This is a genomic window from Bacillota bacterium, from assembly GCA_012839765.1.
Lineage (GTDB): Bacteria > Bacillota > Limnochordia > DUMW01 > DUMW01 > DUMW01.
Window position 1 is genome coordinate 1 of the sequence record DUMW01000009.1, and the last position, 57,671, is coordinate 57,671.

54 protein-coding genes and 1 pseudogene (1 of these 55 running past the window's edge) are annotated in these 57,671 nt (G+C 54.9%); 52 read left to right on the forward strand and 3 right to left on the reverse strand.

Features of this window, described 5'->3' with window-relative positions:
• Positions 1-541: hypothetical protein (locus GXX57_00595; protein HHV43152.1), on the reverse strand; the 541-nt coding region annotated here is incomplete at its 3' end.
• A gap of 337 nt (positions 542-878) precedes the next feature.
• On the opposite strand from GXX57_00595, the gene GXX57_00600 reads away from it, so the two are divergent.
• From GXX57_00600 to GXX57_00830, 47 genes and pseudogenes are all read left to right on the forward strand, one after another.
• Positions 879-1,091 (forward strand): hypothetical protein, encoded by a 213-nt coding sequence (locus GXX57_00600; protein HHV43153.1) that lies wholly within the window; start codon positions 879-881, stop codon positions 1,089-1,091.
• Between the two features lie 183 nt (positions 1,092-1,274).
• Positions 1,275-1,796: a stage III sporulation protein AB gene (locus GXX57_00605; protein HHV43154.1), complete on the forward strand. Its 522-nt coding sequence runs from the start codon at positions 1,275-1,277 to the stop codon at positions 1,794-1,796.
• Between the two features lie 18 nt (positions 1,797-1,814).
• Positions 1,815-2,009: a stage III sporulation protein AC gene (gene spoIIIAC, locus GXX57_00610; GenBank protein ID HHV43155.1), complete on the forward strand. Its 195-nt coding sequence runs from the start codon at positions 1,815-1,817 to the stop codon at positions 2,007-2,009.
• Positions 2,003-2,401, forward strand: coding sequence for a stage III sporulation protein AD (spoIIIAD, locus tag GXX57_00615; protein HHV43156.1), 399 nt, complete (start codon positions 2,003-2,005; stop codon positions 2,399-2,401). Before spoIIIAC ends, spoIIIAD begins: the two co-directional genes overlap by 7 nt.
• A complete protein-coding gene (gene spoIIIAE / locus GXX57_00620; protein ID HHV43157.1) occupies positions 2,398-3,555 on the forward strand; it encodes a stage III sporulation protein AE in 1,158 nt (385 codons plus the stop codon). Before spoIIIAD ends, spoIIIAE begins: the two co-directional genes overlap by 4 nt.
• A gap of 13 nt (positions 3,556-3,568) precedes the next feature.
• Entirely contained in the window at positions 3,569-4,129 is a 561-nt protein-coding gene (locus tag GXX57_00625) for a hypothetical protein (GenBank protein ID HHV43158.1), read from the forward strand.
• A 4-nt stretch (positions 4,130-4,133) separates the two neighbouring features.
• Positions 4,134-4,757: a hypothetical protein gene (locus tag GXX57_00630; GenBank protein HHV43159.1), complete on the forward strand. Its 624-nt coding sequence runs from the start codon at positions 4,134-4,136 to the stop codon at positions 4,755-4,757.
• Positions 4,758-5,303, forward strand: coding sequence for a SpoIIIAH-like family protein (locus GXX57_00635; GenBank protein HHV43160.1), 546 nt, complete (start codon positions 4,758-4,760; stop codon positions 5,301-5,303).
• A gap of 109 nt (positions 5,304-5,412) precedes the next feature.
• The gene (gene accB, locus GXX57_00640; protein HHV43161.1) at positions 5,413-5,853 is read left to right on the forward strand and encodes an acetyl-CoA carboxylase biotin carboxyl carrier protein; all 441 of its coding nucleotides are present in this window, start codon (positions 5,413-5,415) and stop codon (positions 5,851-5,853) included.
• A 22-nt stretch (positions 5,854-5,875) separates the two neighbouring features.
• A complete protein-coding gene (gene accC, locus GXX57_00645) occupies positions 5,876-7,234 on the forward strand; it encodes an acetyl-CoA carboxylase biotin carboxylase subunit (protein HHV43162.1) in 1,359 nt (452 codons plus the stop codon).
• Positions 7,235-7,380: 146 nt separating this feature from the next.
• Complete coding sequence (locus tag GXX57_00650; protein ID HHV43163.1) at positions 7,381-7,782, forward strand: Asp23/Gls24 family envelope stress response protein; 402 nt, start codon at positions 7,381-7,383, stop codon at positions 7,780-7,782.
• Positions 7,783-7,805: 23 nt separating this feature from the next.
• Positions 7,806-8,342: an alkaline shock response membrane anchor protein AmaP gene (gene amaP, locus GXX57_00655; protein HHV43164.1), complete on the forward strand. Its 537-nt coding sequence runs from the start codon at positions 7,806-7,808 to the stop codon at positions 8,340-8,342.
• Positions 8,343-8,366: 24 nt separating this feature from the next.
• Positions 8,367-8,603, forward strand: a complete 237-nt coding sequence (locus tag GXX57_00660) for a DUF2273 domain-containing protein (GenBank protein HHV43165.1) — start codon at positions 8,367-8,369, stop codon at positions 8,601-8,603.
• Between the two features lie 19 nt (positions 8,604-8,622).
• Entirely contained in the window at positions 8,623-9,036 is a 414-nt protein-coding gene (gene nusB / locus GXX57_00665) for a transcription antitermination factor NusB (protein HHV43166.1), read from the forward strand.
• Positions 9,037-9,045: 9 nt separating this feature from the next.
• Complete coding sequence (locus tag GXX57_00670) at positions 9,046-9,972, forward strand: O-sialoglycoprotein endopeptidase (protein HHV43167.1); 927 nt, start codon at positions 9,046-9,048, stop codon at positions 9,970-9,972.
• Between the two features lie 4 nt (positions 9,973-9,976).
• Positions 9,977-11,164: an exodeoxyribonuclease VII large subunit gene (gene xseA / locus GXX57_00675; GenBank protein HHV43168.1), complete on the forward strand. Its 1,188-nt coding sequence runs from the start codon at positions 9,977-9,979 to the stop codon at positions 11,162-11,164.
• Positions 11,165-11,197: 33 nt separating this feature from the next.
• Entirely contained in the window at positions 11,198-11,437 is a 240-nt protein-coding gene (gene xseB / locus GXX57_00680; GenBank protein ID HHV43169.1) for an exodeoxyribonuclease VII small subunit, read from the forward strand.
• Positions 11,434-12,318, forward strand: coding sequence for a polyprenyl synthetase family protein (locus GXX57_00685; GenBank protein HHV43170.1), 885 nt, complete (start codon positions 11,434-11,436; stop codon positions 12,316-12,318). The genes xseB and GXX57_00685 overlap by 4 nt, the downstream gene beginning before the upstream one ends.
• Before the next feature lie 1,303 nt (positions 12,319-13,621).
• Positions 13,622-14,227 carry a hypothetical protein gene (locus GXX57_00690; protein HHV43171.1) on the forward strand — a complete coding sequence of 202 codons (606 nt, stop codon included), beginning with the start codon at positions 13,622-13,624 and terminating at the stop codon, positions 14,225-14,227.
• Complete coding sequence (locus GXX57_00695) at positions 14,224-16,098, forward strand: 1-deoxy-D-xylulose-5-phosphate synthase (GenBank protein ID HHV43172.1); 1,875 nt, start codon at positions 14,224-14,226, stop codon at positions 16,096-16,098. Before GXX57_00690 ends, GXX57_00695 begins: the two co-directional genes overlap by 4 nt.
• Complete coding sequence (locus GXX57_00700) at positions 16,099-16,911, forward strand: TlyA family RNA methyltransferase (GenBank protein ID HHV43173.1); 813 nt, start codon at positions 16,099-16,101, stop codon at positions 16,909-16,911. It abuts the gene before it with no gap.
• A 21-nt stretch (positions 16,912-16,932) separates the two neighbouring features.
• Entirely contained in the window at positions 16,933-17,790 is an 858-nt protein-coding gene (locus GXX57_00705) for an NAD(+)/NADH kinase (protein ID HHV43174.1), read from the forward strand.
• 66 nt (positions 17,791-17,856) lie between these two features.
• Positions 17,857-18,318 (forward strand): arginine repressor, encoded by a 462-nt coding sequence (gene argR, locus GXX57_00710; GenBank protein HHV43175.1) that lies wholly within the window; start codon positions 17,857-17,859, stop codon positions 18,316-18,318.
• Positions 18,319-18,338: 20 nt separating this feature from the next.
• Positions 18,339-20,060, forward strand: a complete 1,722-nt coding sequence (recN, locus tag GXX57_00715) for a DNA repair protein RecN (GenBank protein HHV43176.1) — start codon at positions 18,339-18,341, stop codon at positions 20,058-20,060.
• 104 nt (positions 20,061-20,164) lie between these two features.
• A complete protein-coding gene (spoIVB, locus tag GXX57_00720) occupies positions 20,165-21,445 on the forward strand; it encodes a SpoIVB peptidase (GenBank protein ID HHV43177.1) in 1,281 nt (426 codons plus the stop codon).
• Positions 21,446-21,531: 86 nt separating this feature from the next.
• Entirely contained in the window at positions 21,532-22,269 is a 738-nt protein-coding gene (locus GXX57_00725; GenBank protein ID HHV43178.1) for a hypothetical protein, read from the forward strand.
• 241 nt (positions 22,270-22,510) lie between these two features.
• Positions 22,511-23,638 carry a hypothetical protein gene (locus tag GXX57_00730; GenBank protein HHV43179.1) on the forward strand — a complete coding sequence of 376 codons (1,128 nt, stop codon included), beginning with the start codon at positions 22,511-22,513 and terminating at the stop codon, positions 23,636-23,638.
• Positions 23,635-24,444 carry a copper transporter gene (locus tag GXX57_00735; protein ID HHV43180.1) on the forward strand — a complete coding sequence of 270 codons (810 nt, stop codon included), beginning with the start codon at positions 23,635-23,637 and terminating at the stop codon, positions 24,442-24,444. Before GXX57_00730 ends, GXX57_00735 begins: the two co-directional genes overlap by 4 nt.
• 9 nt (positions 24,445-24,453) lie before the next feature.
• Complete coding sequence (locus GXX57_00740) at positions 24,454-25,119, forward strand: glycosyltransferase family 2 protein (protein ID HHV43181.1); 666 nt, start codon at positions 24,454-24,456, stop codon at positions 25,117-25,119.
• Positions 25,120-25,121: 2 nt separating this feature from the next.
• On the forward strand, positions 25,122-25,898 hold the full coding sequence (locus GXX57_00745) for a hypothetical protein (protein HHV43182.1): 777 nt from the start codon (positions 25,122-25,124) through the stop codon (positions 25,896-25,898).
• A 64-nt stretch (positions 25,899-25,962) separates the two neighbouring features.
• Complete coding sequence (locus GXX57_00750; GenBank protein ID HHV43183.1) at positions 25,963-28,083, forward strand: DEAD/DEAH box helicase family protein; 2,121 nt, start codon at positions 25,963-25,965, stop codon at positions 28,081-28,083.
• A 44-nt stretch (positions 28,084-28,127) separates the two neighbouring features.
• Positions 28,128-28,910 (forward strand): polysaccharide deacetylase family protein, encoded by a 783-nt coding sequence (locus tag GXX57_00755; protein ID HHV43184.1) that lies wholly within the window; start codon positions 28,128-28,130, stop codon positions 28,908-28,910.
• Positions 28,911-29,927: a polysaccharide deacetylase family protein gene (locus GXX57_00760; protein ID HHV43185.1), complete on the forward strand. Its 1,017-nt coding sequence runs from the start codon at positions 28,911-28,913 to the stop codon at positions 29,925-29,927.
• A gap of 232 nt (positions 29,928-30,159) precedes the next feature.
• On the forward strand, positions 30,160-30,942 hold the full coding sequence (locus GXX57_00765) for an alpha/beta hydrolase (protein HHV43186.1): 783 nt from the start codon (positions 30,160-30,162) through the stop codon (positions 30,940-30,942).
• A 535-nt stretch (positions 30,943-31,477) separates the two neighbouring features.
• A complete protein-coding gene (locus GXX57_00770; protein HHV43187.1) occupies positions 31,478-32,743 on the forward strand; it encodes an insulinase family protein in 1,266 nt (421 codons plus the stop codon).
• Positions 32,744-33,398: 655 nt separating this feature from the next.
• Positions 33,399-34,427 (forward strand): LacI family transcriptional regulator, encoded by a 1,029-nt coding sequence (locus GXX57_00775; GenBank protein HHV43188.1) that lies wholly within the window; start codon positions 33,399-33,401, stop codon positions 34,425-34,427.
• Between the two features lie 357 nt (positions 34,428-34,784).
• The gene (locus tag GXX57_00780; protein ID HHV43189.1) at positions 34,785-36,113 is read left to right on the forward strand and encodes an FAD-dependent oxidoreductase; all 1,329 of its coding nucleotides are present in this window, start codon (positions 34,785-34,787) and stop codon (positions 36,111-36,113) included.
• 128 nt (positions 36,114-36,241) lie between these two features.
• Positions 36,242-37,963: a hypothetical protein gene (locus tag GXX57_00785; GenBank protein HHV43190.1), complete on the forward strand. Its 1,722-nt coding sequence runs from the start codon at positions 36,242-36,244 to the stop codon at positions 37,961-37,963.
• 153 nt (positions 37,964-38,116) lie between these two features.
• The gene (locus GXX57_00790; protein ID HHV43191.1) at positions 38,117-39,409 is read left to right on the forward strand and encodes an extracellular solute-binding protein; all 1,293 of its coding nucleotides are present in this window, start codon (positions 38,117-38,119) and stop codon (positions 39,407-39,409) included.
• Between the two features lie 80 nt (positions 39,410-39,489).
• The gene (locus GXX57_00795; GenBank protein HHV43192.1) at positions 39,490-40,038 is read left to right on the forward strand and encodes a discoidin domain-containing protein; all 549 of its coding nucleotides are present in this window, start codon (positions 39,490-39,492) and stop codon (positions 40,036-40,038) included.
• Positions 40,039-40,119: 81 nt separating this feature from the next.
• Positions 40,120-40,689: a discoidin domain-containing protein gene (locus GXX57_00800; GenBank protein ID HHV43193.1), complete on the forward strand. Its 570-nt coding sequence runs from the start codon at positions 40,120-40,122 to the stop codon at positions 40,687-40,689.
• A gap of 122 nt (positions 40,690-40,811) precedes the next feature.
• Positions 40,812-41,675, forward strand: a complete 864-nt coding sequence (locus GXX57_00805; GenBank protein ID HHV43194.1) for an ABC transporter substrate-binding protein — start codon at positions 40,812-40,814, stop codon at positions 41,673-41,675.
• A 91-nt stretch (positions 41,676-41,766) separates the two neighbouring features.
• A complete protein-coding gene (locus GXX57_00810) occupies positions 41,767-43,407 on the forward strand; it encodes a hypothetical protein (protein HHV43195.1) in 1,641 nt (546 codons plus the stop codon).
• Between the two features lie 228 nt (positions 43,408-43,635).
• On the forward strand, positions 43,636-46,242 hold the full coding sequence (locus GXX57_00815) for a hypothetical protein (GenBank protein ID HHV43196.1): 2,607 nt from the start codon (positions 43,636-43,638) through the stop codon (positions 46,240-46,242).
• Positions 46,243-46,524: 282 nt separating this feature from the next.
• A pseudogene (locus tag GXX57_00820) lies at positions 46,525-47,661 on the forward strand (PAS domain S-box protein).
• 18 nt (positions 47,662-47,679) lie between these two features.
• On the forward strand, positions 47,680-47,973 hold the full coding sequence (locus GXX57_00825) for a GGDEF domain-containing protein (protein HHV43197.1): 294 nt from the start codon (positions 47,680-47,682) through the stop codon (positions 47,971-47,973).
• 314 nt (positions 47,974-48,287) lie between these two features.
• Positions 48,288-49,622 carry an MATE family efflux transporter gene (locus GXX57_00830; GenBank protein HHV43198.1) on the forward strand — a complete coding sequence of 445 codons (1,335 nt, stop codon included), beginning with the start codon at positions 48,288-48,290 and terminating at the stop codon, positions 49,620-49,622.
• Between the two features lie 48 nt (positions 49,623-49,670).
• On the opposite strand, the gene GXX57_00835 is transcribed toward GXX57_00830, so the two are convergent.
• Positions 49,671-49,853: a MarR family transcriptional regulator gene (locus GXX57_00835; protein HHV43199.1), complete on the reverse strand. Its 183-nt coding sequence runs from the start codon at positions 49,851-49,853 to the stop codon at positions 49,671-49,673.
• Between the two features lie 509 nt (positions 49,854-50,362).
• A complete protein-coding gene (locus GXX57_00840) occupies positions 50,363-51,355 on the reverse strand; it encodes a LacI family transcriptional regulator (protein ID HHV43200.1) in 993 nt (330 codons plus the stop codon).
• Positions 51,356-51,651: 296 nt separating this feature from the next.
• Between GXX57_00840 and GXX57_00845 the strand changes: the two genes are divergently transcribed.
• The 5 genes from GXX57_00845 to GXX57_00865 form a co-directional block, all read left to right on the forward strand.
• Complete coding sequence (locus GXX57_00845; GenBank protein ID HHV43201.1) at positions 51,652-52,887, forward strand: MFS transporter; 1,236 nt, start codon at positions 51,652-51,654, stop codon at positions 52,885-52,887.
• A gap of 342 nt (positions 52,888-53,229) precedes the next feature.
• The gene (locus GXX57_00850; protein HHV43202.1) at positions 53,230-53,907 is read left to right on the forward strand and encodes a hypothetical protein; all 678 of its coding nucleotides are present in this window, start codon (positions 53,230-53,232) and stop codon (positions 53,905-53,907) included.
• A gap of 15 nt (positions 53,908-53,922) precedes the next feature.
• Positions 53,923-54,102 carry a hypothetical protein gene (locus GXX57_00855; protein HHV43203.1) on the forward strand — a complete coding sequence of 60 codons (180 nt, stop codon included), beginning with the start codon at positions 53,923-53,925 and terminating at the stop codon, positions 54,100-54,102.
• Positions 54,103-54,345: 243 nt separating this feature from the next.
• Positions 54,346-56,160, forward strand: a complete 1,815-nt coding sequence (locus GXX57_00860; GenBank protein ID HHV43204.1) for a hypothetical protein — start codon at positions 54,346-54,348, stop codon at positions 56,158-56,160.
• Between the two features lie 237 nt (positions 56,161-56,397).
• On the forward strand, positions 56,398-57,671 hold the 5' portion of the coding sequence (locus tag GXX57_00865) for a hypothetical protein (GenBank protein HHV43205.1). The gene runs 1,123 nt beyond the window's last position; the window shows 1,274 of its 2,397 coding nt (coding positions 1-1,274); its start codon is at positions 56,398-56,400; its stop codon lies off the right edge, out of view.

The following is a 57,671-nucleotide window of genomic DNA, read 5'->3' on the forward strand; positions in this document are numbered from 1 at the left end:
CACCTAGTTGCACCAGTTCCCTTTCCCGCACCTCCACAGTCATGGTGAAACCCTGGGGGTACTGAAAGAAGATGGTGGGTACGATGAACCGGAAGCTGTCGACGAAGCCTGTCTCCAGTTCCAGTCGATCGATGAGCAACTGGTAGTGACACCAGATATTGTTATCCAGGATGAGCACCGGTTCTGCCAGGGGGATTTGTCCCGTAAGCCCTTGGGTTGCGTAGTGGAGGACACCGTCCCTGTGGGAAAGCTCCAAGGCCTGGGTCCCCTGGGGAGTGGAGATCTCCACCTGGTAATCTACAAACGTTCGGGTGACAGGGTCCACCGCGATTTTTTGTTCGATGGCCACCCCCAAAGCGGGGTATTCCACCCGGGATCTCCCCCCTAGCCCCTCCTTAGAGGAGATCTGTCCCGTCTCTGTGCCTAAGACGACGTGTCCTTGGTAGACTTCATAGGTAAAGGTTTGGTCTGCGCCGGCGATCCTGGTGGTGCAAAGGAGAACCAGGGTGAAAAAGGCAACCAGCCATCTAGCTTTGTACATAATAACAAGCCTCCTTGAAGATGCATGCCATAGTGCAACCCTTTATATATTCCACTTCCTGCAATGGTTTTCCTTGCTGGCAGCGGGTGGTAGCCGCTAGTAGCTCCAGGTTGGCCAACGGGGGCCCGGTGGGAGGATGCCTACCCCCATGTAGTTGCGTAAGACTTTCCCCTGGGTAGGACTCCGTCTAGTTACCAGCGCCTGGCTTTCCAGGCCCCAGAAGGGAATACTTTATCCGTAGGCGAAGATTAGACTCCCAGTGTTAGAATCTCCCTGTGGTGATTAATTGATTAAGGACAAGCAAGTCCATAACTAGATCGGACAAGGAGGACACAGAATGGCATCGATCATCACCTTTTTGTTTTTGACCTTTTGGGCCGTGGTGGTTTTTGTGCAGGTGACCGCGGCCATGAGTGTCCGGGAAGATGCTAAGCGTCGGTCCAAGCTGGCCTTAGATTTGCCTGTGGTGGTATGGACTGTTTGGGCCCTCATCTTTCCCGCAGTGGGTCCCTTGACCTATTGGCTGATGAACTGCGCGACCAAGGAGTAGGTCTAATACCTAGCCATCCTCCCCTAAGGACCGCTTCCCGTAGGATACTGCGGGTAGGCGGTCCTTTTTGTTTCTTTTCGCCCTCTTCCACCCTCATCGGAAGAACCGTGCATAATCCACCCCGGTGGTAAATATCTATGTAATACAAGCCTGAGTTTGTCCGACATAACGGGGTGAGTGCGGGTGTATATCAAGATCATCGGGGCTTTCCTGGTTTTGGGTAGCGGCTTTGCCCTCGGGCGCCTGATTGCCGAGACGTACAAGGATCGAACTAGGCAACTGGAGGAGCTGCAGCATGCCTTGCAATTGTTGCAGACCGAGATCACCTGTCGCCAGACGGCGTTGCCCGCCGCCTTAAGCAGTGTGGCAGACCGGATCGGGCAAGAGGTGGGCGGTATCTTTCGCACTACCGCTAAACTTTTGTCCCAAGGTAGTGGACTGACGGTGGATGCAGCCTGGCAGGAGGGAATCACAACCAGCCTTCCGGAACTGTGTCTGGCCGAGGCGGACGTGGCGGTGTTGCAGCGGCTCGGTAAGGTCTTGGGCGGTTCCAACAGCACTGACCAAGTGAAGCATCTAAAGATGGTGCAGGACCAATTGGCGGTGAATGGTCAGGATGCTAAGGAAGAACAAGAAAAGAATGTTCGGCTGTGGAATTTCCTCGGCGCAGGCATCGGTTTGATGTTGATCATCATGTTTTTTTAACAAAGAGGGGGTAATGGTGTGGATGTCAGTTTGATCTACCGCATCGCTGGGATTGGCATCTTGATTACGATCCTGAACATTTTCCTGCGCCAGGCCGGCCGCGAGGAGCAGGCCCAGATGCTAAGCCTTGCCGGTGTCATCATCGTCCTGTTATCCTTACTTTCCTTGATCGTCCAACTCTTCTCCGAAGTGGAGAAAGCCTTCTGGTGGTGACCATGGTCCAATTGGCAAGGGTAATCGGGGTGGGGATTCTGGCTACGATCTTTCTGCTCTTTTTCAAGGAGACGTATAAAGAATACGCCACGACCGCCAATATCGCGGTGGTGGTGATCATTTTCCTGGCTTTGTTACAACCCTTGGGGCAGGTGATCGGGCTCTTTCGGGAACTGAGCCGCACCGCCCACATCAACGATTTTTACCTTGGCATTGTGCTGCGGGCCATTGCCATGGGTTACTTGACGGGAATTGGTGCCCAGATCAGCAAAGATGCCGGTGCCGAGAGTATCGCGGGGATGATCGAACTGGCGGGAAAGGTTTTGATTCTAATACTGGCTTTGCCGGTGATTGCCGGGATTCTCGATGCCATACTGGGGATTATACCATGAAGGGAAAACACGTTTTTCTTCTCATCCTGTTTCTGTGTCTGTGCAGCGTACCCGCGGGGGCCTTTGAGTACGAGGAGCTTTTGGCGGCCCAGATCGACGAGTTGGGCCTTGAGGAGCTTTACCAGGCCACAGACCAGTTGGACGATGAAGCCAAGAAACTCCTTCCTTCCTTGCATCCCAGGGAGATCCTGGCGGGGGAAGGTTTGGGCCAATGGGATCCGGTGCGGCTTGCGGAAAGCCTGCTGCAGTATCTGGTTCGGGAGATCGTGTACAACCTTCGCCTCTTTGGCCGGTTGATCGCGGTGGTGATCCTCTGTGCCCTCCTGCAAAGCCTTCAGAAAGCCACCAAAGAATCCGGTGTGATCGACGTGTCCTTCGGGGTGAGCTTCCTGGTGATGGCCTACATATCCATCGAAAGCTTCAAGGCCGCGGTGGCTATCGGTACCTCCGCGATCGACGGGATGGTCTCCTTCATGCAGGCCCTGATTCCGGTGATGTCCAGTCTGCTGGTGGCGGTGGGTGGGGTAGGCTCCGCGGCGGTGTTGCACCCGGTGTTTTATCTGGCGATCAATTGGATCGCCTTTGCGGTGGACTACTGGTTCATTCCCCTGGTGGCGATGGCTACGGTGCTGGGGATCATGGGCAATTTATCTAAGGATTTGACGGTGGATCGTTTCGCGGCTTTGCTTAAGCAGGGGGGCATGGCAGTGCTCGGCCTGCTTTCCGCAGTATTCCTGGGGATCACTGCGGTTCAGGGAAAACTGGCACCGGTCTCCGATGGGGTAGGGCTACGGACGGCCAAGTTTGTTAGCACTACCTTCGTGCCCGTGGTGGGCAATCTCTTCTCTAACGCCATGGACACGGTGGTAGGAGGGGCGTTGCTCCTGAAAAACGCAGTGGGGGTCTTCGGTCTGATCACGGTGGCGGTGGTGGTGGCCTTTCCCTTGGTGAAGCTCTTTGCCTTGATCCTGGTTTACCGGGTGGTGGCGGCCTTGGCTGAACCCTTCAGTGATCCGCGGCTGGTGAAGATCATCCAATGTCTGGAAAGCAGTCTTTGTTACATCTTCGGTGGCGTAGCGGTGGTGGCCCTGATGTTTTTCCTTACGATCACTGTGATGGTGAGCGCCGGTAATCTAGCGGCTTTGGTGCGGTAAGGGGGGCGAGGGCTTGGTTTATCTAAAGAGTATGGTGACCAATTTGGCAGTGTTGGTGCTTTTGCTGGTGGGTCTGGAGTGGTTGCTCCCGGCGGGGGACGTACGCCGGATTGTGAAGGCGGTGATGGGGCTGGTGGTGTTGGCTACACTCCTCAATCCCCTATTGACCCTTTTGACCGGGGGCTGGTCTGCCCAATGGGGTGGTGTCTGGGGGACGTTACCTACTGCAGCCTACGAAGACCGGGGGGAACAGGTCATCCAGGCGGGACAGCGGGTGCTTTTCCAGCACTGGCAGCGGGAGATGGAAAAGCAGGCCAGCAGTCTGATCCTAGGCCTGGGGGATGTGCTGGCCTGCCAGGTGACCTTTACCATAGAGCCAGAACTGTCCTGTGTAGTCCGGGTGACCACTGTCAAAGATGGGGCGGTGGCGAAGAATTCCATTGCCCCCGTGGAGATTCGGGTCGGTGAAAGACCGCCCGCCCGGGGTGGGCTACAGGAGCAGATCTATCAAGTGCTCCATAATGCCTACGGGCTTTTGCCGGAGCAGATCGAGATTATATACGAAGGGGTGTAATGTTATGGAAGGACGAGGTCTATTCGGGGGAAAGAGGGAGGGCAGACCCTTCAACTTGCCCCATTCCCGGTTGCGGCTGGCCAAATACATCCTGGCCTTGGCCTTGTTTGGATTAGTCCTTATGATCATCAGTCCCACCGGACACACGCCCCAGCCGATGCCTACTACGCCCATTTCCCCGGAGATCAACGTCTCTATGGCCGGTGGGCTCGATCGGCAGATCTGGGGTGGTTACCTGGAGGAACTGGAGCGACGCTTGACCAGTGTTCTGGGCCAGATCCAGGGGGTGGGGAGTCTGCAGGTCTTTGTCACCCTGGAAAGCAGCGGCCGGTCGGTTTACGCCCAGGATGTCACCGAAGATGTGCGGACCACCTTGGAGCAGGACCAAAGTGGGGGTACCCGGGAGATTAACGAGATGCGGAGGACTACCACTTTAGTGCAGTTGCGCAACGACGAAAGCCGCAAGGAAGAACCGCTCCTGTTGGAGGAGTTTCGTCCCACCATCAGGGGAGTGGTGATCGTCGCCGAAGGGGCTGGAGATCCCCAGGTGGCCTTGATGCTGACCCAGGCGGTGCAGACCGCTTTGGATATCGGTGCCCACAAGATCGGAGTATATCCTAAAAGGTAGGTGGCTGTGATGTTTTATACCGTCAAATTCAACCGGATCTTTCTGCTGTGTGCCTGTGTTTGTTTCTTGGCCGTGGGGGTTTGGCTCTTGGGCCAGGATCCCAGTCGCTGGGAGGTCTTCCACCGGGTCCTGCCCACCACCGCAGGTCTTTCCGAGGAAGTTGCGGCAACGGTGAACACCCCGGTGGACCCTAGCCCCCAGACCATGCCCAAAGCCCAATATGTGCTGGAGCGGGAGCGGAATCGGGCCCGCCAGTGGGAATTTCTCCAAGAACTCCTTGCGGATCCCCACCTTTCTGCGGCCCAACGGCAGGAGATCCAGAAAAAACTGATGGAGCTCACCGAACGGTGGAGCTTGGAGATTGAACTGGAGAATACCTTGGCTCTTAATGGTTTTCAGGATGCGGTGGTCTTGCTTGCCGAGGAGGGAGCCAGTGTCCTGGTGGGGACGATCCTGACCGGGGAGCAGGCCATGTTGTTGGGGGACTTGGTGGCCCGGATCAGCAACCTTCCTAAGACCAGCATCGTGATTATGGACGGACAGTAGGCAGGAATACCTGGCAAGGATAGCGAAACAGTGTTAGATGCAGAACATAATTCTTGCCAGGTGTGGTATACTGTTCCTACCGTAGGTTGTAGGCGAGGAGGGTTGCAAATTGCATCTCGACGAGGTAAAGGAACTAATTAAGATCTTTGAGGAAGCCACCATCTCCGAGATGAAATTGGAAACCGAAGGATTCAAGTTGTCTTTGAAAAAGGGCGTGGCCGCCCCCGCAGCACCGGTGGCCCGGGTGCCCAGTGTTGAAGAGGTCCCTGCGCCACCGCCGATGCAGGAGGTTCCCGTGAGGGATCCCAACCAGGTGGTAATCACCGCACCGATGGTGGGGACCTTCTACCGTGCGCCGGCCCCCGATGCGGAACCCTATGTCTCCGTGGGGGACATGCTCACCGTAGGCCAACCGATTTGTATTATCGAGGCGATGAAGGTGATGAATGAAATCGAGGCGGAAGTCTCCGGTCAAGTGGTGCAGATCCTAGTGGAGGATGCCCAGCCTGTGGAATATGGTCAGCCCCTGTTTGTCGTGAGGACCAATTAAGAGCTGTAAGGAGAGGCTGATGATGTTTGAGCGGATTCTGATTGCCAATCGGGGCGAGATCGCCCTGCGGGTGATTCGCGCCTGTCGGGAACTGGGGATTTCCACCGTCGCGGTGTACTCGGAGGCGGATCGAGATTCACTGCACGTTCACTATGCCGATGAGGCCTATTGCATTGGGCCGGCACCAATGGCCCGCAGCTATTTGCACATACCGAATATCATTAGTGCGGCTTTGGTTTCCGGTTGTGAGGCCATCCATCCTGGTTACGGGGCATTATCGGAGAACCCACAGTTTGTGGAGATCTGCCAGAACCATGGATTGACCTTTATCGGGCCATCGATGCAGTGTATGGAACTGATGGGGGATAAGGCGAAGGCCAAACAGATCATGGCCCAGGCCGGTGTGCCGGTGGTGCCCGGCAGCAGCGGACCGGTGGCCGATGAGAAAGAGGCCATCGAAGTGGCGGAAAGCATCGGATACCCGGTGATGATCAAGGCGGCCCTAGGAGGCGGTGGCCGGGGGATGCGCATCGCCCGTAACCGGGAAGAAGTGAAACGGATGTTGCAGATGGCCCGGATCGAGGCGGAAGCGGCTTTCGGCAGCGGTGAGGTGTACATCGAAAAATTCGTGGAAGGGCCGCGGCACATTGAGGTCCAGATTCTAGCGGACCAATTCGGCCGGACCATTCACCTGGGGGAGCGGGAATGTTCCATCCAAAGACGGCACCAGAAGCTCATCGAGGAATCTCCCTCCCCCGCGGTGGACGAAGGGAAGCGGGAGGAGCTGGGTCAGGCGGCCATCCTAGGGGCCAAGGCCGTGGGGTATACCAACGCCGGGACCATGGAGTTTCTCTACGATCGTAACGGGAACTTCTACTTCATGGAAATGAACACCCGCATCCAGGTGGAACACCCGGTGACGGAGATGGTCACCGGTATCGATATTGTGAAAGAACAGATCAAGATCGCTGCTGGTCTACCCCTGTCTTACCGACAGGAGGATATCAAGTTCAACGGGGTGGCTATTGAGTGTCGGTTGAACGCGGAGGATCCCGAGAACGATTTTCGGCCCTGTCCGGGACTGATTAGGGAGTATCTACCACCGGGGGGACCGGGGATCCGGATCGACAGTGCCGCCTATTCCGGCTGGGAAGTCCAGCCCTATTACGACTCAATGTTTGGCAAGCTCATCGCTTGGGGGCGAACCCGGGAGGAAGCCATCAATCGGGCCAAGGGAGCCTTGGAGGAGTTCATCGTTGAAGGGATCAAGACCAATCTGGGCTTCCATCTGCGGGTGTTGGAGAACGATTCCTTTGTCCGTGGGGAGTTAAGTACGGATTTTGTGGAAAAATACCTAGTAAGGTCCAGTGGGCAAAGCTGAAGCTTGCAATTTCCCCCTGAGGTGTTAAGATTCTAGTGATCGCTGCTTCGAAGGATCACCGGTCAGCCGGGGTGGCGTGCCTGGTGTTGGGAAGGAAATACCGGTGGTGCGACGAATTTTCACAGTAGGTGAACCATGACCAGGAGGTGTTCGTGTTGACCGAAGCGAGACACGAAAGAAGTGATTTGGGCGAACTGAGGATCGCCAATGAAGTAGTAGGGATCATCGCTGGGTTGGCCGCCACGGAAGTGGAAGGTGTGGCAGGCATGAGCGGCAGTGTGGGCGCCGGTTTTGCGGAAATGATCGGGCGGAAGAACCTCTCCAAGGGTGTCAAGGTAGAAGTGGGTGAAGAACAGGCCGCGGTGGATCTTTACGTGGTTATGCACTATGGAGTCCCCATTCAGGAAGTCGCCTGGAAGATTCAGGAGAACGTGAAACGGGCGGTGGAGGGAATGACCGGCCTGGAAGTGGTGGAGATCAACGTGCACGTACAAGGTATCCAATTTCCCCAAGAAGAAAAAAAGGTGGAAGAGCCTAGGGTAAAATAGATGATCCCGAAGGGGGAGCAAAGATGACCATTCTTGATCGGGTGCTGGTCCTACTGGGCGCATTGTTGTTTGCGATTTCGGGATTCTTGCTGTTCTTTGTGGCTGGGGGATGGAACCCGGCCCTGGCTTTAGGTGAACTCATTTCCGGTTGGGCGCTCACCAACAGTCTGATACCCGCAGTTATCGGTTTTCTTGTGTTACTGTTGGGTGTCTACCTGTTCTTGCTGGCCCTGCGGGGACTGCCGGAAGAGCGGTTTATTGAGCAGGAGGCGAGCCTAGGTGTTGTGCGGATTTCCTTCCGGGCTTTGGAGCGCCTAATCTACAAGGCGGTCCGCCAGTTGTCGGGGGTACGGGATTTGGACATTACCTTAAAGGCCGCACCCGAAGGATTGGTGGTAGCCATTGGCCTGGAGGTACAACCGGATCTCAACATTCCCAGCGTGGTGGAGGAGGTACAAAGCTCTATTGCCGAATACCTGCTTAGGACTACGGGGATTAGTGTGGGCCGAGTGTACGTGGAAGTACGGCGTATCGCCAGAACGGAACAGGCAGAGGCTTAGGGCCTGCGGATGGAGGGCCTAAGGATGCAAGGCTATATGCGGGAGCTATTGGTATTTTTTCTTGCCCACAAGGGTAGGGTACTGGGTGCTATTTTTGGCCTGATCGCCGGTATTCTGCTTCTTAAGTATGGTTTTTGGAAGACTTTGTTGGTGCTGATTTGTACCGTTTTCGGTTACTTCATCGGTCGGAGGCTTGATGCCGGCCAGGAGCTCGGCGACTTCTTGCAGCGGTTGCTGCAACGGCGGGGCGGAAGTAACTGACGCAGATGGGGGAAAGAGGATGAGTAGGCGTGTGGCCCGGGAAGGCGTGTTACGGGCGCTGTTTCAGATGGATTTTGCAGGTGCCGAAGTTGATACGGCTATTGACTATGCCATTAATGATTTAGAGCTGACGGAGAACGGTCTCAACTTTCTACGGGAAATTGTGTACGGGACCATCGAGAAGATGGAGGAGATCGACGCGCTGATTAACGAGTATGCGGTGGATTGGACCGTGGAGCGCATGCCCACGGTGGATCGGAATATTCTGCGGGCGGCCATTTATGAGATTCTCTACAGGGACGACATTCCGGCTAGTGTGGCCGTGAACGAAGCGGTGGAACTGGCGAAAAAGTATGGAGATCGGGATTCCTTCCGGTTTGTGAACGGTCTTTTGGGCAATGTGGTGCGCCGGTTCCGGGAAGACCAATCTTAGGGTGATCCTGTGTATTCCCTCGGTATTGATACCAGTTGCTATACCACCTCGGTGGCCCTCGTTAGTGCCGCAGAAGAACTGATCCTAGACTTGCGCTCCGTATTGCCGGTAAAGCAGGGTGCCCGGGGCCTTCGGCAGTCCGATGCCCTGTTTTTGCATCTTCAAAACCTTCCCCAACTCCTTGAACAAGTCTTCTCCCAGGTGGATCATATTGCCGCGGTGGCGGTGACGGATCGCCCCCGGGCGCTACCCGATTCCTATCTGCCAGTCTTCACCGCTGGAACCACCATGGCCCGTTGTCTAAGCATGGCTTTAGGTGTTCCCTTGGTGACCTGTAGCCATCAGGCCAATCACCTACGGGCCGGGCGGTGGTCGGCCCAAGGACCAAAGGCGTCGGAGTTCCTCGCCCTGCACTTGTCCGGTGGGACGACGGATCTGCTTTTTGTGCGGGACCAGGCCGGGTCCTTTGATGTCACCCCCTTAGGGGGCGGGACGGATTTGCATGTGGGTCAGTTTGTGGACCGGGTGGGTGTGGCCATGGGCCTGCCTTTCCCTGCGGGAAGCGCACTGGAAAAACTGGCCCAAGAAGGACAAGTGGGTCGTCTTGAGTTGCCGGTGGCGGTACAGGAGCTGACGGTAAGCTTTTCTGGTCCCGAAGCCGCCGCGATGCGCTACTTGCATCAGGGTCAAGTGGCACCTCCGGACTTGGCCATGGCGGTACAGGTTTGTATTGCCAAGAGTCTTCAGCGTTTGCTACGCAATGCGGTCCGCCAGCGGTATCCCAAGCGGGTGCTGTTTGTGGGCGGCGTGAGTGCTAATCAATTTGTGCGGGCGTGGCTGCGGGAGCATTTGTCCGGTTGGGAGCTTTGGTTTGCCGACCCAAGATACAGCACAGACAATGCCGTCGGCACGGCACTCTTTGGATTGGGGAGGTAATGTGGTGCAGATACTCCAGGTAAGAGAACTGACCCGGCTGGTCAAGGGCCTGTTGGAAGAGGATCCCCGCCTGGGGGCGCTGGCCGTGGAAGGTGAGATCTCCAACTTCAAGCACCATAGCTCGGGGCACATGTATTTTTCCTTGAAGGACGAGGACAGTGTAATTAACTGTGTTATGTTTGCCCGACAGAATTTCCAATTGGGCTTCACCCCTCAGGATGGGCTGCGGGTGGTCTGCTTTGGCCGCATCGGTGTCTATGAGAAGCGGGGTACCTACCAGTTGTACGTGGCCCAGATGATTGAAGCGGGCGAAGGGGCGTTACAACGGGCCTTTGAAGAATTGAAGGCAAAACTAGCCCAGGAAGGCCTCTTTGATCCCACGAGGAAACGTCCTCTTCCCTTCCTGCCCCGGTGTGTAGGGGTGGTGACCTCGCCGACGGGCGCGGCGATTCGTGACATTATTAGCGTGATAACCCGGCGGCATCCGGGGGTGCGGATCCTCTTGTCGCCGGCTTTGGTCCAGGGGGAAGGGGCGCCAGAAAGTATTGTGGCGGCCCTGGAGTTGTTAGATGCCCAAGGTCTTGCCGATGTGGTGATCGTCGGGCGAGGTGGTGGCTCCCTGGAGGAACTGTGGGCCTTCAACGATGAACGGGTGGCCCGGGCCATTTATCGGTGCAGTGTACCGGTGGTGTCAGCGGTGGGCCATGAGACCGACTTTACAATCGCGGACTTTGTGGCTGATCACCGGGCGCCCACCCCTTCGGCAGCCGCGGAAATGGTGGTCCCCGACAGCCGACAGTTGAAGCTCAGGGTGCAGGATCTGGCCACCCGTCTGCAGGGGAGTCTTGGCCAGGGGCTGGCGCTTCGCCGGCGGCAGCTGGAGGCCTTGGAGAAAAGGCGGGCTTTAAGGCTACCCCAAGATCTGCTCGACCAACGATACCAGCGGCTGGACGAGCTTTATCGTCGCCTGGAGGTGGCAGAGCAGAGACTGGCGATGACCCGCACCCACCAGCTGGAAAAACTCATCGCCCGGCTGGAGGGCCTCAGCCCCTTAGGGATCCTGGCCCGGGGTTATGCCATCTGTCAGGATGAGACGGGGGGCGTGATTCGAAAACTGGCGGAGTTGCCGGCCGAGGGGGTATTTTGGATTCAGTTTAGCGATGGCCGGACGAAGGCCCGGCGCCTGTCTTGAGGGAAACACAGTATACAGGTGGGGAGAGGTACTATGGAGCTTACTTTTGAAGAGGCATACAAGAAACTGGAGGAGATTGTGGAGCAGTTGGAGACGGGCGAGCTGACCCTGGATCAGTCCCTGGCCCTTTTCGAAGAGGGGATCGCCTTGGTTCGCCATTGTCGACGCCTCCTCGATGTTGCGGAAAAGCGGGTGGAGATAATCTTGAAGGACGATGAGGGAATCCGGGTGACCGAGTTTACCAATGATGAGCAGGGAGTGGCATCACTGTGACGATTCAGACCTATCTGAAAGAACGGGCGGCCTATGTGGATGGGTTAGTGGCGCGCCTTTTGCCGAGCGAGACCACCGAGCCCGAGGAGCTGCACCGTGCCATGCGCTACAGCGCCGTCGACGGGGGCAAGCGGTTACGAGCGATCCTCGCCTTGGAGGCAGCGTCCATCGGGGGGAAGAATCTTGCCGGTGCGGAACTGGTAGCCGTGGCCATTGAGTTGGTCCACGCGTATTCCCTGGTCCACGATGATTTGCCCTGCATGGACGACGACGATCTGCGTCGGGGAAAGCCTACTAGCCATGTGGTCTTTGGCGAGGCAATGGCGGTGCTAGCGGGAGATGCTTTGCTCACCTATGCCTTCGAGCTTCTCAGCCGACTGCCCAGTGTTGGTGTATCCTCCCATTTAACGGTACAGGTCATCGGGGAACTGGCCCAAGCCAGTGGACGGGCCGGGATGATTGCTGGCCAAGTGCTTGACCTCCAGTGGGAGGGAAAGGCACCTAGTCCGGAGATCCTCCGCCGGATCCATATCTGGAAGACCGGGGCAATGATCCGGGGGGCGGTGCGCTGTGGCGCCATCATCGGTGAGGTGGGTCCTGAGGAGCTTAGCTTGCTGACGGATTACGCCGAGCATTTGGGGTTGGCCTTCCAGATTACCGACGACATCTTGGATGAGATCGGGGACCCTTTGGTGATGGGCAAAAGCAAGGGCAAGGACGTGGCCCAGGGCAAGCAGACCTACCCGGCGGTCTATGGCCTCGAGGAGGCGAAACGTCTAGCTACGGTGGAGGTGGCCGCGGCGAAGCGCTGTGTGGCTGGGCTTTCTGGTGGGGAATGGCTGGGTCGAATCGCCGATTTCGTCCTGGAACGGACCTATTGAGGCGCTTTACTCCGGAGTTCCTAATGTGCATCTTTTTGTGGATGCTGTTAAGGGTTGGCAAGTTGGCCTCTACCTGTTTTCGCGTTTTGGATGAGAAAGAAACTCTACCTCCACTCGGTTTCATGATGACAGAACAGGATCTGTTGCCGTAGGCGCTCGTCCATGGGGAAAATGGTAGGATTGGACGTACCGAAAGGTGCGCGCTGAAATGACGCGCAGGTGGTTTTGGGAGTTGTGTCAGTCTGGTTAAAGCGGGGCAGAAAGTCTGTTTGTGTTCTCAGAAGGTTAGATAGAGATGCCCGAAGCAAACGTCGGGTGATTTGAGCTCGCAGGTGTCATCCCTTTTCCTTACGTCTTCTGGTTGCCGGGCCAGCCGCAGTAGGCCTTCGTGCGGTAATAGGTCCCAGTGGCAGGGAAACCACTCAAAGTTCCAGTCTGCAACGATCGCGTGTCAACAGTGAATTGCTGACGATATGATTCGGAAATGCGAACAGAAGACTGGGTACGAATCAGGGCTGAGGCTATTGCTGGTGCAGCGCGATTGTGCTATGATAATGAATCTTGGGGGCTTGGCCTTCCTTGGCGTGAGTCTTTTCCAGCCTCTGGTTTTATGCTATAATGTAAACGAACGAAAACGGGTGGCGCAGTATCCTAGTCAGCACCCGCGCTTTCGAAGACGGGGCTAAAAATCCGTTAAAGGGCACATCGATGAAGTCCTTGGTGGTGGCTGCCGACGCCCAGTTGGGAGCTGCTGCTGGGGGTTAAGGAAATAGGGCAACCTGCAAAGGCATGCAGTGCTTGACCCTGTCTCCGCGGAGACCCAAGTGCGTGGGCAAACCTAGGAGGGAATGCCTACGGCTTGGGCTGAACCTGCACGTGGTGTCAGCCGGTATCGTGATGCTAGGTGCAGCGTAGCCTGCCTTGAGTGGTATGGTTGGGATAACAGGAATCAAGGCGATCTCCTTGCGGCCGAAGGAAATCGCCCTTTGCTGTTTGAAAGGCATACTGCAAAAGAGGCTAGAAAGCGAAGAAGGTGCTGTGGAGGAAAACTCCTAGGCTGTCCATCGTTGCTCAGGTTGGGGATTGCAGTGTGTACTAAGTGGCGATCCAGCTCTGTTCTTGGCGACAGAACGGAGGAGCGGGAAAGGGGAAACCGCCCGGCGGCAACGCCAGGGAGCGTTCTTGGGAAAACCTGCTGGACCTAAGGCACAATGTTTACCCAATCTGAGGCCGCCCGTCCTCAATTTGTATACAATGGAGTCACAAAAGAAACATAATGGATAACAACAGAGCAATTCGACATATGATCGTTACGGGTCTAGTAACCTTTGTGCTCTCCGTCGTCTTTTCTACAGTTAGTCGCACGCTTAGTAATCGGCTGACCTTTGGGCCAAGCCTTTTTTTATTACTGTTCATCGTCTTTATTGGTGTCATTTTTGATGTTATTGGGGTGGCGACCACCGCGGCTGATGAGGCGCCCTTCCATGCCATGGCGGCAGACCGCGTACCTGGTGCTAAACACGCGGTGCGGCTAGTGCGTAACGCCGATCGGGTGTCAACCTTCTGTAATGACATCATCGGTGATGTGGCAGGGACCCTTTCGGGAGCTTTAGCCGCCACCATAGTTTTCCAGCTGATTCGTGAACAGCCTAATCTAAATGAGTCAATACTAACAACACTAGTCATTAGCGGTGCCGCGGCCTTGCAAGTGGGGGGCAAAGCCTTTGGAAAGGGTTTTGCCATCAACAAGGCCAACGATATTGTCTACCGGGCGGCCCAGGTATTATATTTATTCAGTAGGATCCCCTTGGTGGGCCAGTTGCTAAGCCCGGAAAGAAAACCAAAGGGCAAAGCAGGGAGGCAGAAGGTATCAAAGCAGCAGAGAAGGGAAAGAAGGTCAAGGCGATGAATGGTATTTTGGCAGGAATTCAGTCGCCCCAGGACCTGAAAAAGCTTAGTCTTGCACAACTGAACCAGCTGGCAGGCGAGATCCGTGATTTCCTAATCGAGACGGTCTCGGTTACCGGGGGACATTTGGCGGCTAATCTGGGTGTGGTGGAGTTGACCATCGCGCTTCATCGGGCCCTGGACTGTCCGATGGATCAGATCGTATGGGATGTGGGACATCAATGTTATGTCCATAAGATCCTCACTGGCCGCAAGGAGCAGTTTGCCAAACTACGGCAATTGGGGGGCCTTAGTGGGTTTCCCTCGCCGAAGGAGAGTCCCTACGATTCCTTTATCACCGGCCATGCCAGTACCTCCATTTCTGTGGCTTTGGGTTTGGCCCTGGCTAGGGATCTGCGGGGTGAGGACCACCGGGTGGTGGCGGTGATCGGTGACGGTTCTATGACCGGGGGCCTGGCCTTTGAGGGCTTGAACCATGCGGGTCGACTCAATACCGATCTTTTGGTCATCCTTAACGACAACGAAATGTCTATTTCTCCCAATGTGGGGGCGTTATCGAATTACTTAAACCGGCTTAGGATGGAGCCTTCCATTTCCAAAGCCCGCTATGATCTGGAGAAGATCCTAAGGCAGATTCCCGGCCTTGGTGGTCCCATGGGGAAAGCGGTGGACACCATCAAGGACAGCATCAAGCACTTGTTGGTTCCCGGGATCTTCTTTGAGGAGTTGGGTTTTACTTATCTGGGACCGATTAACGGACATGATTTCCGCATGCTGCAGAAGGGGCTCCGGGAGGCCTTGAGCCGGAAAGGACCCATCCTTCTGCATGTTGTGACAGAAAAGGGTAAAGGGTATCCTCCCGCAGAGACGGATCCGGCCAGATTCCATGGAGTATACCCCAATAACGGCCAGTTGCCTGGCCCCAAAGAGTCTTTCAGTTCTGTCTTCGGACGGAAGCTGGTGGAATTAGCCAAAGACAACGAACGGATTGTGGCCATTACCGCGGCTATGAAAGAGGGTACTGGCCTAGGGGACTTTGCCGCCGCCTACCCGGATCGATTCTTCGATGTAGGTATTGCCGAAGGCCATGCGGTTACCCTCGCCGGCGGACTGGCCAAGGGCGGATTGCGGCCGGTGGTAGCCATCTATTCCACCTTCTTGCAGCGGGCCTATGATCAATTGATTCACGATGTGGCCCTCCAGGAACTACCGGTGGTCTTTGTCCTAGATCGGGCCGGCATTGCGGGCCCCGACGGACCCACCCACCATGGGGTGTTTGATCTGTCCTATCTGAGACACATTCCTAATATGGAAGTGGCCGTTCCCCGCTGTGGTGCGGAGTTGGAACAGATGTTGACCTTGGCTCTGACTAGGCAAAGTCCCGTGGCGATCAGATATCCCAATGGCCAGGCCACTACAGCTAGTGAGCCGGCACCGGTGGTTTGGGGCCAGGCGGAGGTACTGCGGGATGGTACCGATGTGGCCCTTTTTGCGGTGGGTCCCATGGCGGAAATGGCTCTGGAAGCCGCGGAGTTGTTGGCTGCGGAAGGAGTCCAGGCGGCGGTGGTGAACGTGCGTTTTGTGAAACCACTGCCTGGGGAGCTTTTCCACTGGGCCGAGAAAGTGGGCAAGGTGGTCACGGTGGAGGATAATGTCCTTGCCGGTGGCTTTTCTGCAGGTTTTCTGGAGGAATGTGCCCTCCGGGGGCTTGCACCCCAGGTCAAACGCTTAGGTATGCCGGACAGTTTTGTGGAACATGGGTCACGGGAGGAGCTTTTGCAGCGGCATGGACTTAGTCCCCGGGGGATCTTTCAGGCCGCCTTCGAATTGATGGGAAGACCTAAACCGGCGTTTCAACGAGGGACAGATTAAATGGCGAGCAAGAAACGACTGGATGTATTGTTAGTAGAACGGAAGTTCTTCGAAACTAGACAGCGGGCCCAAGCCGCGATTATGTCTGGGGCAGTGTTGGTGGATGGGCAGGCGGTTACCAAGGCGGGGACCTTCGTGTCGCCCGATGCGGAGCTTGTGGTGCAGGCGGACATGCCCTATGTGGGACGGGGGGGTCTGAAATTGGCCCATGCCCTGGAGCACTGGCAGGTGCAAGTGCAGGGACTTACTTGTCTTGATGTGGGGGCGTCCACCGGCGGTTTTACCGATTGCCTGCTGCAAAAGGGGGCGGCCAAGGTGATCGCCTTGGATGTGGGCTATGGGCAGTTGGCCTGGTCCCTGCGCCAGGATCCCCGGGTGGTGGTGATGGAGCGGACCAATATCCGACATGTGGAGCCAAAGATGCTGGGTGAGCCGATAGACTTGGTGGTAATCGATGTCTCCTTCATTTCCATTACCAAATTCCTGGACAGGATTAAGACCTTTCTTCAACCCCAGGGCCAAGTGCTTTCCCTAGTTAAGCCCCAATTTGAGGCCGGGCCCAAACAGGTGAGTAAGGGCGGTTTGGTAAAGGATCCGGTGGTGCACCGCCAGGTACTGGAGGGGATTGCGGCCTGTGCCCGGGCATGTGGTTTTAAGGTGCAGGGGTTTACCTATTCTCCCATCCGGGGGGCCAAGGGGAATATTGAGTATTTCATCTACCTCACTACAGACGGAAGGAACGGTCTAAGGGAAGAGGATCTCTTGAATGCAGTGGCCGCGACGGTGGAAGAGGCCCATCGTTTGTTGGAGTAGGCGTAATAGTGGGGTGAGGGCTTGAAGCGGATTGGAATCATGCATTATTGTAAAAAGGAAGGGTGCGCCGAGGTGATTGACACCCTCTTGGATTCCTTTGGGGCTAAGGGGGTAGAGGTGCTCCTGGAGGTTAATGCGGCCCAACTGGTGGATCGGATGGACTTGGCCCGCCCCTTTGAAGAGATAAAGGCTGAGGCGGAAGTGTTGCTGGTTCTGGGGGGAGACGGTGCCTTTTTACATGCCGCTCATCTGGTCTGTGACAGCCCGTTGCCCATCATGGGGATTAACCTGGGCCACCTGGGGTTCTTGACCGAGGCCGAGGTCAATGATCTGCCGGAGGCGGTGGAACAGTTGGCCAAAGACGACTACGTGGTTGAAGAACGGATGATGCTAGAGGCCCAGGTCCTAAGAGCAGGACAGGTGACCGGCACCTTTGTCGCGTTCAATGATGTGGTGGTCACCCGCAGCACCTTTGCCCGGGTGATCCAGGTGGAAGTGAAGGTGGACGGGCAGGTGACCGGTCGGTTTTCCTGCGATGGTATGATTGTGGCCAGCCCCACCGGTTCCACAGCCTATTCCCTTTCTGCCGGGGGGCCAGTGGTCAGTCCCCGGGTGGAAGCCCTGGTGATTACCCCCATTTGTCCTCACACCATCGCCAGCCGTTCGGTGGTGGTCCATCCCCAAGAGACTATTGAACTGAGGGTGCATAGTCTGCACGATCAGGTGCGGCTCAGTGTCGATGGACAACCTGCCACCAAGATCCAGGCGGAGGACCGGATCCTGGTGGGAAAAAGCGAACGGGTAGCCCGGTTAGTTCGCCTGGGCAAACGGGGCTTCTACGAGCTATTGCGCAATCGGCTGAGCCATCCCGATGTTTAGGACAAGAAAATTAAGATTTTTGTACGAAGGGCGGTGTGGCGACTTTTCCAGGGAGTCGTCTTGGCAATGAAGAAGGAACGTCAAACTGCCATCCTCTCCATCATCCGGGAGGAACCCATCGAAACCCAGGGACAGCTTCTAAACCGTTTACGGGAACGGGGATTCTTGGTTACCCAGGCCACGGTGTCTCGGGACATCAAGGAATTGGGCCTAGTGAAGGTGAAGGTGCAAGGAGGACGGGACCGGTATACCCTGCCCCATGCCCACCCCATGGCCGATGGGGAGGCGAGGTTGCGCCGGGCCTTTGGGGATTATGTGGTGGAACTCATCCCCTGTGGTGATTTCATCGTCGTCAAGACCCTGCCGGGGGCTGCGCAGACCGTGGCGGTCTTGCTCGATGGCATGGATTGGCCCGAGTTGGTGGGCACCATCGGCGGTGATGATACCATCCTGGTCCTGGTCCGCAATGAAAAGCCTGTGTCCCCATTGGTGGGGGAAGTGTTGGCTAGGCTTGAGGAGTTGCGTTAGAAGAAGCTGGGCAAGGGACGGTGAACCAGGTGCTTGTCGATCTTTCCATCCGAAACTATGCGGTAATCAAAGAGGTGGACTTATCCTTTGGACCGGGTCTCAATGTGCTCACCGGGGAGACCGGCGCGGGGAAGTCGGTGATCATCGGAGCCATCGCGCTGTTGTTGGGGAGCAGGGCCTCGGTGGACCTGATCCGAACGGGCTGTTCGTCCTTGCTGGTGGAAGGATCCTTTCAACTGCCCCCGTCTATCCCCCTGCGGGAGTTTTTGGAGGAGCAGGGCCTTGCTGGGGACAGTGATGAACTGATCATTTCCCGGGAGGTGACCCGAAACGGCCGGAACCGCTGTAGGATTAACGACCGCATGGTCAATGTCAGTGTCCTGGAGGCGGTGGGCAGTCACCTGGTGGATTTGTGCGGGCAGCATGAGCATCAGTCTTTGCTGCGTCCCCCACTGCACACCATGCTGGTAGACGAATTTGGCGGAGAGAGACTCCAGGCGGTGCGTCGGACGGTGAGCCAGGGTTATCGGACGGTGCGCAGACTGGAAACTGAGCTTGCGGAGTTGGTGGAACAAAGCCGGGAGGCTGCCCGGAAGATCGATTTGTTACAGTTTCAGATTGGGGAGATCGAAGAGGCGAAGCTGGTGCCGGGAGAGGAAGAGGAACTGACCGCCCGGCGCAAGGTGCTGGCCAATCAGCAGACGCTGCAGCAACACTCTCTGGCCAGTTACAAGCTCCTTTACGAAGGCGAGGAGTACCGGCCCGCGGTGATTGACCTGTTGGGGGAGGCCTTGGCTAACCTGCAGGAAGTGGTCAAGACCGATGACCGTCTCGCGGAGACCTTGGGTCTGTTGGAATCGGCCATGGTGGAGATCCAGGAGGTTTCCGGTGCGGTCCGGGATTATCTGGACCAACTGGAGGCGGATCCTGCGGAGTTGGATCAGGTGGAGCGACGTCTCACAGACATTGGTCGTTTGAAGAGAAAGTACGGCGATTCGGTGGAGGAGATTTTGTCCTACTGCAGCCAACTGCGCAAGGATTTGGATCAGATCACCGGGGCCGATGAGCAGATGGCCGCTTTGCAAAGGGAGCTGGAAAGGGAAAAACAGGATCTGAAGACCGCCGCCCAAGAGCTGACCCGGCTGCGGGCTGAGGTCAGCCGGGTCATTGAGGCGGGTGTGGCCGAACGGTTAAAGAAGCTGAATATGAAGGATCCCCGCTTTGTGGTGAGGGTGGTGCCGGTGGCGGGGGAGGCTGCGGTGGATTGTGCTGGGCTCAAAGTGGGGCCCGACGGGGCAGAGCGCCTGGAATTCCTTATTTCCACCAATCCCGGCGAAGAACCAAAGCCCTTGAGCAAAATTGCCTCCGGCGGTGAGATCTCCCGGGTGATGCTCGCCCTCAAGCTCATGTTTGCTGCCAGTGACCCCGTTCCCACCATGGTCTTTGACGAGATCGATGCCGGTATTGGCGGGAAGACCGCCGGGCAGGTGGCCAGTCAACTGGCGGAAGTGGCGAAATTTCGGCAAGTGTTGTGTATTACCCATCTGCCCCAGGTGGCCAGTGTGGGTCATCAGCACTTCCAGATCAGCAAGATCAGTACCGATGCTTCTACTTCGGTGCAGGTTCGTCCCCTGGGTCCCGAGGAGCGGGTGGAGGAGATCGCCCGTATGTTAGGTGGGGCCGAGCTCAGTGAGAAGACCCGGGAGCTGGCCCGGGAACTGTTGGCCATCGCCCAGGGGTAGGTTGTCAGATCTCCCTTCGGAAGTCAACAGTTAGTAAGTGGGGTTTAAATAATGTACGCCCCCCAAGGGCATATTACAACTATGATGCACTTGGGGGGGTTTTTGTGAACAAGTCCTATTGGCGCATCCTAATCTGTCTTACTGTAGTTTTAATGGTCCTTACCTCTATCGGTGTCTATGGGGTGGTGGGCCTGCCGGGTAGTCTCCGTGTACCCTCGGGCGACAGTCAACAGATCCGGCTGGCTTCTTTGTTCTCCCTCCACTCCACCGAACTGGACATTACCGTGGACCCGGAAAACCTGGTAACCATCGTGGCGGACCGGGCGGGCAGCTACGATCTACAAGTCACTTTCCTGGGTTTGTTTCCCATCAAGGGCCTGGTCGTAGACGTGGTCCCCCGCTATGAGGTGATCCCCGGCGGGCAAGCCATCGGGGTGATGGTGTCCCCCCAGGGCCTAGTGGTAATGGACTCTGTTCCCTTGCACTCCGCCGAGGGTCAAGTGGTGAACCCAGCTAAAGAGGCGGGTTTGCGGAAGGGCGATGTGATCTTGAGCATCAATAACCAGCCGGTGCGCAAGTCCCAGGAAGTGCGGGATTTTGTGGAAGAGGCCGGGAGGAATGACGCGTACCTCAGGCTACAGGTGCGCCGGGGAGATCAGGTCTTCTACACCGACATAAAACCGGTCCTGGTGGAGGAACGGACCGCCCGGGGCCAGTCCTACTACACGTACCTTTTGGGCCTATATCTAGAAGAGCCAGTGGTGGGGGTGGGGACGCTTACCTTCTATGACCCCAAAACAAAGAAGTTTGCCGCCCTAGGTCATATGGTGGTGGATGGCCGGGGCCAGGCGGCCCAGGTGGTAAACGGCCAGATCGTGCCGGCGGTGATTGCCGGTATTGCCAGCGGCAGCAAGGGGCGTCCGGGTGAAAAACTGGGTGCACTGATGGATGACGGACGGATCTTAGGAACGATCACCAAAAACTGTGCCTACGGTATCTATGGGGAATTGACCCAAAAACTGGACCATGGCCTGTTTTCTAAACCTATTCCGGTGGCCTTAGCCCGTCAAGTGAAGCCCGGTCCCGCCACCATTTTGACCGTCCTGGATGGAGAACGGGTGGAGGAGTTTGCCATCGAGATTGTAAGGATTAGCAACCAGACCAGCGCTTCGGACAAGGGCCTTGTCATCGAGATTACAGATCCCCGGCTATTGGAGCGCACTGGAGGTATCGTCCAGGGGATGAGCGGCAGTCCCATCATCCAGGACGGCTACCTGGTGGGGGCGATCACCCATGTGTTCGTGAGCAACCCTACCCGAGGTTACGGTATCTTTGCGGAATGGATGCTCATGGAAGCGGGGATCCTAGACCAAGACGCCGCGTAAAGCCGTCACTATCTGTAACCAATTATTGCCTTTTCCTCGTGGTTGGTGTATAATAGAACTAACCTCTATTTCCTGGAGATACCAATATGCAACGAACATATGTGGCGTTGGTTGGTAGTAGTTCCTTCGCGACGTCTTACCTGCCGATGTTGGACGGCGAAACCTTTTACTGTACCATCCACGATGGTTGGTCTTCGCTTCGCCAGAATCCGGGGGTAGAAGTGGTCCTCACGGAGCTCCCCGCGCTGGACACCGCGGAGTTCCAGCGAGAATGGGGCCAGTATTGGGCGGGCCTTCCCCACCGTCCTCGGATCCTCTTGATCCTTTCCGAGGAATCTTCCCGGGCTGTGGAGTTGGTCCAGCATAACGTGGTGGATTACTGCCTCCTTGAACCCCTCAATGTCCAGATCCTCCGGGCCCGTTTGATCTACTTGGCCACTTACCGGCGTAGTTACCTGTTGGAAGTCAGTGTGGAAAACCGTCTGCACAGCTATCTACAGGAGTGCGGGATCTCCCCCCACCTCAAGGGCTATCGTTATCTGGTGGCGGCCATCACCATTGCCTATCACCAACCGGAAGTGTTGAACAACGTCCTGAGTCTGTACGAGACGGTGGGGAGGCTGTATGGCGCAAAACCTAGCCAGGTGGAGCGTTCCATCCGGTATGCCATCGAAAGTGCCTTTGTCAAAGGGCAGTTACAAACCCTAGCCCAAATTAGTCCGGGCGTGGTCCCCGATACGGGTCGCCCTTCCAACGCCTTTTTCATTTCCTCCTCAGTTACTTACCTCATGGGCTACAGAAACCACAGAATCTCCATGCTTTAGCGGTCAAGGCCCCCATAGCCCGAAAGAAGCGAAAGCCGGTCTGGGACCTCCTCCTTTGGTACGGGGGCCTTCCTTTTCTTCCTTCTGACCCCGACAGCCGCGGATCCCTGGGGTAAGGCTTTCCCTTGTCTTTGGCCACGCCAGTGGGTGTCTACCCTTCTTTTGTGCATAGATTAAGGCGCCTTTGCAGGATAATAACTACTGGGATGTTAGGTATATTAACCTGGAAGGCTGTGGGTCCATGAAGCTTGTGGGGAAGGCATACAAAGACGAAAAGACAAAGGATTTGCTGCTGCGATTGCCGACAAATGCCATTGCTGTTATCAAACATGCGGACATCGATGAAGTTTCCGCTGCTGCCCTGATTCGTCATGGGCCCAAGGCCATCGTAAATTTCGCCCCCTCATCGACGGGTAAGTTCCCCAACGTCGGACCAAGGCGCCTTTTGGAAGCCAGGATTCCCTTATATGACGTTTGTGTTGCCTCCCCGGAGCTGTTTGAAGAGATCCAGGAGGGGGTCCTGCTGACCATCGCGGACGATACCCTGATCCAGAACGGTCGCCGGTTGGCCCGGGTCCGGCGCCTTGATGAACAGTATGTCCAAGAACGGGAAAGACAGGCCCAGGAGAATTTTGCGCGGCAGTTAGAAGCCTTCGTGGACAACACCTTGGAGTACGCAAAGGAAGAGAAGGAGTTGGTCATGGTCCCCCTGCAGATCCCTCCCCTCAAGGTGCGGATCAGAGAACGGCCCGTGGTGGTGGTGGTACGGGGCACCGATTACCGGGAGGACCTGGCCGCCTTGGCCCCCTTCATCCGGGAGATGAAGCCGGTGTTGATTGGGGTGGACGGGGGTGCCGATGCCCTCTTAGAGTTTGGGTACCACCCGGACCTAATTATCGGGGACATGGACAGCGTCAGTGACAAGGCCCTGCGGGGGAAGTCCCAGCTTCTTGTCCATGCCTATCCCGATGGGCGAGCGCCGGGTCTAAACCGGGTGCAGAGCCTCGGTCTTGCCGCGGACACCATCCCCTCCATCGGGACCAGTGAGGATTTGGCCTTGCTCTTGGCTCATCAGGAGGGGGCAGATCTGATTGTCGCGGTGGGGACCCATTCCAATATTATTGAGTTTTTGGAAAAGGGGCGTCCCGGGATGGCTTCCACTTTACTGGTGCGGATGAAGGTGGGCTCCATCTTGATCGATGCCAAGGGGGTCAACAAGCTTTACAGCGGAAGACCGCGTTTTTGGTACTCCCTGGGAGTGGCCAGTTCTGCCCTGATTCCCCTGGTGGTCTTGTGGATGCTCTTCGAACCCTTGCGACAACTGGCCCATATGTTTGTGGTTCGGGTACTTTTGTTCTTTGGCTGGTGATCGGGTTGATCGTGGATTTTCGCTATCATGTGGCCACTTTGGTGGGGATCTTCGTGGCCCTGGGTTTGGGAATCCTAATTGGGATCCTACTCACCGGGGACAAGGATATGATTGATCAACAGTTTCAGTTGACCGAGGAGCTGCGGGGGCAGCTGAAGGGACTACGGGCGGAAAACTCCCTGCTTAAGGAAGAGATGAACCAGTACATCCAGCATCTTTCCATCTTGGAGGAGACTTTCTGGGAGGCCGGGGCCGCCGTGGTGGCCAACCGCCTTGGTGGTCAACGTCTGGCAGTGGTTATTCTGGGGGAGAGCACCCTCTGGCCTGTGGTGGAGCGGGGGATTGTGGCTGCAGGCGGAGAGGTGGTCACGGTGCTCCAGGTGGCTCCCGTCTGGTCGGTGTCGGTGGAAGACCATGCCCAGCGGGTTTACACAGCTTTAACCACTGGTAAGGGGGCCGAAGGGATTGAGGTGGGCCGGTTCCAAGGGACCTTCGATCTTCTGGTGGTTCTGCTGGCCATAGAACCCGGGGAGAAGACCTACTGGCTGGGCCTACAAAGGGAACTGGCAAAACAGTTTAAAACCTTAAATACCCCGGTGGTGGTAGCCAGTCCTTCGGGAGCCGGGTCCGAATACAGAGAGGCTTGGGGTGACGTCCCTGTGGTCTTCTTAGAGGGCGCCGACAGCCTGCTTGGACAGTTGGCCTTGGTTTACGCGGTACAGCAGAGGGAGCCTGTGAGTCTAAGTCTGCAGGAGGCAGCCAAGGTGGCCCAAAAGATGCTGGCTGACCTTTTGGCGGGACCTTAGGTGAATCCAATGGACAAGATCTCGGTAATTATCCCCTGCTACAATGAGGAGGCCACCATCGGCCGGGTGGTGGAAATGGCCAAAGGGATGCCGGGGGTCGGTGAGGTCCTCGTCGTTGATGATGGCTCCACCGATAAGACGGCTTTTCTGGCCGCCGCGGCTGGGGGACGGGTCCTGCAGTTGCCGGTAAACCAGGGGAAAGGGCGTGCCATGGCCGCGGGGATCCGTGAAGCCCGGTATCCCTACGTGCTTTTCATTGACGGGGATCTGGAGACGACCTCCGAGGAGTTGACGAAGCTGGTGGCGCCGGTGCTCACCGGAGCGGCCGACGTTACCGTGGGATGTCCCGTGGAAAGCTTCGGCGGTGGTTTTGGTTTGGTGGTCCGTCTGGCCCGGTTTGCTACTCGCTTTGGGGCTGTTCCCCTCCGTTTTCCCCTGTCGGGACAGCGGGCCGGCCGCCGGGATCTTTTACTGCGGATCGACTTTGGGCAAGGGTATGGGGTGGAGACCAGTATGAACTTTCAGTTGGCCCGTCTGGGGGCCAGGGTGCAAGAGGTTGACCTCCATTTCCGCCATCATTTCACCGGACGGGACCTGGCGGGCTTTCGGCACCGGGGCAGACAGTTTTGCCATGTGCTGCGGGCGATTTGTAAAGAGGTCTGGAGGGGGAAATAGGGATGTGGCGGTTACTGGGGGCCTGGGGATTCTCCCTTGTGTTAGGCGGAATCCTAATCGACCTTGCCCGGCGGCGGGGCTATGTGGCGCGCAATTTCCAGGGCACTCCCGTGCCTATGATTGGTGGACTTGTCCTGATGTTTACGGTGGGGTTGGGGACGGTAGTTCTTGGTGGCGACCATCATGGCGCGGCGGTTTTGTTGCTGGTGGGAACCTTAGGGATCATGGACGATCTGCTGGGTGATGGGGAATACCGGGGGATTGGGGGTCATCTGAGGGCCTTGGGCTCCGGGGTGATTACCTCAGGATTACTGAAGGCCCTTTTGGGCTTGCTGGTGGCCCTGGGGGTAGCGGCCAGGCACACTTCTTCCTGGGGTGCTTTGTTTATGGACACGCTGCTTTTTGCCCTCAGTGTTAACCTGGTGAATCTTTTGGATCTGCGCCCTGGCCGGGCGGTGAAGTTCTCTTTCTTGGTGCTACTGCCCCTTCTGGCCAGACAATGGGATCTTAGTCTGCTGCTTTTGGGTGCCCTCTTGGGTTACGTACTTTACGATCTGCGGGGCTGGGCCATGTTGGGGGATGGAGGAGCTAATTTCCTCGGTGGTGCCCTAGGCTATCTTCTTTTGGGGTGTTCCCGTGGTGTGAAACTGGGCTGGCTCATCGGTCTTTTGGGAATTCATCTTCTTACCGAACGATACTCCCTTTCCCAAATCATCCGAAAGAATTCTCTACTACGATTCCTGGACAACCTGGGGCGCTGTCCCCGGCTTAGGGAGTAGGCTAAGTTGCTACTTCTTGTCTTTTTCAGTAGAATGAAGGAAGCAAAAGACAAGGAGTTCATCCATGGGCCTACGGGAAGAGATCCAACGACATATTGACATTTTACGGCCCGGCGGACAATTGAGTCAGTTTCTGCCGGATTATGAGTATCGGAAGTCCCAGGAAGAGATGACCGCAGCGGTGGTGCGGGCCTTTGTGCAAGAGGAGATCGCCATCATTGAGGCGGGGACCGGCGTAGGGAAGTCCCTGGCCTATCTGTTGCCGGCCATCTCCTGGGCCTTGGAACAGGAGGAACCGGTGGTTGTCTCCACCAACACCATTAATCTCCAGGAACAACTGTTGGAAAAGGACATTCCCCTGATCCAGGCGGCCTTAGGCTGGAGTTTTTCCGCGGTGGTGGTGAAAGGTTGGAGCAATTACCTGTGTCGCTTGAAGGTGGGGGATCTCTTGCAGCAGACCCAGCTGTTGGAGGATGACGAAACCAAGGCAAAACAGCGGCTTCAGCAGTGGGCAAAAACGACCCATTCCGGCAGTCGGAGTGACCTGGACTTTTACGTCAGTGAATCCCTCTGGTTAAAGTTTGCCTGCGATGCCGACGACTGCTGGCGCAATGACTGTCCCTACTTCTCCGATTGCTTCTTTTTTGAGCATCGGCGGGCCGCGACCAAGGCGCAGCTTTTGATCACCAATCATCATTTGCTTTGTGCGGACCTGGCCATCAAACAGGTCAGCCCACAGGCGGGGGTCCTGCCCCGCTATGAACGGGTGATTATTGATGAGGCCCACAACCTGGAAGATGTGGCCTGTGCGTATCTGGGCAGCAATCTGTCCCGGTTGGGCACGCGACAACTGCTGGGCCGGCTGTATCGGAAAGGGAAAAACAAAGAAACAGGACTGCTTCCCAGTCTCCGCCACACCGGCCACCGGCTTGGTCTTGACGAGCTGGTGACCACGGTGGAAACCACTTTGCAGCCCGCGTACAGGGATTTGGAGGAGGTGGCGACCCGTCTTTTCCAGCGGCTAGATGCCGTCGTCCCACAGGATATTGCTGCTGTGGGACTGCGTTTGCGGGCTGATGATTCTCCCCTCTGGCGAAAATGGTGTGAGCAAATTGTGCCGGAACTGGTTCAGCTGGCGGTGGCGGCCAATGAACTGGGAAAGAAGCTCTTGGACCTTGCGGAGCCCTTAGAGGATGATGAGGCTTGTAAGGAAACCTATCACAATATCAAAGGGATGGCCAACCGGTGTGTAAACCTGGGCGCCACCGCAGATTTTTTTGCCACCTACCCCCATGATAACTTCGTGGTCTGGATGGAATATGCCGGATCCCCCAGAGCCAACCTCACCTTGCGTAGTGCCCCCATCGACGTGGGCCCTTTCCTCGGGGAGCATCTTTTCTCCAGTAACAAGACCGTGGTGCTGACATCGGCCACCTTGACGGTGAATAACGATTTTGCCTTTGTCACTAAGCGATTGGGGATCGGTAAGGAGGCGGATCCGCTGTTACAGGAGCGGACGTTTACCGTTCAGCTGGCCTCGCCCTTCTTCTACAAAGAGCAAGTCTTTCTGGGGGTGCCCAGGGATCTACCCGATCCCCGGGAGGAGGCCTATGATCAGGCCCTGCTAGAGCTTTTGGTGGAGCTATTGCCCAAGACCAAAGGTCGGACCTTTATTCTTTTTACCTCCTATGCTGCCCTAGAGCGGCAGGCCCGGTTGTTGTCCGAACGCTTACCAGACTTTGTCTTCCTCGTCCAGGGGACAAAGGAGCGCAAGCAACTGGTGGAGGAGTTTTGCACCACCCCCAAGGCAGTACTCTTGGGTACCGATAGTTTCTGGGAGGGGGTGGATGTCCCGGGGAGTGCCCTTTGTTGTGTGGTTCTGGCCAAACTGCCCTTCAAAGCTGTAGAGGATCCCATCACCGAAGCAAAATGCGAGGCGATTCGGCAGCGGGGCGGCAACGATTTTATCGAGTACATGTTGCCCTTGGCGGTGCTCAAAACCCGGCAGGGCTTTGGTCGTTTGATTCGTAAGACAACGGACATGGGAATCGTGTTGCTTTGCGATGCGCGGGTCCTGCGGCGTCCCTACGGTGCCGTGGTGCTAAATAGCCTGCCCGAATGTACCTTCCATCGAGGTACGATCCAGGAGATCCTGCACGCTTGCGAGGATTTCATCCCTGAGTAATAGCTTGGTGTCCTCCTGCATAGATTCTATCGGGAGGGGTAACCATGAGCATCTATTACTTACCCAAAGGGCGCCGTAGTGCCTTAATCATTGCGGTGGCCGTGCTTTTGCTGATGAATCTCTACCTGATAAGCAAAGAAGTGATCAAGCCGGTGATGGGACTGTTGACCGGCCGGTTGGTCCCCATCTATGCGGTGGATACGCCGGAGAAGAAGGTCAGCCTCACCTTCGATGCCACCTGGGGAAATGAATATACCGCAGATATCTTGGCTACTTTGGACCAATACGGGGTGAAGAGCACCTTCTTTTTATGTGGATACTGGTTGGAGAAGTACCCTGACGATGTGCGCCGTATTGCGGCCATGGGCCATGAGATCGGTAATCACAGTTGGACCCACCCCCACATGAGCACCTTGTCGAAAAGTCAAATCGAGACCGAGATCATGCTGACCCATGATCTTATCAAAAACCTCACCGGGCAAAGCTCTACTGTTTTTCGCCCTCCCTTTGGGGAGTATAACAACCTGTTGATCGAAACCGCTGCTGAGCTGGGCTATTACACCATCCAATGGTCCGTGGATTCCCTAGACTGGAAAGACGTAACCGCTGATTACATCTACCAGCGGATTATGGGCAGCGTGGAGCCGGGGGCGATCATCTTGATGCACAACAATGGTCGTTACACTGCTGAGGTGATCAAACGGATCATTCCGGAGCTGCAGGCCCAGGGCTACGAGCTTGTGCCGGTCTCCCAATTGATCTACAAAGATAATTATGTCATCGAGCCCCACTCCGGCCTGCAAAGGCCCGCAAAGGGGGGAAGCTAAGTGGTCCGCTTCCGCATTGTCTCGTTACATATACCCAAGGATATGCTTCTGTTGGCGAGCTGGCTCTTCACCGGTTTATTGGTGGTAGGTTTGGTTTTGGGTATTAAAGACCAGTTTGTTCGTTACGTCTACGGCGTCCGTCCCGGCGTGCACATTTGCGGCCGGGATATTGGCGGGCTGTTGGAAGGAGAACTGTTGAAGGTGCTTCATGAGCTGAAAGACGAGGTGGAGGTGAGCCCTGTAAACGCTCGATACGATCCGGCCACGGGCCAGGTGATCAGTGAACAGCCGGGGCTCTTTGCTGACGTCCCTGCTACGGCCAAACGGGCCCTGCAGGCCCGGATGGGTGAAGAGATCACCTTCGTGATGCAACCGGTAGACCCGCCCATCACCTCCGATATGTTCACTCCCCTTTATCAGGCACGGGTGAACGAGCCAGTGATGAGTTTTGCGGTGAATGTGGACTGGGGAGAAGACGTGCTGCCAAAGATGCTTGATGTTTTTCGCCAGTACGGAGTACAGGTTACCTTTTTCCTTACCGGCACCTGGACCGAGAAGAACCCCACCTTGGCGCGGCAACTGGCGGAGGCGGGGCACGAAATTGGCAGCCACGGTTATTGGCACGCGCCCCAGACCACAAAACTGTCCGATCCTGACCTGTTGGAACTGATCGTGGAAGCGGAGCGGGTAATCATGGAACATGTGGGCTACAAGCCCCTTTTGTTTGCTCCGCCCGCGGGGGACGTAGACCAGCGGGTCACCGCCACCGCGGCCTCGTTGGGGTATCGAACTATCATGTGGACGTTAGATACCATCGACTGGCAGGACCCCACCCCTGACACCATCATTAACCGGGTGGTACCCAAGGCTACGCCGGGAGCGATCGTCCTCATGCATCCCCGGCCCAATACCTTGGCGGCATTGCCCCGGATGATCGAGCAACTGCAAGGGAAGGGCTATCGGTTGGTGCCCATCGGGGCCCTGCTGGCCCTCCAACAGAATGCCCTGCAACACTAAAGGTTAGGTGATCCTCCCTTTCCCAGCGGAGACTGCTTCTACATTCCTAGGCCCACCGGTGCTTTGCCTGTGGGCCCTTTATTCTTCTGAAGCCTCGCGATTCTTTCTCGGGATTGACTATGCTTCATTAATCCCCTTGATTTGGCGAAGGCTAGCAGACAGCGGGCGCAAAAAGTAGTATATTGTTTCTTAGTAGTGTAGTGGACAACTGTCTAGAAAGGATGAATATCCGTTGAATGGACAAACCCCCATTAAAATCTGGCCTGAATCCACAGGCATTCCTACTACCCTTACCCCCTATTTTCCAGCGGATCACAAAGAGCCCACGGGAGCGGTCATTGTGTGTCCCGGTGGTGGTTATGCTGTCAAGGCCCCCCATGAAGGAGAACCCATTGCCCAATGGCTGACCTCCTTGGGGATTGTGGCCTTTGTGCTCGATTACCGTGTTGCCCCACACCGTTATCCCGCAGGACTCCTTGATGTCCGCAGGGCGGTCCAATATGTGCGATCCAGGGCACAAGAATGGGCAATTCACAAAGACAAGATCGGTGTCTTGGGCTTTTCTGCCGGGGGACATCTTGTGTCTTCGTTGGGTACCGTCACAGCGCCCTTGGAGACGGGCTGCAGGGACGAGGTGGCTGAGGAGGACTACCTACCTAATGCCCTGATCCTTTGTTACCCAGTGATCGCCTTGTTTGGCAAGTATGCCCATCGGGGATCGGCGACGAACCTGTTGGGGCCCGAGGCCACCGAAGACCAAAGACTGGGTCTTTCTACCCATCGGTTAGTGACACCACAGACGCCACCCACCTTCCTTTGGCATACCGCGGATGATGCAGTGGTGCCGGTGGAAAACAGCTTGATGTTCGCTGAGGCTTTAAGCGAAAACAAGGTGCCCTTCGAGTTGCACATTTACCCCCATGGTCCCCATGGGATGGGCTTGGCCGAGGAGGATCCTCAGGTGGGCCAGTGGACAAAGGCCTGTGGTACCTGGTTAAAGCAGCTGGGTTTCTGATGGACTGAGGGACGATGTATTAAGAATAGGCTGTTTGTTAGCTGTCTTAGTACATCGTCATTCCTACTTTGGATAGACCTCCCAGGGGATCCAGTTTGAAGAACAAGAAAAGAGAAGAACGGGTGAGTTAGGAGAGGGAAGACAGACACAGGTCCGTTGCTTTGATTTGCACAGTTGACGAGATAAGGTCAGTGAATTCCTTCTGTTGGTTTTACCTGGAGACTTGTGGGCACCAAGGAAGGGTAGAATAGGCTTTTGCCCTTCGCCTATCGAGCTGATCTGGCAGACATTTTTCTCGCAAACAAAAGATGTCTTCCTTGCGGACAAGGCAAAGAAAGAATGAGGGTCGTAAACGATCGAAACATGTTCGAGATAACCGATGGGATTTCGACTACCCACCCCAGTTTTCATCCATTCGTTGGTGTGGCGCCAGCCACATGATGGTCTTAGGAAAAGCAAGACTAATTCCCTTTGACAGGCATGATCCCATCCAGTATATTAGTGATCAAGATCCGGACTGGGGGGAGAACTTGGCTTGTTTCAATATTCTGTTTTAGACAATGGCATTCGGGTGGTTACAGAGACAATACCCCATGTATATTCGGTTTCCATTGGTTTTTGGTTTCGGGTAGGTTCGGCCTATGAACCGGCGGAGTACAGCGGTGCTTTCCATTTCATCGAGCACATGTTGTTCAAGGGTACGGCTAATCGTTCCGCCCGGGAGATCGCGGAGCTTATTGATTCCACTGGAGGAGAAGTAAATGCCTTCACCGGTCGGGAGTATACCTGTTATTATGCCCGGGTTTTCCGGAAACACTTGCCCATTGCTATTGACCTGTTGACCGACATGCTCCTCAATCCCTGCTTTGATGAAGGTGAGTTGCAGAAGGAGCGGGGAGTCATTATCCAGGAGATCAAGATGTATGAGGATACGCCCGAAGAACTGGTCCACGAATTATTGGTGAACTATCTGTTCGAAGGCCATGGCCTTGGCCAAAGCATCCTTGGCACGGAAGAATCGGTGCGGGCCTTCGATTCCGACCGGTTACAGAGATTTAAGGAAGACAACTATACTCCCGCAAACCTAGTGGTGGGGGTGGCGGGTAACGTGGAACACGGGGAAGTGGTGCAGCTTCTGGAAGAGTACTTCTCCCAGTGGACGACAAAGCACCAGAAGACAGAGCTGACAAAGCCGGGGTATCACCACTTCATGGCCTATAAAGAAAAGGACCTAGAACAGCTGCATCTTTGTCTGGCGGTGCCGGGTTTGACCCGGTATTCCTCCCTGCGCTATCCAATGTATGTTCTGGATACGGTACTGGGCGGTGGTAACAGTTCCCGCTTATTCCAAAAGCTCAGAGAAGAGCAGGGTTTAGCTTACTCCACCTATTCCTTCCACAGTAGCTACGCACACGCGGGTTTGTTCGGTGTGTACGCAGGCATTGATGCCGATTCCCTAGAACAGACTTTGGAATTAATCCAGGAAGAGATCCACCAACTGATGAAGCACCCCATCTCTCAACTAGAACTGGATCGGGCCAAGGAACAGCTCAAGGGCAACCTGATGCTGGGGCTTGAGAGCACCGCGGCGCGGATGGGCCGCCTCAGCAAGTCCATTTTATTCGACAAGCCAGTGTCTACGCCGCTACAGATTTGTCAAAGGATCGATGACGTGACTATTGAGGATGTTTACCAAGTGAGCAGCCTTCTGTTTAGTCGCCCCGTCAGTGTGGTGGCGGTGGGGAGGAACGCCGCAGGGATTAGGGAGTTTTTTGATCAAGCCGCGATTATCGCCTGCTAGATTGTTTTTGCGCTAGTTTGAGGGATGTGGTCTGGCTCCACTGCCGTTTGCCAAAATGTGCAAGGCCCTTCGAACTCCTTCTCCCCAGCTAAGCCTTGCCAGATGATATGCCAGCCCAACCCGAAATATTGATTTGTGGTCTGAAAAGGGCCTGAGACTGTTTTGAACTCCATGGCCACCCATGTGCTTTGTGGGCTAGGATTCCAGTGTTGTCTGGGGGATCCCTCGGGATTGGGGGAATGCCCTTTTTGCAGGGTGCCAACGGAGTTTTTTCCCGGTATTCCCCAACGGGATGGCCCCCCTTTGGGTGAATCCTATCCCCTTCTCTTGCTGTCTTGCGCCCATTATTGTTGTCACCCTATCTGCGTGGAGCCGCAGAAGGGCAAGGCGCCCTTCCTTATTTCCCCTCTAAGCTCAGGGTTTCATAGGACTAGCCACGGTGTTCCTTATCCTGGGCCTGCATGGTACAATATGGATGAGGGGTCCCACGGATAATTGAAGCTATTCTTGGTCTTTTTGACACTATCTACGGTATGAAGTATATTAGTGATAACCTGGAGCCAGGTCAATGAAGAATGGTCGATTACTGGTGGTCTTGTCATCTTAGAAGTGGCGTTTTTCTGCCGAGTAGTCTACGGCCGTGAGGTGGTGCATGATGCGAAGGGTGACGCAAAGTGATGTGGCGAAGCGGGCGGGGGTGTCGCGCAGTACCGTGTCCCTCGTGCTCAATCGCAATTCCGATGTTGTCATTTCGGAAGAAACCCGCAATCGGGTGTTCAATGCAGCCATGGAACTAGGGTACACACCGAACCTAGCGGCCCAGAAACTAGCCGGTGGACGGAACAATCTGATTGGGGTGTTTATTTATCGGGAGTCTTTTCCCTACGAACAGGACAGCTTTTACTATGCTTTCCTTTTGGGGATCGAGCGCCAGGCTTCGGAAGAGGGCTATGATCTGCTCATGTTCACCCGCCACGATCGGCATGGAAACCAGAGCATCTACCGCGATGGTGCTAACATTCTGACCATGGTGGACGGTGCTGTCCTCATGGGGGCCGAAACCAATAAGGAGGAAATCAGGGCTGCGGTCAAAGATGGACATAAGATCGTATATATTGGGCGGCGCAATGTGCCGGACTGTCAGTTGGACTGGGTTTCCAGTGACTATCGCACGGTGAGTGGCGAGGCCATGAAGCATCTGTTGGATCTGGGACATCGGCAGATTGGTTACACCGCGCCAGTGGGGGACTATGAGCCGGATCTGGATCGGATCGTCGGTTGTGAGGAGGTTATTGCGAAAAACCCTGCTGCCCAGATGCACATGATCCCTGTGGAGGTCTGGAATGATCCCAGGGAATTGGCGGCCTTCATTCGGCAGAAGGGACTTACCGCTTTGATCCTCAGCATGGGCAAGTGTGCTGACCTGGTGGAGAATTTACAGCACGCGGATCTGCGGGTACCCGAGGATCTATCGGTGCTGTCCCTATCGGACCAAGAGGTTCCCAATCCCAGTCGGAATTTCTATCCTACCTGTGTCGATCTGAAAAAGACCCTGGTGGGGCAAGAGGCAGTCCGCTTGTTGGTGAAACGTCTCTCGGGCGAGATAATGACTCCTCAACAGATCTGGATCAGATGTTCTTTGGTGGTGGGAAACACCACCCGTCAGCTAACCTCGGATGAATGAACACTGTCCTGTTTGTGCCCTAGCGGAACTTCTCTGCTAGGGCATTCCTTCGGAAAACCGGCTTTTCTTACGGCTCAAAGGGTTTAGAGGCTTTGGCCAGTGGCGAAAGAAAGTCCTTTTAACTTGCTATTGACACGCGTTAGTAACCAGTAGTATAATGAAAACAACAGTTGGTAACTCGCGTTAGTAGTTGAAGTTCTTTACATAGATAGTTCTGGTGTAGATGTGAGCTGTCCAGTGACTCTCAGGATCCATTAGTCACAGGTAGTGGCGAGAGCTTCCATCATCGGTATGTTGCACCAGGATTTGTCGGTGTGATCGTAAATCATTGTCATTACGAAGGAAGGAAGATGTGTGGTGTCTGATCGGGTCCTCACCTATGAGCGAAGCATACCAGTACGGCACAGTGTGGACGTGCTGGTGGCGGGCGGTGGTCCGGCGGGGGTAGCTGCCGCAGTGGCGGCAGCGCGGCAAGGGCGGCGTGTGTTTTTGGTCGAAGAGCAGGCCTGTCTTGGTGGGATGGGTACCGCTGGATTAGTGCCCGCCTTTATGATGTTTTCCGATGGAGTGAACTTCCTCGCCGCCGGCATCGGGGAGGAGGTCTTAACCCGGCTGCGGGAGAATGGCGGTACGGGCCCGGACAATGCCTTTTCCATCCGGGCGGAGGTATTGAAACGGGTATATGATGATATGCTCTTGGAAGCAGGGGTGGAGTTTCTCTTTCACACGAAGTTGATCGATGTACGGAAAGAGGGAAGGAAGGTTTGTTACGCTATCCTCGCGGCGAAAAGCGGCTTGTTTGCCATTGAGGCTAAGGTCTTTGTGGACGGCACCGGTGATGGGGATCTCGCGGTTTTGGCTGGAGCGGAATACCTAAAGGGTGATGAAGAGGGGCATATGCAGCCGGGGACCTTGTGCAGCCTCTGGGCGGATATCGACTGGTCCCGGGTGAAGCCTCCCGATGATCGGATGCTGGAACAGGCCTTCAAGGATCGGGTGTTTACGTATGAGGATCGGCACTTGCCCGGGATGTGGCGGGTGGGCCAAAGCCTCGGCGGCGGCAATATCGGTCACATCTTCGGTGTCGATGGTACCGACGAGCGTTCCCTCACGGCCGCGCTCATTCAAGGGCGGAAACTGCTCGATGAGTATGAAAGGTATTATAAAGAATACTTGGATGGATATGAGAGAATGGAACTTGCGGCCACCGGTGCCCTCATGGGTATTCGGGAAAGCCGACGGATCGTGGGGGACTATGAGCTGTGTCTGGCGGACTTCCATAGGCGGGCCGTGTTTCCCGATGAGATTGGCCGGTATTGCTATCCCGTCGATATCCATGCTTCAACGCCTACCGATGAACACTACGAAAGATATGCCACAGATTTCCATAAATTGCGCTACGCAAAGGGAGAAAGCTACGGTATACCTTACCGTTGCCTGACGCCCAAGGGACTGGACAATGTATTGGTGGCGGGCCGTTCCATTAGTTCGGATCGCTTTCTCCAAGGGTCTGTGCGAGTCATGCCCGGCTGCTACATCACCGGTCAGGCTGCAGGGATAGCGGCAGCCATTGCGGCGGAACGAGATTGTTCGGTGAGAGATTTTCCCATTGCTGAACTGCAGCGTCGACTCAAGGACTTGGGCGCGTATCTGCCTAACTTTGATGATAAAGAGGAAGCTGTGTAAACTAATGTTTTCAAGGAAGGACGGGTGCCAGGAGGTGGTAGGGGAAAGGAAATCCATCGGCTAGGTGTGTTTCCCTCGCCCAATTCGCAGGCGGGCAAAGACTAGGAGTAAAGGTGGCAGAATGCTTTATGAAGACTGTCTATTTGTTGGTCATGATAATGGTATTGCTTGTAATCCTACTGCCTAGTTGTGTTTCGGTGGCCTATGTCCCTGAACTACCTTTCCAAACCGTAGAGGTGATAGTTCCTGATCCGGTTTATGTGGCCCGGCCCGGTGAAATGGTGACCGTGGAAGTGGTAGTGCGCTTTCGTGAGCGGCAAGAGGGCAGCGTGGTGCTCTTCGAGTATGAAGTGGTGGATCGAAAGGGAAACGTCATCAATACGCAGCAATATGAAACGAACGTGGTTTTGCGGACCGGCGCTGTGTTGCGGGCAGAAGTGGCTATCCCCGAGGACTATGACCAAAGATGGATCGGCGTGCAATTGGTCAAGTGTAAGGTCAACAACGAGGAAATGCCCTTCCGGGATCAGCCGCCCTTTGGCCTTGCGGTTAAACAGGATGGTCCTATGTACCCCGAAGGGGCCTTGGGAAACATCCTTGGTGTGAACCAGCACTATACCCAAGGTATGAGTCATGAATACTTGAGATTGCTTACGGAGTTGGGTGTGAAATGGGCCCGGGACAACGTCTCATGGGCGCTCATCGAACAGACCCCGGGGGTCTATGAGTTTCCCGAGGCCTTTGAAAAGCGGTTGCGTTTCTATGAGGAAAACGACATTGCCCTTTCCTTTACCTTGTTTGGACCGAACCGGACCGCTTATCCGGACGATCCATACAATCCCGAAGCCTACGGGCGTTTCGCTGCGGAAGTGGCCCGCAAGCTCAGCGAGGACTATGACCTCGAATTCATCCTGATCCTCTGGAACGAGCCGAATAACTTCGGTTTCCGCCAGGATTTTGGTGGTCAGTGGTACGGTGCACCGCCTTCCCCCTGGGTGGAAGAGTACGTGAAGGTGGCCAATGCGGGAGCCAAGGCGATCCACGCCTATGACCCCTCCATTCTTACCTTTACCAACAGTGACGTTATTACCAACCACTATTGGTTCATTGATAAGGGTTTGGCGCCTGAGATTAAGGGCTTTTCCATTCACCCTTACGGAAGTAAGGCGGGACATCCGGAGATTCAGGGGTATGGGAATAATCAACCGTGGATCTTTCCCTTCCGGGTGATGGATGATGATCAGTCCACCCGGTCCATGTTCCTGCGTTTGCGGGATGCCTACGCGGAAGAACTGGGCCATACCCCGGAGATGGTAGTTACCGAATTCGGCCGTCTCATCGAAGGGGTCTGGGAACCGGGTCAAGCGCCCTTTGCGGAAAATGCGGAGCATCTAGTGGCGGAGGAATTACCCCGTTTCTTCATCCTCATGGCTAGCCTAGGGGTGAAGAGTGCCCAGTGGTTCACCCTGGCCGATTGGCGGTCGGAACGGGGACACGGGCTGGTGTTCGAGGACGGACAGCGACGCCTTACCTTTACCGCCTATAAGACCCTTAGTCTGGAACTGGGCCACTACCGTTTGGTGGAGCAGATTGCGGGAGCCGACAGTCCCTTTGGTGTGCAGGCCTACCTCTTTGAAGGTTCCGACGGATATAAATTGGCCATCTGGGATACCCGCGGTACTTCAAAGGTCTTAATTACCCGAGATAGCACTGACCCGGTCAGGATTGTAACCCACCTTGGGGAAGAACTACCCGTTTACCATGAAGGCGAGGTTCTAGAGGTGGACATTGGCCGTGGTCCCCTTTACATCTCTGGAGTGGGGTCGGGATGCCAAGTCCAGATTCCCTAGTGATCACATGAAAGTTTAAGAACGTTGTATTGGACCTTCGTACGAAATTTGAAGCCTTCCCAACGACAGGAAGAACCACTTCGGAACAGAAGGACGGTGGTGTTTGAAACTTGATTCTTCTAAAAGATTACATTTTATAAGGAGGTCTAGACAATGTTTAAGAAAACTCTGTTGATCGGACTAATGCTAAGTTTTATCGTCGGTGCCGGTGTGGTGCAAGCTACTGAGAAGATCCATTTGACCATCTGGAGTGACTGGAGTGGAAATATTCCGATTTTCCAGGAATTGATGAATATCTACATGGAACGGAACCCCCATGTGGAGATCACTTGGGAGTGGTCCTTCGGAGATCACGACAAACTAGTGATGTCCGTCATTTCCGGCACAGGCCCGGATATTGTTTGCTACGGTTTAGTGCCGGAGCTTATCGAGGATGGCATGTTTGAGCCCTTGGACAAATACTTGGCCAACAGTGTGTTAATGGAAGACATTCCTCCCAACCTGTGGCCGAAGACCCAGTGGAAGGGCCAGACCTACGGTGTGCCCGCGATTGAGGGAGGTCCTGGTTGGGGTCTTTTCTACAACAAGGATCGCTTTGGGCGGGCTGCTTTGCCCACACCGGGTCCCGATGAGGTATTGAGCATCGATGACTTCTTGGCTCTCCACGCTAAACTGAGCAACGTGGGTCCCGATGGAGTCGTCACCGAGCTGGGGTTCTATCCGCCGGAGACCAATGGCCACCACTACACCCGTTGGGAAGCCTTCTACAATGTCAAGGCGGTGGATCTGGTGAACGGCAAGGCTCAGCTGGATCATCCAAGGATGCTAGCTGCTGCGGAAACCCTGATGCGGATCTATGAGATCGGCGGTGGGCGGCAGGCCATGCTGGAGTTTGTAGGGTCTTCGTCCCTATGGCCCAGCATGCAGTCTCTGTTTGTGACCGGTAAGACGGCGATGATGCATGCCGGGTATTGGGCCGTGTCCTCCCTGGAGAGCGGGGGTATGAGCGTGGATGATTACGGCGTGACCTGGTCCCCGAATATCGATGGGCTGAAGGTGCAGAACTACAGCGGTTGGCAGCTGCTCATCTTGTCCAATTGCGCCCACAAAGAAGAGGCCTTTAAGGTTGTGGAGTTTATCGCCTCCGGCGAAGGGCAGGCTTACATTTTTGAGAAGCTAAGCTGGCTTGGCGGCATGCCCCGTAGTCTCTTTGATTATGTGGATGTCTACGCCAATCCGCAGATTGCCTGGTTCTTGAACTCTATGTTCACCGCAGACAATACCTCAGGTGTGGCGGATCTGCCCAATCCCTACTACAACCTTACGGCCCAGTTGTGGCAGGATGCCTTCTTAAAGATAACCAGCGGAGAGCAAAGTCCGGTGCAGGCTTTACAGGAGGCCAACCGGTTGTTGCAGTTGGAAATTGATGCTACTTGGGAAAAGTGAGTTCCGATTGACCTAAGCAGGTTAACAGACTCCGAGGAGTCTGTACTGGATAAACCAATAATCGAAGGGAGTTGTTGTTGTTGAAGAAGGGTTTAGCGGTGGTAATGGCGGTGTTGTTCCTCGCGATGGGCAGTGTGGCTTTCGCCTACGACTTTGAGGCGAAGAACAATGTCCTTGGGCCCCACAATGCCTATCACAAGCAGATTAAAATCGAAGCGGACTCCACATTTGCCATGGGTTTGGGACCGGAAAACCTGATCGACGGAGACTATAACACCCGTTGGGTCAGTGCGCACTTCAATACGGGACCCAAACCTGGGGAAGAGTACGTCAGCTGGATCATTGTGGAGCTGCCCCATGCTGAGCGGGTTACCGCCCTGCGGTTCCACACTGGGCTTTCAGGCTACGGCGCTGGTGACCCCAATATGATCATCCACTCCTTTGCCTTGGAGTATTGGGACGGCAATGCCTGGCAGGAAGTGGTGGTCATCGAAGGCAATACAGAGAAGGTGGCGGAGGCCGTCTTCGAGCCGGTGGAAGCCAGCCGGTGGCGTATCCGGGTAATCAATCCCAGCCGGTATGACTGGAGTGTCCGGGCTTACGAGCTGGAGTTGTTCCGGGCTAATTGAGGTTATCACGACTAGTAGTCGCCCACGGCGGCTACTAGTCGTCCCATCTAGAACATAAGCGAGTGGAGGGGGTTACGGTCCATGAAAAGGAACTTGGTACTGGCTCTAACTTTGTTGTTGCTTGTTAGCGGCTGTATTCTGAGTTCAACTGATCCTGAACCTGACCCAAGTCCTTTGGAGCCTGCGGACAACATCCTTGGTCCCCACAATCCTTACCACGGGCAGATCATCATCGAAGCCGATTCGGTACTCAATGAGAGAACGGGACCCGAAAACCTTATCGATGGCGATCTGAATACCCGTTGGGTGACGGCCCATTTAAACACCGGACCGCAGGAAGGGGAGCCCTACTTGACCTGGGTGACCATCAAGTTGCCCCATCCGGAGAAGGTGCACGCCTTAGTGTTCTACACCGGAGTTGCAGAGAGTGGTGCCGGCGACCCCAATATGATCGTCAGGAGCTTCGCGTTAGACTATCGTGATGGAGACACTTGGCGTGAAGCTTGCTCTGTGGAACTGAACTCAGAACGAAGATGTGAAGTGCGTTTTAAGGCAGTGGAGGCCCAGGAATGGCGTCTGCGGATCACTGATCCTGGACGATATGATTGGAGTGTCCGGGCCTTTGAGCTAGAGCTGTATCGACAGAAATAGGGGATGGAGGCAACCGGTTGACGGCCCTGTGCAGGCAACCGGTTGCGCGTTGGAGAACGGTTGAGAAAGGACCTGATAGGGAAAGGATAAGGCTTGTGAGTGTTGTCTATCTTTCGACTGTCATGGTGTTAATCATATTGTTATCGGGGGTAGGATGTGCCAGCATGGTGAGCGGAACGGGAGAGGTGGCGAAAATGCCGGAGCGGATTGTGGCGGTAGGCAAGGGTACGGTTAGTCTGCTCCAGGCCTTGGAAATCCCAGTGGTGGGCAGTTGGACCGGTTCTTTACCAACGGGGTTGCCGGTAATGGTGGCGGGGTACGGCGTCGATGACTTGGATTCAGCACAGATTGCTGCTCTAAAGCCGGATCTTGTCCTCGCTCCCTCAGCCTACAAAGGGGTCTTGGCTGAAGTATCGGCCCAGTACGGTTTCACAGTACAGTACCTGGATCTGGAAAACTTTCAGGATACCCTTAACAGCTTGGAACGCCTGGGTGTACTGTTGGGGAAGGAAGGGAAAGCCCAAGAGTTGATCGAAGGCATTGAGCGGCGGGAAGCCCGGTTACAACGGGCAATTCAGGGTTTGGCCCGGCCGAAGACATTGATCATGGTCTTTGCCGGAGGGGAGTGGTTTGTGGCCACACCGGATTCCTACATTGGCCGCTTGGCCTTGGTACTTCATATCCAGCCGGTGGTGCTAGGCAGGGAGGGACAACCCTTTGTGCCCTTGGCGTTGGCGGAACTGAGTAGTACGCCGGAGGTGGTTTTGGCCGTGGGCCTAGATGAAGGTCTCAGGCATGGGCAGTTGCGGGAAAAAATGCTCGCTGATACGCAACTGGCTTCCTGGGAGGCGGTCAAGGAAGGTCAAGTCTTCGAATTGCCCGCCAATCTGTTTATTGTCCATCCCGGTATGGAGGCCATTGATGGCTTGGAGCTGTTGGGGCAATATCTGTATCCCCAGGCCGATTGGCGCTTCCTTTACTACTGAAGATCAGCCCCGACAAGAGTACTTTTCTGTGGAAACATCCTGCTTGGGCTCCCCTTTTGGTGAACCCAAGAATCCGAAGGAGTGTTTGAGCGTGTCTGCAAGCTTGTTTGAGGAGATCAAGATGTGTGTCCCGGGGCCCACCGATACCGTAAAGCCAGGGGAAAGGGTGGCTGTGGGGCTGAGTTTCTCCCTGGGCGAAGGGGTGGAATCAACGGGGGACGTGACCTACGAGGTAGTAACCCGGGAAGGCCAGGTCCTTGATTCCGGCAGTGGCCCCTTGACCAAAGAAGGCGACAGCGCCACTATGGAGCTGACGATCCAGGTACCGGAGGGATTCCAGGGCCGGTGGTTAGGCATCCAGCTGCGGACCTATGCCGATGCGAACGGGTTAGTGGACTTGACGGGGTATCCGCCCTTGGGAATTACGGTGTGGCAAGGGGGTTCCGTGTATCCGGCAGGGGCTCTGGGTAATATCCTGGGTGTGAATCAGCACTATACCCAGGGGATGAGCCACGAATACCTGCGGTTACTCACCGAACTTGGAGTCAAGTGGGCCCGGGACAATGTCTCTTGGGCGATTATTGAACAGACCCCGGGGAACTATGTCTTTCCTGCTGCCTTTGAGGAACGGTTGCGTTTTTACGAAAAGAACAACCTGGCTTTGTCCTTTACCTTGTTTGGACCCAATGCTGAGGCATATCCCGACGATCCCTACGATGAAGAGGCCTATGGCCGGTTCTGCGCTGCCGTGGCCCGCAAGCTGCGGGAAGAGTATGATTTGGAATTCATCCTAATCCTTTGGAACGAGCCCAACAACTTTGGTTTTCGCCGGGATTTCGGCGGCCAGTGGTACGGAGCGCCCCCTTCCCCTTGGGTGGAGAAATATGTACGCATGGCCAACGCTGGGGCGAAAGCGATCCACCAGTACGACCCCTCGATCTTGACCTTCACCAACAGCGATGTGATTAGCAACCATTATTGGTTTATGGAACAGGGTTTAGCACCGGAGATCAAGGGGTTTGCCATCCATCCATACGGTGCCAAGGCCGGATATCCCGAGGTCCAGCACTACGACAATAACGTCCCCTGGGTGCGGCCTTTTACGGTGATGGATGCGGATCAATCTACCCGTTCCCTGTTCCTGCGCCTAAAGGAGGCTTACACCGCCGCCTTGGGCCATCCGCCGGTCATGGTAATCACCGAATACGGACGATTGATCGAAGGGGTTTGGAAGGAGGAGGAAGCTCCCTTCCCCCAGGTTCGGGAAGAGGTGGTGGCCGCGGAATTGCCTCGGTTTTACATTGCTATGCACAGCATCGGTGTAGAGTCTCTGCAATGGTTCACCCTAGCGGACTGGCGCCATGAAAGGGGACACGGGCTGGTATATGCCGATGGACGCCGGCGGCAAACCTTTACCGCCTTTAAGACTTTGAGTCTGGAGTTGGGAGAATACTCCTTCCTCCGACAGGTGGCCGGGAAAGAGACCCCCACCAAGGGGCTGCAGGCCTATCTCTTTAAAGGGTCCGCGGGCTATAAGTTAGCTTTGTGGAACATCGAAGGACCGATCCCGGTGACCATCATGCGGGATCATACCGGACCGGTGCGGGTGGTCAGTCACTTGGGCGAAGAGCTCTCCGTTGCGGTGGAAGACCAGGTGATCGGGTTGGAGGTGGGACCGGCACCGGTCTATATCAGTGGTGTGGGAGCGGGAGTGGTCCTTTCCGTTGGGTAGAAGGGCCCTCGGTCAACTTCCGGCCTAAAGGGTAGTGGATAAATGTAGCAAAGGCAAATCGGTATGGCGAGTAGCTGCCATGCCGATTTGCTTTATGGGATACAGAAGATGGTGCTTCTTGGTAGGACTGACATGGGGTTGGTGTCGAATTAGTTAAATAGCGAAATAAACAAGACCGGTCAGAACTTGCTAGACGATAATACTGAGAGGATGGGAGGCTGAGTTATCTTGCCTAGACAGCAACCACGGATCTTTACCGGTGAAGCTTTGGCACAGATTGCTTTTCCCTTGGGAGGTATCGGGACAGGAACCGTCAGCCTGGGAGGTCGCGGACAGCTGAAGGATTGGGAGATCCATGACCATCCGGATAAAGGCCGGGTTCAGCGCTTTACCTTTTTCGCCCTGTGGGCCCGACGGCAAGATGAGACACCGGTGGCCAAGATCCTGGAACGGAGGATTCTCCCGCCTTATAACTACGGACACGGTGTTCCCCAGGATCAGCTTTCCGGTGTGGGCCGCTTCCAGGAAGTGGAGTTTACCGGTACATATCCCATTGCGGATCTGAAGTTCATCGACGATGATATGCCGGTGGAGGTGGGCCTGACCGCCTTTAACCCCTTGATTCCCCACAATGTGCCAGACAGTTCCCTGCCGGTGGGGATCTTCCTGTGGAAAGTGAAAAACCCGCATGTGGTGCCAGTGGAGATTTCATTAGCGGTCAGTGTGTCCAACTTTATCCCGGCTCCCCAGGAGGACGGCGGCTACGATAGACGGGGTGCCACCAATGAGTATCGCCGGAGCAAAGGAGTACAGGGGCTATTCCTAAGCAATCCCAGGGGAAAGGACGATGATCCCCAGAACGGAACCATCGCCCTGGCCACCAATTGGGAAAGGGTCAGTGTTACTACCCGCTGGTTCCGATCCGGCTGGTGGGATGCCAGCCATCTGTTTTGGGATGAATTTTCCGCCCGGGGAACAGTGACAGGACCAACGGATACCGATGGCTCCCCCAGTCCCCAAGGCGATGTGTCCAGTATGGTCCTGCATGCTACGTTAAAGCCCGGGGAGGAAGTGGTTTTGCCCGTGGTGTTGGCCTGGCATTTTCCCATCATGAAAAATCCGCCGGGTTTTGCCGTGGTGGGGGACGAGGAACATCGCATACTGAGAAAATACCTGGCCAAGCAATTTGCCGACGCTTGGGATGCAGTACTATATACTTTCGAGCATTTCGACCGCCTAAAGGAAGAAACCTTTAGGTGGCTGGATACCATGTGGAGCAGTACGCTGCCCAGTTGTGTCCTCGATGCCATCACAAGCCAGGTGAGCACCCTACGAACCCAAACCTGTTTCCGGCTAGAAGATGGGACCTTCTATGGGTGGGAAGGCTGCTTTGATCAGGTGGGCTCTTGCCATGGAAACTGTGTGCATGTTTGGAACTATGAACAGGCCTTAGCCTTCTTGTTCCCCGAATTGGAACGGGACATGCGACGCACAGAATTTCTATACAATACCTGCTCCAAAGGCCATATGGGTTTTCGTACCAAGATCCCCCGGGGAATTCAGCACATGGAACATAAACCCTGCGCCGATGGTCAGATGGGTGCTATCATCCAGGCCTATCGGGATTGGCAACTGTCCGGTGATGATTCTTTCATCAAAGAATTGTGGCCGAAAATAAAACTGGCCTTAGAGTACGCCTGGACCATCACACCGGACAAGGCGCGGTCTTTTGATTCGATCTGGGATCCCAACAGGGACGGTGTGATGGAAGGAGACCAGCATAACACCTATGACATTGAATTCTACGGACCAAACCCCATGACCACCGTTATGTATCTGGGAGCTTTGCGGGCCTGTGAGGAGATTGCCCGTTATCTAGGGGAGGGGGAGAAGGCCGCGGAGTACCGTAGGATCTATGAACAGGGCCGCAAACGAGTAGAGGAAGAATTGTGGAACGGCGAGTACTATCGGCAAAAGGTGGAGGTCTTCGAAGGCATAACCATCCCCGAGCGGTTGCTTTCACCGAAACCCGATGCAGAAGGTAGAATTCTTCCTAAATACCAATTTGGCGATGGATGTCTTTCTGACCAACTATTGGGACAGTTCTGTGCCCATGTGGCGGGTCTGGGATATTTACTCGATCCGGAAAGGGTAAAAGCCGCTGTGTACGCGGTCTTTCGGTATAACTTCCGGGAAGACTTCCTAGACTTTGCTAATGTGCAACGGGTTTTCGCCCTTAATAATGAAGGCGGACTGCTTCTTTGCTCTTGGCCCCATGGCGGTCGGCCGGTGATCCCCTTTGTGTATTCCGATGAGGTGTGGACTGGGATTGAGTATCAGGTGGCGGCTCACTTAATCTACGAGGGACTGGTGGCGGAAGGGATCAGGATCGTGCAGACCCTCCGGAACCGCTACGCGGGATACAACCGCAACCCTTGGGATGAGATCGAATGCGGACATCATTACGTGCGGGCCATGGCCAGTTGGTCCTTGCTGTTGGCCCTCTCGGGCTTTACTTACAGTGTCCCCAAGGGGATCATTGGTTTTGCTCCCCGGTACGCAGAGGATGATTTCCAATGTTTTTGGTCTACCGGTACCGCATGGGGACAGTTCGGTCAGGTTCTGGGTGAGACTAACAGGGAGTTTTCCCTAGAGGTCATCCATGGTACCTTAAAACTCAACGCCCTTGTTTTGGAGGCCCTTGGTGAAGGTATTTGTCGGGTTTACCTGGACGGCGAGGAAATCCCTGCGGTTCTGGTTGGAAAGACTTTACGATTGGAGACGGTGATCACCTTAAATCGCGGCCAAGGGTTGAATGTGGTACAGACACAGTAACCGGGCTTTCATTGGTGGAACAAGGATTCCTCCTTGGGAGACCAAAGGCGGCTTAGGATATCGGGCCCAGGAGTGGGTCCGATATCTTAAGTCTTTGCAGACCCAATTGTATCGGGAAAGCCCTATGCTCTCGTTCAACGGATAGAAGACTTCCCTTCTTTGCTACAAAGGGATTACTTGTTTAAATACATAGGGATTTGTAAAGGTATCCTCCTGTTTGGCATGGAATTATTATACATATACAATCAGCAAGTAACTCACAGGAGAAACTGAGAGGTTCAAATGGATTCAGTCTTTGTCTTTGTAATGTTGGCCTTGGGTTCCTTGTTGCTGGGGCTACTCTTGGTGTTGCTAAAGCTTCTGGGGAACAATCCCCAAGAGGTCCCCTTTTGAATCGGAGCGAAGCTTCTGCAGGCTGCCGGATCCTTCACGCTCTACCTGCAAGGGGTTGGTTTTCGAGGCTTTGCGGCCTTGGCCCCCGTTGTTCTGCTTCTTGGCTGTGTTTATGAGGCTTGGACCACCTATATCCCCACGGGCCGTCAGGTAAGGCGCTGGATCCATTTGGCCACCGCTGCTGGGGTCTGCGGTGACCTTGTTCTTGTCTTTGCCCTACCGGGACGGACTGGTATTGCTCCTGTAGAGTCTCCTCTGCTTCTTGCCCGGGGTATTCTTGTTGCGGGAAGCCCGGGCTCGGTCCTCCTTGGAATTACTCCTAGGTGGTTGTTACATTTTTTGCGGTTTGGTGTTCTTAACGGGGGCTATGGTGTGTTTTGCTTTCCCCACCTATGCCCTAGATCCGGACCCAGGCGGTTCAAGGTTGATACCCCTTAGCAGCTACTGCGTCTTTCTTCTGAACGGTTACATTATGCTCATGCTTGCCAAGGAAAGAAGTGATCGACAGATTGCCATGACCCGAAAACGGTTGGAGAAGAATGAAGAACGTTTCCGCCGGGTGGTGGCGACCGCCATCGAAGGGATTCTCATTTTTGACGAAGAATTCCGTATTACCTTTGCCAATGGGCGGATGGCCTCTCTGTTGGGGTACACCACTACAAAGATGTTGGGTTGGCCCTATGGTTCTTTTTTTCCGGAGAACCAGATGCACGTGAATAGACAGCAGGAACACCTCCGAAAAGCGGGAGAGGATTCATTTACGAGTGCTGTCTGTGGCGAAAGGATGGAGAAAAACATTGGTTTTTGGTTTCGGCCACGGCCATCGGTGATGATGCGGGTCGGTTCGAAGGCTCCTTTGCCCTGTTGACGGATATCAACGAAAGAAGGGAGATGGAACTGGCCCTTGCTGAGCCCAACCGCCCCTTGACCGAGCTGAGTAACACCGACAGTTTGACCGGCATCACCAATCGACGTTGCTTTGACCAGACCCTCGAACGGGGGTACTTGCGGTTGAGGCGTTCCTAGTCCCATTTATCCGTTGTTCTGTTTGACATCGACTATTTCAAGGACTATAACGACCATTATGGCCATGTAATGGGGGATGAGAATGTCTGCGTAAGATCGGTGGCGTCTTGTCAGAATGTCTGCGCGGTTTTTGTGGATCTAGCGGCCCGGTATGGAGGAGAGGAGTTTGCCTGTATCTTGTCCGATATGGATCTCGCTGCGGCGGTGGAGACGGCGCAGAGGATCAAAGGTCGGATCCAGGATCTCAAGCTCCCCAACGAGAAATCTCCTGTCACCCCTATGTTACCGCTAGCTTCGGTGTCACCACGGTGACCTACTCTCCAGAACTGTCTCCCGCCAAGATTGTCCACCTGGCGGACCAGCTGCTCTACAAAGCTAAGGTCTTGGGACGCAACTGCATTGAATCTGCCCAGTGGAACCGAGTCTAGTCGACTACTTGGAAAGGGGAGAGTGTGCATTACCCGCCGGTTTTAGGGTGGCAACGTGGGCCCAGACCTGTTGGGGAAATTGACAGCATCTTACCATATGGTATACTGAAGCATACGTCATAGCCTACGGGAAAGTACGTAGCGTTCGGGTTCCATACCCCGGGTATGGTGATTCGGGCGCTTTTTTCTGGAGGAAGTATGGGCAGAAGTATATCAAAGGATTTCTTTCGATATGTCAGCACCAATGTCCTGGGCATGATCGGTCTGTCCTGTTATATCTTCGCGGACACCTTGTTCGTGGCTCGGGGATTGGGGACCAACGGCCTTGCGGCCCTGAACCTTTCTATCTCGATGTATGGTCTGATCTACGCCGGCGGATTGATGATCGGTATCGGCGGTGCCACCCGCTTTGCCATCTTGAAAGCCCGGGGCCAGATAGGGCAGGCAAGGACCGTGTTCACCCACGCCATGGTGGCCGGGATCGTCCTGGGACTTGTTTTTCTCTCGGTAGGTCTTCTCTTCTCGGAACAACTAAGTGTGTTCTTGGGGGCGGACGCAGTCATCTTTGAGATGACCAATACCTACCTAAGAACCATTTTGCTTTTTGGGCCCGCGTTTGTGGTAAACAGTGTCTTGCTTGCCTTTGTGCGCAATGACGGCAATCCAAACTTGGCCATGGCCGGGATGCTTACCAGCAGTTTCGGTAATATCCTACTGGATTACATTCTTATCTTTCCCCTACAGATGGGGATGTTCGGAGCGGCCTTAGCTACGGGTATTGCCTCGGTCATCGGCATTTTCCTTTTACTGCTGCATTTCCGCGGCCCCTGTACCCTTCGACTGCAAGGATGCAGGTTTCAATTCCGGTATTTGCGGGATATGGCTGCCCTGGGATTGTCAACCTTTATCACTGAGATCTCCGGGGGACTGGTGCTGGTGGTGTTCAATCTGACCATTCTAGGCATTGCCGGCAATGTGGGGGTGGCGGCCTACGGTGTGGTGGCAAACCTGGCTTTTATCGCCATGTCTATCTTTACAGGTATTGGCCAGGGTTTGCAGCCCCTGGCCAGTTATAGTCACGGGCGGGGAGAGCCGACGGTTTTGCGGAGAATTCTCTTTTATGGACTGATTACGGTGATGGTGACGGCAGGAGCCATCTACTTGTTGGTTTTAGGGTTTTCAGACGAAATTGTGGCAGCCTTCAATAGGGAGAACAATGTGGAACTGGCCCGCTATGCTAAAGAGGGGTTGTTAATCTATTTTACCGGCTTCATCTTTGCCGGGGCCAACGTCGTGGGAGCGGGATATTGTGCGGCCACGGAGCGGACGGCCCTTTCTTTTGTAATCTCCATCACCCGGGGAGCGGTGGCCATCATTCCCCTAGTTCTCATCCTAGCTCGATGTTTCGGAATGGTGGGGGTCTGGCTTTCCTTCCCCGGGGCGGAAATGGTCACCTTCATGGTCGGGGTAGCCCTAGCGAGCAGAAACAGGTGGACCCAGAAGACCACCGCGGACGGCAGGCTAAGAGCCTAGGCTCCGTACAACAAGGCCCAGGACCTGGAGTCCTGGGCCTTGGCGCGTTCAGTCCCTTTTAATCTCCCAATAGCAACGTTTCGGGGAAACGATCTTACCTTCCTTTTTCAATTTCGCCATGATCTTGTCCACCTCTTTACGTTCCAGACCGGTTCCCTCGGCCACGGCACCGGCGTTCAAAGGACCATCGGCCTTTTCGAAAAACTCCAGTACCACTTGGTAGTTGTCCATGGCATCCATTCCTTTCATATTGGGATGTCTTAATTATAGCTTGTACCGCGGAGAGAATCCAGGTAGGTGAGTTGCACATTAGCGTACTAGCCCCTCCGGAGCGATCGAGACAATCATTCTCCCGCGAACCTGCCCCTTGTTCTTTTGTCAACCAGGGACTGTGGAAGGGAGTATCCTGGAACAAGATCTCCCTTGAACCTTCGTGTATATGAGAGGCGAAACCTCTCATGTTCTTTATCTGATCCGGAACGAAGGAGGTTCCGTAGACTGTACAGTCTCTTGTTTCCAGCACTCTTGTTCTTGTGGAGGAACAATATTTATTTCGCTGGTATTGCGGAACAAAGGCCACTAACGAAGGGGTCATTTGTTGGGAGAATATCGACACTGCAGGTGAATCAGATTTGGTTACAAAGGACTTCCTCCACCGGACCCTTTACTGGTCTAGTGGAGGATAATGGGTAGCAAAGCACGCCATCAATCTCAAGGTTGCACTTGGGAGCAGGGTCACGCTAAAGAACTAAGGAGACTGGTATCAGGGTGACTTTTTCTTTCAAAGGTCTTCCCGCCAACTGGGCTTCCACGTTTGTGGCCGCTAGATATCCTATCCGGTAGCCATCCTGATGGATGGTGGGTAGTTTCGGTGTCAAGTGTTTGGCGATCTCCGAACCATCAAAGCCGATAATGGCCTTAAGGTCGAACCCCTGTGAATGTAGAAGCTTTCTGGCGGAAATGGCAAGATAATCACTGGTGGCAAAGACCGCTGTGCAAAGACTGGCGGCCTTCTCAAATTCCTCAGGATCGATGACGGAACTTTCCACATCGGGCCCGAAACAACCCTTAACTACAAATTCTGGGTTAAACTGGATGCTGCTTTCCTTGAGGGCCTGTTTGTATCCCTCCAATCTGTAGTTGCTCTCGATATGTTGGGGGTCGATGATGATCATAATCTGCCTATGGCCCTTTTCGATCAGGTACTTCGTGGCCTTATATCCTCCGTTGACGTTGTCACTAAGCACCGCGGTGCATTGGGTGTTCTCCGCGTAGGATTGCACATGGCAATGGGGCACTCCCCGTCGGTGCAAAAACTCGCAGAAGTCGGCGCTGATGCGATTTGTCCAGATAATGAGCCCGTCTAGTTGTTTGCCTATCACCATGCGTTCCAAATGTTCTTCGATCTGAGGATGGATCGTGCTGGAGATCATTTCCAAGGAGTATCCCTTCTCCGTCAGACAGCGGCCGATGCCCTGGAGGATGTTGGCGTTGACACTAGCGGAGAAGACAATATATTCTTCGATAACCACGCCAATAACATTGCTTCGCTGCATAGAAAGCCGTTGGGCGGATACATTGGGGTAATAGTTCAGTTCCCTGGCCGCCCGGAGGACTTTCTCCCGGGTGCGGTTGCTAATGGGAATCTGTCCCAGGGACTTGTTGTTCAGAACCCGGGAAACGGTAGCAACGGATACGTTCGCGGCTTTGGCAATATCTCGTAGCGTTACCATTGATTAACAACCCCAATTCCATTGTTGTTGTTACCTAAAAACTTAGTCCATTTGGACGGTTATGTCAATGATATCTTTGACTTAGTCTTACCCCGGTACTCCCAAGAAGTGTAACCGGCTACAAGATTTCATGTGCTGTACTGGAAAGGCTGACGCTTCTGTGAGCGACCATTTCCTAAGGACCGGGACGGTTATCTTATCGCCAGGTAGTCAATTTTTCGCGCTCAACCTCTTTACGAGAGACTTCTCATGGTTTAGACTGGTATATACCAATGTTTTGCGAGGAGGCGCCCGCAGTGGGGAAGAAGATCCTAAACCGTAAAGTAATGGTCATTTTCACGCTCTGGCTTGCCTATGCGGCATTGTATTTGGGAAGACACAACATGGCCATGGTCCTACCTGTCCTGGAGCAGGAACTAGGGTGGAGCCCTGCCATGTCCGGTTTACTGACGGGGATCTTTTTCTGGTGTTATGCCGTTGGCCAGCTGATCAACGGCTATTTGGGGGATCGGTGGGATGCGAAAAGGATCGTTCTTTTCGGGCTGATGGGTAGCTGTGTGGCCAACGCCCTGTTTCCCTTTGTCTCCTATTTTTGGCTCCTGGTGCTGCTGTGGGCCTTTAACGGCTATGTACAATCTAGTGGCTGGGGTCCCATCCTGAAGATTGCTTCCCACTGGACCGAGGAACAGGAACGGACCCGCGTGGCCGGATTCTTGGCTACGTCTGGAATCGCGGGCTTCTTCATTTCCTGGGCGGTCTCCGGCTATTTGTTGCTGGTTGTGAACTGGTACTGGGTCTTTGTTTTGCCCGCTCTCGGCATGGGGCTAGTGAGCGTCTGGTGGTTCATAGGGATGGATAATCACCCCATACAGGAGAGGGAACCGGTGGCTACCAGTTCTTCCGGTGTGTTTGGGGACGTGATGGAGTTTATCAAGTATCCAGGAGTGGTGGGGTTGGGGCTAGTGAGTTTGCTCCAAGGTATGATCCGCAACGGCATCATCCTTTGGACCCCCACTCTGTTGGCCAATACCCTCTTTGGCCGCAATGCGGTCCTGCCGTCCCTTTTGATTCCCTTCTGTGGACTTGTGGGAATTGGGATTGCCACAAGGCTTTTGCTGAGGCTAAAGGGCAATGATCGGGCCGCTATCAGCATCCTCTTAGGCCTTGCGGGAATCGTGGCCTTGTTTTCCATCCTGGCTTTGGTGTGCAAACAGCCCCTGTTGCTGGCCCTTGCCGTTGCCCTAACGTCTGCCCTTACGGAAGGTGCCAATACCATATTGCTTACTTCCATCCCCCTCAAGTTTGCCCATGTGGGCAAACAGTCTACTTTAGCCGGTTACCTTGATTTCGCCTGTTATGTGGGTGGTGCCCTCATGAGCGTCTACACAGGTCTTGTTTTGGAGTTGGGGAATTGGAACGTTATTCTGCTCACCTGGGCGGGAGCCTCTCTTGCTGCAAGCCTGTTCACGTCTCTATCGAAGTTCCAGACCAGCACCGAGATGGTCCGTGATTCATCTAGCGAAGCTCTTTAGACCACAAGAACTGAGGCATGAGGTGTTGAGAATCTCTGCGTCGGTCCTATCTGCAGTGTCAGGGCGCGTCTTCGTTACTCGTGGCGGAGGTCATGATTTAGAAAAAAATAGATAATTGGATACTTGACATCCTTTGGGAACCAAGTTATAGTAGAATTAATAATGTAACCGGTTAACGTATGTGCATTAACATCTGGTCGTGTGGTACAGCGAAGCAGACCTTGGTTCAACGGGTATGGTGTGTCCCACAGGTTTTTGGCGTCTTCGGGATGAAGCGCGGTCTGTCTGTGAGGGTCAATCCTGTGGTAGTAGAGAAAATGCAAGGAAGGGGAGGTCGTGTCCTTGAAAAAACTCTGCAGTCTGCTTGTAATCTTAGCCTTATTCACCGGTTGTATTTACATAGCCACCGACGATGGGCCATACAGGATTTCGGGACGGGTGACCGATTCTTGGGGTAAGGGGATTGGTGGTGTCGTCATCAAACTAGGTGAGGAATTCGGCGAGGTTGTGACCGATGCCGACGGCCTGTGGTGTGTGGAGGGGCTACATGGTGTGGTGAACGTTGTTCCCTTTAAGGAGGAATGGAGTTTCGAGCCGCCCAGTATCACCGTGGTTGCCGAGAATCACGAGGTGGACTTTGTCGGCTTCCAACATCTCTATTTCACCGACTTTACCACGGACGTATCGATCCACTGGTATTTAAATGGTCCGGAGATCCTCCCCACTGGGATGAGCTTCGACGGAGGTTGGGGAACTTACCGGTGGGCCCAACTGACCGGTGAGGCCGCTATCCAGGTTTCAGACGTGATCATCGAGGTGGAAGTGGCGGATATCCGTACCGGAAACGAGAATGCCTTTGTGGAAATCGCCGGACGGACCGATGATCCTTTGGAAGCGGGTGAACGTACCAGCGGGGTGGCCCTGAGGGTTTACGGCAAGGGTTCCACCAATGCGAGAATGGTGCTATACGAGGACGGGGTGGAGATTGGTTCGGTGCAGACGGAACTGTTTCACTGGTAACATGAGACCATTTTTGTGCTGCGGTTGATGCTATATGGAAATCTTGCCATCGGTACGGTGACCCGTGCCTCCGACGGAGCCAGTTGGGAAGTGCGGGGGACCCTTACCAGTACCCTCGGTCCCGGAAACGTGAGACTGCAAGGGCGGGCGTACAACGAAGGACCGTTGATCACGAAAGTGGAGGTGAAGCGGTAGGTCGTTAAGGTACCGTGGTTTCATTCTCTTGCATTGCGGCATTTCCCTTCTGGAAAGGTACTTCGCAGAGGCCGATACAGGACGCAATGGTATATGTCTTTGTGGAGAATATATCGCCTTGGCCTTTACGGTTAAGTTGTTGGGGCAGTGGGATTTCGCTTGGAGGGGCTAATCGGGCAACACTATGGGTCCATTGGGGAAGTTGTGGAGTTGAAAAGTCTAGGAAGGCGGAGGGAATTCCTCATGGGCAGATACTGGGTTCGGATGCTGGTGGTATTGCTGTGGGTCAACCTTTTGCTAATCTCTCCATCGCCGCTAGTTAGGGGTAACGAAAAGGATTACGGAAACGGGGTTGTCCCAAGTTACCACACTGATTTCTCCCTTGATGTGTCGTCAGATTGGGTGCTGGTGGGACCAACGATCCACGTCGGTACAGGAATGGATTTCAGCGGGGGCTGGGGGAAAGTGCGCTGGGCCCAGTTAGATCTGGGGATCCCGTTGGTTGATGTGGCCCTCTGGGCGGAGGTGACCGGGATTGGCACAGGAAATCCGAATGCCTTTGTGGAGATTGGTGCCCGGACCCAGGATGCACACCAGGAGGGCGAGCGCACTAGCGGTGTCTACCTGCGGGTTTATGGTGCCGGTGGACCCAACGCGAGAATCGCCTTGTATGATGCGGGGAAACTCATAGCCGAGAAGGATTCCACCCTCTTTTCCCGTGATGCGGTCTTTACCATGACCCTGATCCTACAAGGCAACACTGCTAGGGCTATCGTCGTGGGTCAAAACGCATCGGATTCCCGCTGGGAGTTGACGGGGATAGTAACCCGTGCCCTTGAACCAGGAAGTGTGAGGTTGCAGGGCTGTGCCTATACCGGGGGACCGGTTATTGCCCAGTTCAAACTGCTCCCGGACCCGACCGAATCTCCAAAGGTGGGAGGGGAGCTGGTGCCCGCCGTATACAAACCGTATGTAAGTGCCATCGACACTGAGCGCCCCATCATCGTGGCCCATACGGACAAACCGTGTACGTTGGATTTTTTCTTGGTTGTCGATTCCCAAAAGGTCTATCAGGCAAGTTCTGTAGGCCAGCACCATTATTTTCCCATCCCTGATGCGGTGTGGATGGTGCCGGGTACATACCAGTACACTCTTCGAATTGGAGAGACTGAGGTGGGCACCTATCAATTCCTAGTGCCTGAAAAGCAGCAGGACACTTTCGCCTTCGCGGTGGTGGGTGATGCGCAAAACGCGTATTCCCCTGAACGAAGGGCGAAGGTGATGGGTGCTTTGGCTGATTTTGATCCGCAGTTTATCCTTCACACCGGGGATCTGCACGCGGGGGTTGGTGACGGTTGGGACTTGTTCGGCCGGGATTGGTGGCTCAACTTCTTTGCCCCCATGTCGTCATACCAAGCTGCGGTGCCCTTCTACCCCGTCCTTGGCAATCATGATGATGAGCTTGTCGGTCAACGGGAGTCCTTTATCCAAGCTTTTCCCCAATTGCCCATGGCAGGATGTTACAGTTTCAAGTTTGGCCAGGCGGCTTTCTTCTTTTTGGATATCCAAAATCAGATCCGGGAGTTCTTCGACAAAGGCCACGACCAATGGTTGCGGGCGGAAGTGGGGAAATATCCGGATGTTCTGTGGCGGATCGTGGTTTTCCACGTGCCACCTTGGAGCGGTGGCCATCGGGGAGAGAACCAGTGGACCGTAGGAAGGCGAGAAGAACTGCTAGAGATTCTGCAGGAACTGGATGTCCATTTGGTGTTTTGTGGCCACGATCACAATTACCAAAGGTCAAGGCCCCTCAGCTTAGCTGACTCCCCGTACCGTCCGGTGCAGTTCGTCATTACAGGTCTCAGCGGCGCGAATTACTACGATGCACAGCCAAGGGAATACCTCGCTCGAGTGGTGAACCGCCAGGATCACTTTTGTCTGGTTGAAGTGGCCCGTGAGGAAATCCGCGTGAGGGTGGTGACACCCGCCGGTGAGGAGATTGACTTTTTTCAGGTGGAACAGGACACAGTAGACGATGTCTATTTCGTTGAGCCCTAGATACTGCGAAGATATTGCGGGGAATTGAGGTCGCGAATTGGAGAGACACCAGGACCCGCTCTGTGCAAGGAACGGCAAGGGCGAGGTGGTGTTGGGCGGAAACTATGTATAGATCATTTTATACTAAAACTGAATAGTTCCAATAGTGAAGGATACAAGAAAGTGTTGGTGATAAAAGTGAACAAATGGCAATTAATAAAATATGGTTTGTTGGTGCTGTGGATGGGAGTTTCGTTCATGTTTGTGGAAGTGGAGGCGGCTATGGTGCAGCAGGATGTGATAAGACAGTCCAGTAGTACCGCCTGTTACTTTGCCCCGGGGGAAGGCTCTATTCCGGGGGTGAAGGTGATGATCGAATCGGATCGTTGTATCTCCATCAATATGGTTAATGTGCAGCTTAGTCCCGAGGAGGTGGAGCGAAATCATTGGTACACCTTGACTGCGCAGGAGGATGAGGCTTACCGGCAACAGGTGCACCCACAGTCCGTATCTTTCCGGCGCCGGGTTTCCGATGTGTCACTGCGGACCAATCGGGTGGAAATCGGCAGTCATATTTTCTTATTATTCGACGAGCCCCTGCGAGAGGGAGTTACATATGAGCTGACTGTCTCGGCAGATTTCCCAGTTGCTATTCAGCCGGTGAAGATCTTGTTTTTACCCGAGGCCAATGTGACCGAAAACATCCGGGTGAACCAAGTGGGGTATTTCCCTCAGATGCCGAAATATGCCATTGTGGGGCAATATATTGGCAGCCTTGGTCCCTTACCCTTGGAGCTGGAGGAGTTCTTCCTGATCCGGGAGTCCGACGGCAAGGCGGTATACAAGGGCCAGGCGGAGCTTCTTCGGGATCATGACCCCCACACGGGACAGAAACTATACAAATTGGACTTCAGTGGTTTTACTACCCCGGGAACCTACCGGGTACTCGTGCTTCAAGTGGGCGTATCCTTTCCCTTCCGCATTGCCGATGATGTCCTGAACCATGTGGGTGCCACTCTCCTGCGTGGACTGGTGACGCAACGTTGCGGCTATGACGGTTTGACCGAAGATTTCACCAGGTTTGCCCGACCCGCCTGCCACACCGATGATGCGTACTTGGATCCAGCGTCTTTGTTGGCGGTGACTCCGGCTAATCCGCCCCACTTGAGCGCTAACTACGACCAGATTCGGCAGATTCCGACCACCAAGGGCCACCACGATGCGGGGGATTATGGCAAATATGTGGTGAATGGCTGCACCTTCGTCTACAGCCTGCTGCAGATGCTGTCCTTGAACTCCAATCTGGCTGGTGATGACTATGGTTTGCCCTTCAGCCAAAACGGAATTCCCGATGTGCTGGAGGAAGTGAAGTGGGAACTAGACTGGCTGGAGACCATGCAGGACCCCGATGATGGCGGTGTCTTTTCCATTGTGAAACCTAGGGGATTTGGGTACGAGTCGGATTTGCCGGCGGTGGTGGGCAATCGGTGGATTTATCCCAAGGATACGGTGACCACGGCCACTTTTGCTGC

Excerpts from the sequence above, each read along its gene's own strand:
- GXX57_00600 (HHV43153.1), top strand. The coding sequence starts at position 879 with ATGGCATCGATCATCACCTTTTTGTTTTTGACCTTTTGGGCCGTGGTG.
- spoIIIAE (HHV43157.1), top strand. The coding sequence starts at position 2,398 with ATGAAGGGAAAACACGTTTTTCTTCTCATCCTGTTTCTGTGTCTGTGC.
- GXX57_00630 (HHV43159.1), top strand. The coding sequence starts at position 4,134 with ATGGAAGGACGAGGTCTATTCGGGGGAAAGAGGGAGGGCAGACCCTTC.
- accC (HHV43162.1), top strand. The coding sequence starts at position 5,876 with ATGTTTGAGCGGATTCTGATTGCCAATCGGGGCGAGATCGCCCTGCGG.
- amaP (HHV43164.1), top strand. The coding sequence starts at position 7,806 with ATGACCATTCTTGATCGGGTGCTGGTCCTACTGGGCGCATTGTTGTTT.
- GXX57_00660 (HHV43165.1), top strand. The coding sequence starts at position 8,367 with ATGCAAGGCTATATGCGGGAGCTATTGGTATTTTTTCTTGCCCACAAG.
- nusB (HHV43166.1), top strand. The coding sequence starts at position 8,623 with ATGAGTAGGCGTGTGGCCCGGGAAGGCGTGTTACGGGCGCTGTTTCAG.
- xseB (HHV43169.1), top strand. The coding sequence starts at position 11,198 with ATGGAGCTTACTTTTGAAGAGGCATACAAGAAACTGGAGGAGATTGTG.
- GXX57_00690 (HHV43171.1), top strand. The coding sequence starts at position 13,622 with ATGATCGTTACGGGTCTAGTAACCTTTGTGCTCTCCGTCGTCTTTTCT.
- GXX57_00695 (HHV43172.1), top strand. The coding sequence starts at position 14,224 with ATGAATGGTATTTTGGCAGGAATTCAGTCGCCCCAGGACCTGAAAAAG.
- GXX57_00700 (HHV43173.1), top strand. The coding sequence starts at position 16,099 with ATGGCGAGCAAGAAACGACTGGATGTATTGTTAGTAGAACGGAAGTTC.
- argR (HHV43175.1), top strand. The coding sequence starts at position 17,857 with ATGAAGAAGGAACGTCAAACTGCCATCCTCTCCATCATCCGGGAGGAA.
- GXX57_00725 (HHV43178.1), top strand. The coding sequence starts at position 21,532 with ATGCAACGAACATATGTGGCGTTGGTTGGTAGTAGTTCCTTCGCGACG.
- GXX57_00730 (HHV43179.1), top strand. The coding sequence starts at position 22,511 with ATGAAGCTTGTGGGGAAGGCATACAAAGACGAAAAGACAAAGGATTTG.
- GXX57_00740 (HHV43181.1), top strand. The coding sequence starts at position 24,454 with ATGGACAAGATCTCGGTAATTATCCCCTGCTACAATGAGGAGGCCACC.
- GXX57_00745 (HHV43182.1), top strand. The coding sequence starts at position 25,122 with ATGTGGCGGTTACTGGGGGCCTGGGGATTCTCCCTTGTGTTAGGCGGA.
- GXX57_00750 (HHV43183.1), top strand. The coding sequence starts at position 25,963 with ATGGGCCTACGGGAAGAGATCCAACGACATATTGACATTTTACGGCCC.
- GXX57_00755 (HHV43184.1), top strand. The coding sequence starts at position 28,128 with ATGAGCATCTATTACTTACCCAAAGGGCGCCGTAGTGCCTTAATCATT.
- GXX57_00775 (HHV43188.1), top strand. The coding sequence starts at position 33,399 with ATGCGAAGGGTGACGCAAAGTGATGTGGCGAAGCGGGCGGGGGTGTCG.
- GXX57_00785 (HHV43190.1), top strand. The coding sequence starts at position 36,242 with ATGAAGACTGTCTATTTGTTGGTCATGATAATGGTATTGCTTGTAATC.
- GXX57_00790 (HHV43191.1), top strand. The coding sequence starts at position 38,117 with ATGTTTAAGAAAACTCTGTTGATCGGACTAATGCTAAGTTTTATCGTC.
- GXX57_00800 (HHV43193.1), top strand. The coding sequence starts at position 40,120 with ATGAAAAGGAACTTGGTACTGGCTCTAACTTTGTTGTTGCTTGTTAGC.
- GXX57_00805 (HHV43194.1), top strand. The coding sequence starts at position 40,812 with ATGGTGTTAATCATATTGTTATCGGGGGTAGGATGTGCCAGCATGGTG.
- GXX57_00830 (HHV43198.1), top strand. The coding sequence starts at position 48,288 with ATGGGCAGAAGTATATCAAAGGATTTCTTTCGATATGTCAGCACCAAT.
- GXX57_00835 (HHV43199.1), bottom strand. The coding sequence starts at position 49,853 with ATGGACAACTACCAAGTGGTACTGGAGTTTTTCGAAAAGGCCGATGGT.
- GXX57_00840 (HHV43200.1), bottom strand. The coding sequence starts at position 51,355 with ATGGTAACGCTACGAGATATTGCCAAAGCCGCGAACGTATCCGTTGCT.
- GXX57_00860 (HHV43204.1), top strand. The coding sequence starts at position 54,346 with ATGGGCAGATACTGGGTTCGGATGCTGGTGGTATTGCTGTGGGTCAAC.